At 52.6% G+C, this 57,336-nt stretch carries 55 protein-coding genes (2 of these 55 running past the window's edge); 34 read left to right on the top strand and 21 right to left on the bottom strand.

Annotated elements, in window-relative coordinates; translation table 11 throughout:
* From gltB to hemE, 4 genes are all read left to right on the top strand, one after another.
* Positions 1-3,540, top strand: partial view of a glutamate synthase large subunit gene (gene gltB / locus Q8W24_RS05095; protein WP_303433888.1) — the 3' portion only. Its footprint begins 909 nt before the window's first position; only the last 3,540 of its 4,449 coding nucleotides appear in the window; its start codon lies beyond the left edge, outside the window; the stop codon is at positions 3,538-3,540.
* A gap of 52 nt (positions 3,541-3,592) precedes the next feature.
* Entirely contained in the window at positions 3,593-5,011 is a 1,419-nt protein-coding gene (locus Q8W24_RS05090; protein WP_303433886.1) for an FAD-dependent oxidoreductase, read from the top strand.
* A gap of 140 nt (positions 5,012-5,151) precedes the next feature.
* Positions 5,152-7,863, top strand: coding sequence for a hypothetical protein (locus tag Q8W24_RS05085; protein WP_305414419.1), 2,712 nt, complete (start codon positions 5,152-5,154; stop codon positions 7,861-7,863).
* Positions 7,864-7,942: 79 nt separating this feature from the next.
* Positions 7,943-9,007 carry a uroporphyrinogen decarboxylase gene (gene hemE, locus Q8W24_RS05080; RefSeq protein WP_303433882.1) on the top strand — a complete coding sequence of 355 codons (1,065 nt, stop codon included), beginning with the start codon at positions 7,943-7,945 and terminating at the stop codon, positions 9,005-9,007.
* A gap of 118 nt (positions 9,008-9,125) precedes the next feature.
* Here the strand turns inward: hemE and radA are convergent, their stop codons facing one another.
* Positions 9,126-10,496, bottom strand: a complete 1,371-nt coding sequence (gene radA, locus Q8W24_RS05075; protein WP_303433880.1) for a DNA repair protein RadA — start codon at positions 10,494-10,496, stop codon at positions 9,126-9,128.
* A 176-nt stretch (positions 10,497-10,672) separates the two neighbouring features.
* On the opposite strand from radA, the gene Q8W24_RS05070 reads away from it, so the two are divergent.
* Positions 10,673-11,944 (top strand): O-acetylhomoserine aminocarboxypropyltransferase/cysteine synthase family protein, encoded by a 1,272-nt coding sequence (locus tag Q8W24_RS05070; RefSeq protein WP_305474598.1) that lies wholly within the window; start codon positions 10,673-10,675, stop codon positions 11,942-11,944.
* A 57-nt stretch (positions 11,945-12,001) separates the two neighbouring features.
* A complete protein-coding gene (locus tag Q8W24_RS05065) occupies positions 12,002-12,673 on the top strand; it encodes a hypothetical protein (RefSeq protein WP_303433877.1) in 672 nt (223 codons plus the stop codon).
* Between the two features lie 100 nt (positions 12,674-12,773).
* On the opposite strand, the gene Q8W24_RS05060 is transcribed toward Q8W24_RS05065, so the two are convergent.
* Entirely contained in the window at positions 12,774-13,499 is a 726-nt protein-coding gene (locus tag Q8W24_RS05060; protein WP_305452310.1) for a 16S rRNA (uracil(1498)-N(3))-methyltransferase, read from the bottom strand.
* 244 nt (positions 13,500-13,743) lie between these two features.
* Between Q8W24_RS05060 and Q8W24_RS05055 the strand changes: the two genes are divergently transcribed.
* The 3 genes from Q8W24_RS05055 to dxs all read left to right on the top strand — a co-directional run bounded on the left by Q8W24_RS05055 (position 13,744) and on the right by dxs (position 16,951).
* Complete coding sequence (locus Q8W24_RS05055) at positions 13,744-13,986, top strand: exodeoxyribonuclease VII small subunit (protein WP_303433873.1); 243 nt, start codon at positions 13,744-13,746, stop codon at positions 13,984-13,986.
* Positions 13,983-14,882, top strand: a complete 900-nt coding sequence (gene ispA / locus Q8W24_RS05050; RefSeq protein WP_303433872.1) for a (2E,6E)-farnesyl diphosphate synthase — start codon at positions 13,983-13,985, stop codon at positions 14,880-14,882. The genes Q8W24_RS05055 and ispA overlap by 4 nt, the downstream gene beginning before the upstream one ends.
* Before the next feature lie 188 nt (positions 14,883-15,070).
* The gene (gene dxs / locus Q8W24_RS05045; RefSeq protein WP_305414411.1) at positions 15,071-16,951 is read left to right on the top strand and encodes a 1-deoxy-D-xylulose-5-phosphate synthase; all 1,881 of its coding nucleotides are present in this window, start codon (positions 15,071-15,073) and stop codon (positions 16,949-16,951) included.
* Between the two features lie 138 nt (positions 16,952-17,089).
* On the opposite strand, the gene ribA is transcribed toward dxs, so the two are convergent.
* On the bottom strand, positions 17,090-17,722 hold the full coding sequence (gene ribA, locus Q8W24_RS05040) for a GTP cyclohydrolase II (RefSeq protein WP_305414410.1): 633 nt from the start codon (positions 17,720-17,722) through the stop codon (positions 17,090-17,092).
* A 232-nt stretch (positions 17,723-17,954) separates the two neighbouring features.
* Between ribA and Q8W24_RS05035 the strand changes: the two genes are divergently transcribed.
* The gene (locus tag Q8W24_RS05035) at positions 17,955-18,632 is read left to right on the top strand and encodes a zinc metallopeptidase (RefSeq protein ID WP_305474596.1); all 678 of its coding nucleotides are present in this window, start codon (positions 17,955-17,957) and stop codon (positions 18,630-18,632) included.
* 22 nt (positions 18,633-18,654) lie between these two features.
* Here Q8W24_RS05035 and Q8W24_RS05030 read toward each other — a convergent pair whose 3' ends face one another.
* Both Q8W24_RS05030 and Q8W24_RS05025 read right to left on the bottom strand, forming a co-directional pair.
* Positions 18,655-19,125: a phosphatidylglycerophosphatase A gene (locus Q8W24_RS05030; protein WP_305414408.1), complete on the bottom strand. Its 471-nt coding sequence runs from the start codon at positions 19,123-19,125 to the stop codon at positions 18,655-18,657.
* Positions 19,126-19,227: 102 nt separating this feature from the next.
* Positions 19,228-21,447, bottom strand: a complete 2,220-nt coding sequence (locus tag Q8W24_RS05025; RefSeq protein WP_305414407.1) for a primosomal protein N' — start codon at positions 21,445-21,447, stop codon at positions 19,228-19,230.
* Positions 21,448-21,635: 188 nt separating this feature from the next.
* Between Q8W24_RS05025 and rpmE the strand changes: the two genes are divergently transcribed.
* The gene (gene rpmE, locus Q8W24_RS05020; RefSeq protein WP_303433859.1) at positions 21,636-21,848 is read left to right on the top strand and encodes a 50S ribosomal protein L31; all 213 of its coding nucleotides are present in this window, start codon (positions 21,636-21,638) and stop codon (positions 21,846-21,848) included.
* 209 nt (positions 21,849-22,057) lie between these two features.
* Here the strand turns inward: rpmE and Q8W24_RS05015 are convergent, their stop codons facing one another.
* From Q8W24_RS05015 to Q8W24_RS05000, 4 genes are all read right to left on the bottom strand, one after another.
* Positions 22,058-23,455, bottom strand: coding sequence for an APC family permease (locus Q8W24_RS05015; RefSeq protein ID WP_305414404.1), 1,398 nt, complete (start codon positions 23,453-23,455; stop codon positions 22,058-22,060).
* Positions 23,456-23,493: 38 nt separating this feature from the next.
* Complete coding sequence (locus tag Q8W24_RS05010; RefSeq protein ID WP_305474595.1) at positions 23,494-24,786, bottom strand: FAD-binding oxidoreductase; 1,293 nt, start codon at positions 24,784-24,786, stop codon at positions 23,494-23,496.
* Between the two features lie 47 nt (positions 24,787-24,833).
* A complete protein-coding gene (locus Q8W24_RS05005) occupies positions 24,834-25,253 on the bottom strand; it encodes a Rid family hydrolase (protein ID WP_305474594.1) in 420 nt (139 codons plus the stop codon).
* 71 nt (positions 25,254-25,324) lie between these two features.
* Complete coding sequence (locus Q8W24_RS05000) at positions 25,325-26,464, bottom strand: tyramine oxidase subunit B (protein WP_305474593.1); 1,140 nt, start codon at positions 26,462-26,464, stop codon at positions 25,325-25,327.
* 252 nt (positions 26,465-26,716) lie between these two features.
* Between Q8W24_RS05000 and Q8W24_RS04995 the strand changes: the two genes are divergently transcribed.
* Entirely contained in the window at positions 26,717-27,550 is an 834-nt protein-coding gene (locus Q8W24_RS04995; RefSeq protein WP_370693304.1) for a helix-turn-helix domain-containing protein, read from the top strand.
* Positions 27,551-27,698: 148 nt separating this feature from the next.
* Here the strand turns inward: Q8W24_RS04995 and Q8W24_RS04990 are convergent, their stop codons facing one another.
* Positions 27,699-28,346 (bottom strand): MBL fold metallo-hydrolase, encoded by a 648-nt coding sequence (locus Q8W24_RS04990; RefSeq protein WP_370693303.1) that lies wholly within the window; start codon positions 28,344-28,346, stop codon positions 27,699-27,701.
* Positions 28,347-28,612: 266 nt separating this feature from the next.
* Between Q8W24_RS04990 and Q8W24_RS04985 the strand changes: the two genes are divergently transcribed.
* The 9 genes from Q8W24_RS04985 to Q8W24_RS04950 all read left to right on the top strand — a co-directional run bounded on the left by Q8W24_RS04985 (position 28,613) and on the right by Q8W24_RS04950 (position 33,629).
* Positions 28,613-28,789 (top strand): hypothetical protein, encoded by a 177-nt coding sequence (locus tag Q8W24_RS04985; protein ID WP_305414400.1) that lies wholly within the window; start codon positions 28,613-28,615, stop codon positions 28,787-28,789.
* The gene (locus Q8W24_RS16885; protein ID WP_370693302.1) at positions 28,767-28,856 is read left to right on the top strand and encodes a helix-turn-helix domain-containing protein; all 90 of its coding nucleotides are present in this window, start codon (positions 28,767-28,769) and stop codon (positions 28,854-28,856) included. Before Q8W24_RS04985 ends, Q8W24_RS16885 begins: the two co-directional genes overlap by 23 nt.
* 81 nt (positions 28,857-28,937) lie before the next feature.
* Positions 28,938-29,621: a DUF4145 domain-containing protein gene (locus Q8W24_RS04980; RefSeq protein ID WP_305474592.1), complete on the top strand. Its 684-nt coding sequence runs from the start codon at positions 28,938-28,940 to the stop codon at positions 29,619-29,621.
* 45 nt (positions 29,622-29,666) lie between these two features.
* Entirely contained in the window at positions 29,667-30,266 is a 600-nt protein-coding gene (locus tag Q8W24_RS04975) for a hypothetical protein (RefSeq protein WP_305414398.1), read from the top strand.
* 18 nt (positions 30,267-30,284) lie between these two features.
* Entirely contained in the window at positions 30,285-30,683 is a 399-nt protein-coding gene (locus Q8W24_RS04970; RefSeq protein WP_305414397.1) for a hypothetical protein, read from the top strand.
* 17 nt (positions 30,684-30,700) lie between these two features.
* Positions 30,701-31,348, top strand: a complete 648-nt coding sequence (locus Q8W24_RS04965) for a hypothetical protein (RefSeq protein ID WP_305414396.1) — start codon at positions 30,701-30,703, stop codon at positions 31,346-31,348.
* 76 nt (positions 31,349-31,424) lie between these two features.
* The gene (locus Q8W24_RS04960) at positions 31,425-31,784 is read left to right on the top strand and encodes a hypothetical protein (protein WP_305414395.1); all 360 of its coding nucleotides are present in this window, start codon (positions 31,425-31,427) and stop codon (positions 31,782-31,784) included.
* Between the two features lie 8 nt (positions 31,785-31,792).
* Entirely contained in the window at positions 31,793-33,046 is a 1,254-nt protein-coding gene (locus Q8W24_RS04955; protein WP_305414394.1) for a radical SAM protein, read from the top strand.
* 19 nt (positions 33,047-33,065) lie between these two features.
* Positions 33,066-33,629: an AAA family ATPase gene (locus Q8W24_RS04950; protein ID WP_305414393.1), complete on the top strand. Its 564-nt coding sequence runs from the start codon at positions 33,066-33,068 to the stop codon at positions 33,627-33,629.
* A gap of 140 nt (positions 33,630-33,769) precedes the next feature.
* Here the strand turns inward: Q8W24_RS04950 and Q8W24_RS04945 are convergent, their stop codons facing one another.
* Positions 33,770-34,645, bottom strand: a complete 876-nt coding sequence (locus tag Q8W24_RS04945) for a YicC/YloC family endoribonuclease (protein ID WP_305474591.1) — start codon at positions 34,643-34,645, stop codon at positions 33,770-33,772.
* Between the two features lie 111 nt (positions 34,646-34,756).
* Between Q8W24_RS04945 and rph the strand changes: the two genes are divergently transcribed.
* The gene (rph, locus tag Q8W24_RS04940; RefSeq protein ID WP_303432744.1) at positions 34,757-35,473 is read left to right on the top strand and encodes a ribonuclease PH; all 717 of its coding nucleotides are present in this window, start codon (positions 34,757-34,759) and stop codon (positions 35,471-35,473) included.
* A 138-nt stretch (positions 35,474-35,611) separates the two neighbouring features.
* Here the strand turns inward: rph and Q8W24_RS04935 are convergent, their stop codons facing one another.
* Positions 35,612-36,385, bottom strand: a complete 774-nt coding sequence (locus Q8W24_RS04935) for an exodeoxyribonuclease III (RefSeq protein WP_303432745.1) — start codon at positions 36,383-36,385, stop codon at positions 35,612-35,614.
* A gap of 235 nt (positions 36,386-36,620) precedes the next feature.
* On the opposite strand from Q8W24_RS04935, the gene pyrE reads away from it, so the two are divergent.
* Positions 36,621-37,268 carry an orotate phosphoribosyltransferase gene (pyrE, locus tag Q8W24_RS04930; RefSeq protein ID WP_303432746.1) on the top strand — a complete coding sequence of 216 codons (648 nt, stop codon included), beginning with the start codon at positions 36,621-36,623 and terminating at the stop codon, positions 37,266-37,268.
* A complete protein-coding gene (locus Q8W24_RS04925) occupies positions 37,268-37,984 on the top strand; it encodes a hypothetical protein (protein WP_303432747.1) in 717 nt (238 codons plus the stop codon). The genes pyrE and Q8W24_RS04925 overlap by 1 nt, the downstream gene beginning before the upstream one ends.
* A gap of 70 nt (positions 37,985-38,054) precedes the next feature.
* Here Q8W24_RS04925 and slmA read toward each other — a convergent pair whose 3' ends face one another.
* The 4 genes from slmA to coaBC form a co-directional block, all read right to left on the bottom strand.
* On the bottom strand, positions 38,055-38,669 hold the full coding sequence (gene slmA / locus Q8W24_RS04920) for a nucleoid occlusion factor SlmA (protein ID WP_303432748.1): 615 nt from the start codon (positions 38,667-38,669) through the stop codon (positions 38,055-38,057).
* Between the two features lie 11 nt (positions 38,670-38,680).
* Positions 38,681-39,583, bottom strand: coding sequence for an acetylglutamate kinase (argB, locus tag Q8W24_RS04915; protein WP_303432749.1), 903 nt, complete (start codon positions 39,581-39,583; stop codon positions 38,681-38,683).
* Between the two features lie 124 nt (positions 39,584-39,707).
* Positions 39,708-40,166, bottom strand: coding sequence for a dUTP diphosphatase (gene dut, locus Q8W24_RS04910; protein ID WP_305414391.1), 459 nt, complete (start codon positions 40,164-40,166; stop codon positions 39,708-39,710).
* Between the two features lie 43 nt (positions 40,167-40,209).
* On the bottom strand, positions 40,210-41,418 hold the full coding sequence (gene coaBC / locus Q8W24_RS04905; protein ID WP_305474588.1) for a bifunctional phosphopantothenoylcysteine decarboxylase/phosphopantothenate--cysteine ligase CoaBC: 1,209 nt from the start codon (positions 41,416-41,418) through the stop codon (positions 40,210-40,212).
* A gap of 168 nt (positions 41,419-41,586) precedes the next feature.
* Between coaBC and radC the strand changes: the two genes are divergently transcribed.
* From radC to mutM, 4 genes are all read left to right on the top strand, one after another.
* On the top strand, positions 41,587-42,261 hold the full coding sequence (gene radC, locus Q8W24_RS04900) for a DNA repair protein RadC (protein ID WP_303432751.1): 675 nt from the start codon (positions 41,587-41,589) through the stop codon (positions 42,259-42,261).
* Positions 42,262-42,489: 228 nt separating this feature from the next.
* Positions 42,490-42,726 carry a 50S ribosomal protein L28 gene (rpmB, locus tag Q8W24_RS04895; protein WP_303432752.1) on the top strand — a complete coding sequence of 79 codons (237 nt, stop codon included), beginning with the start codon at positions 42,490-42,492 and terminating at the stop codon, positions 42,724-42,726.
* A gap of 11 nt (positions 42,727-42,737) precedes the next feature.
* A complete protein-coding gene (gene rpmG / locus Q8W24_RS04890; RefSeq protein WP_036533854.1) occupies positions 42,738-42,896 on the top strand; it encodes a 50S ribosomal protein L33 in 159 nt (52 codons plus the stop codon).
* A gap of 221 nt (positions 42,897-43,117) precedes the next feature.
* On the top strand, positions 43,118-43,942 hold the full coding sequence (gene mutM, locus Q8W24_RS04885) for a bifunctional DNA-formamidopyrimidine glycosylase/DNA-(apurinic or apyrimidinic site) lyase (protein ID WP_305474586.1): 825 nt from the start codon (positions 43,118-43,120) through the stop codon (positions 43,940-43,942).
* Positions 43,943-43,990: 48 nt separating this feature from the next.
* Here the strand turns inward: mutM and pgi are convergent, their stop codons facing one another.
* From pgi to Q8W24_RS04860, 5 genes are all read right to left on the bottom strand, one after another.
* Positions 43,991-45,649 carry a glucose-6-phosphate isomerase gene (pgi, locus tag Q8W24_RS04880; RefSeq protein WP_303432755.1) on the bottom strand — a complete coding sequence of 553 codons (1,659 nt, stop codon included), beginning with the start codon at positions 45,647-45,649 and terminating at the stop codon, positions 43,991-43,993.
* 128 nt (positions 45,650-45,777) lie between these two features.
* On the bottom strand, positions 45,778-46,434 hold the full coding sequence (locus Q8W24_RS04875; protein WP_303432756.1) for a bifunctional 4-hydroxy-2-oxoglutarate aldolase/2-dehydro-3-deoxy-phosphogluconate aldolase: 657 nt from the start codon (positions 46,432-46,434) through the stop codon (positions 45,778-45,780).
* A gap of 302 nt (positions 46,435-46,736) precedes the next feature.
* Complete coding sequence (locus tag Q8W24_RS04870; protein WP_303432757.1) at positions 46,737-48,233, bottom strand: hypothetical protein; 1,497 nt, start codon at positions 48,231-48,233, stop codon at positions 46,737-46,739.
* Positions 48,234-48,335: 102 nt separating this feature from the next.
* Positions 48,336-48,914 (bottom strand): LPP20 family lipoprotein, encoded by a 579-nt coding sequence (locus Q8W24_RS04865; protein WP_303432758.1) that lies wholly within the window; start codon positions 48,912-48,914, stop codon positions 48,336-48,338.
* A gap of 162 nt (positions 48,915-49,076) precedes the next feature.
* Entirely contained in the window at positions 49,077-49,562 is a 486-nt protein-coding gene (locus tag Q8W24_RS04860) for a peptidylprolyl isomerase (RefSeq protein WP_305452486.1), read from the bottom strand.
* Between the two features lie 212 nt (positions 49,563-49,774).
* Between Q8W24_RS04860 and hslV the strand changes: the two genes are divergently transcribed.
* The 6 genes from hslV to Q8W24_RS04830 form a co-directional block, all read left to right on the top strand.
* The gene (gene hslV, locus Q8W24_RS04855) at positions 49,775-50,311 is read left to right on the top strand and encodes an ATP-dependent protease subunit HslV (RefSeq protein ID WP_305414385.1); all 537 of its coding nucleotides are present in this window, start codon (positions 49,775-49,777) and stop codon (positions 50,309-50,311) included.
* A complete protein-coding gene (gene hslU / locus Q8W24_RS04850) occupies positions 50,308-51,654 on the top strand; it encodes an ATP-dependent protease ATPase subunit HslU (protein WP_303432763.1) in 1,347 nt (448 codons plus the stop codon). The genes hslV and hslU overlap by 4 nt, the downstream gene beginning before the upstream one ends.
* 227 nt (positions 51,655-51,881) lie before the next feature.
* Positions 51,882-52,253: a DUF971 domain-containing protein gene (locus Q8W24_RS04845; RefSeq protein ID WP_303432764.1), complete on the top strand. Its 372-nt coding sequence runs from the start codon at positions 51,882-51,884 to the stop codon at positions 52,251-52,253.
* 122 nt (positions 52,254-52,375) lie between these two features.
* Positions 52,376-55,060 carry a ribonuclease R gene (gene rnr, locus Q8W24_RS04840; RefSeq protein ID WP_303432766.1) on the top strand — a complete coding sequence of 895 codons (2,685 nt, stop codon included), beginning with the start codon at positions 52,376-52,378 and terminating at the stop codon, positions 55,058-55,060.
* 62 nt (positions 55,061-55,122) lie between these two features.
* On the top strand, positions 55,123-55,860 hold the full coding sequence (gene rlmB, locus Q8W24_RS04835; protein ID WP_303432768.1) for a 23S rRNA (guanosine(2251)-2'-O)-methyltransferase RlmB: 738 nt from the start codon (positions 55,123-55,125) through the stop codon (positions 55,858-55,860).
* Positions 55,861-56,308: 448 nt separating this feature from the next.
* On the top strand, positions 56,309-57,336 hold the 5' portion of the coding sequence (locus tag Q8W24_RS04830; RefSeq protein ID WP_305474584.1) for a hypothetical protein. 88 nt of this gene lie beyond the right edge of the window; 1,028 of the gene's 1,116 nt are visible here — the first part of the coding sequence; the start codon lies at positions 56,309-56,311; its stop codon lies beyond the right edge, outside the window.

The raw sequence follows: 57,336 nt of genomic DNA, 5'->3' as shown, positions 1-57,336 counted from the left end.
TTACGGATGATGATTCCGCCAGCATGGCAAAATGTTGAAACCATGGATGCCGACTTGCGCGCATTCTACGAATACAATTCCATGCATATGGAACCATGGGATGGCCCGGCCGGGCTGGTCATTACAGATGGTCGTTACGCGGTCTGTGGTCTGGATCGTAACGGCTTGCGTCCGTCGCGCTGGGTCATTACCAAAAATGACTTTATTACCGTGGCATCTGAAGTGGGTGTGCATGACTACTTGCCACAGGATGTTGTGGCGAAGGGGCGGGTTGGACCTGGCCAGATCCTGGCAATCGATACCGAACAGGGTCGACTACTTAAAACCGATGACATTGATAACGCCCTGAAGGCCGAATTTCCTTACAAAAAATGGCTGCGTGAAAACGCCATTCGTATCGAAAGCGAACTGTATTTACAGAAAGCGGGCTTTGACCCCATTGCCGGTGAAGAGCTGGACTGCCAGCAAAAACTGCACCTGATTACCAACGAAGAGCGTGACCAGGTCTTGCGGCCCATGGGTGAAGAAGGTCAGGAAGCGACCGGCTCCATGGGTGATGACACCCCGATGGCGGTACTGTCATTGCGTGTTCGGCATGTCGCAGATTACTTCCGCCAGCAGTTTGCCCAGGTAACCAACCCGCCTATCGATCCGTTGCGAGAAGCGATTGTGATGTCGTTGGAAACCTGTGTTGGTGCAGAGAAGAATGTCTTTGAACAAACACCGGATCACGCCAATCGTATTATTCTGACGTCGCCTGTGCTGTCGCCATTAAAATTCATTGGCCTGACCAATCGTGCATCGGATGCTTTCCGGCATATCACCCTGTCGATGGCATTTGATCCGGAGATCGGTTTGCAGCAAGCGGTTCAGAACCTGACGCTGGCGGCAGAAAAAGCGATACAGGATGGCTACGTTATCCTGATTCTGAGTGACCGCGATGTGGTCAGGGATCAAGTACTGATTCCTGCCGTGATGGCAACTGGCGCGGTGCATCATCATCTGGTGCAAAAAGGCCTGCGTACCAACGGCAATATCGTGGTTGAAACCGGTGATGCCCGTGATGCGCACCATTTTGCCGTGCTGCTGGGTTTTGGTGCGACAGCTGTTTACCCATGGCTGGCGTATACCGTTCTGACCGACTTGCACCGTTCGGGTGAATTGCTGGGCGATCCGCTTAAATCGCAGCAGAATTACCGCAAGGCGATTCGTAAAGGCCTGATGAAAGTCATGTCCAAAATGGGCATTTCTACCGTCACGTCTTATCGCGGATCGCAGTTGTTTGAAGCGATTGGCCTGAGCCGGGAAGTGGTTGATTTGTGCTTCTGTGGCGTTACCAGCCGTATTGGTGGAGCAACCTTCTCTGACTTTGATGAAGACTTGCAGCTGATTGCGAAAAACGCCTGGAAAGCACGTAAGAAAATTGACCAGGGTGGTTTGCTGAAATACGTCCATGGCGGCGAATATCATGCGTACAACCCGGATGTGGTGAAAAACATCCAGACAGCCGTACAGCAAAACAGCCAGGCAGCCTACGATCGTTTTTCCGAGCTGGTGAATACTCGCCCGGTAGCGACCATTCGCGACTTGCTGGGATTCCGTAAAGGTATCCAGCCAATTGATATCAGCGAAGTTGAGCCGGTAGAGAAACTCTTCACACGTTTTGATACTGCGGCCATGTCGCTGGGTGCTCTATCGCCAGAAGCTCATGAAGCGCTGGCGGAAGCCATGAATGATCTGGGCGGTCGCTCCAACTCTGGTGAAGGGGGTGAAGACCCTGCTCGTTATGGCACTCGCAAGAACTCCAAAATCAAGCAGATTGCTTCCGGACGTTTTGGGGTGACCCCCGCTTATCTGGCCAGTGCCGAAGTGCTGCAGATCAAGGTTGCCCAGGGTGCCAAGCCAGGAGAAGGTGGCCAGTTGCCTGGTGGCAAGGTCAACGACCTGATTGCCACGTTACGGTATTCCGTACCGGGTGTGACGCTTATTTCGCCACCGCCTCATCACGATATTTACTCCATCGAAGATTTGGCTCAGCTGATCTTTGACCTGAAGCAAGTAAATCCAACGGCTCTGGTTTCGGTCAAGCTGGTTTCTGAACCCGGTGTTGGCACCATCGCTGCCGGTGTCGCCAAGGCCTATGCCGACCTGATTACCATTTCCGGTTACGACGGTGGTACTGCGGCATCACCGCTGACATCGATCAAGTACGCCGGTTCGCCATGGGAACTGGGTTTGTCCGAAGCGCATCAGGCCCTGCGTGCCAATGACCTTCGAGGCAAGGTACGGGTACAAACGGATGGTGGTTTGAAATCCGGCCTCGACGTTGTCAAGGCGGCTATCCTGGGTGCAGAGTCCTTTGGTTTTGGCACTCTGCCCATGGTCGCGGTTGGTTGTAAATACTTGCGTATTTGTCACCTGAACAACTGTGCGACCGGTGTTGCCACCCAGAACGATGACTTGCGTGAGAAGCACTATATCGGCACCGCCGAGATGGTGAAAAACTACTTCTACTTCCTTGCTGAAGAAGTACGCGGTTTGATGGCTCAACTGGGGGTTCGCAGTCTGGACCAGCTGATTGGTCGTACGGAGTTGTTGGAAATGCTGGAAGGTAAAACCGGCAAGCAACGCCACCTCGATCTGACGCCGATTCTGGTCAATGACCAGATTCCAGAAAATAAACCCCATACCGTTGAGGTCGAGCGTAACGCACCGTATGACGAAGGTTTACTGGCTGAACGTATGGTGGAAGAGATTCTGCCAGCGATTGAAGCCAAAACAGGTGGTGAATTCGATTTTGTGATTACCAACTGTGACCGTTCGATCGGTGCTCGCCTGTCGGGTGAAATTGCCCGTCGTTACGGCAATCAGGGTATGGCAGACAAGCCAGTACGTCTGAGCCTGAAAGGTGTGGCAGGTCAGTCCTTTGGTGTCTGGAATGCCGGTGGCCTGCAAATGGTATTGGAAGGTGACGCCAACGATTATGTCGGTAAAGGCATGACAGGTGGCAAGCTGGTTATTTTCCCGCCCAAGCGCTCCGAATTCAAAACCAACGATACCTCCATTGTGGGTAATACCTGCTTGTATGGGGCAACTGGCGGTAAACTGCTGGCAGCAGGTCGTGCCGGTGAGCGTTTTGCGGTGCGTAACTCTGGTGCTCATGCCGTCGTCGAAGGAACTGGGGATCACTGCTGTGAATATATGACCGGTGGCATGGTCTGTGTGCTGGGTGAAACCGGTTACAACTTTGGCGCTGGTATGACCGGCGGCTTTGCTTATGTGCTGGATCGTAACAACAGCTTTGTTGACAAGTACAATCATGAGCTGGTTGATATTCATCGTATCAGCAATGAAGAAACGGAAGCGCACCGTAACCATTTACGCAGCGTTATTCGTGAATTTGTGGCAGAGACAGGCAGTGCCTGGGGACAAGCAATCCTCGATGACTTTGATGGTTTTATTGGTCGTTTCTGGCTGGTCAAACCAAAGGCTGCTGATCTGCAACAGCTGCTGAAAAACACCCGCGCTCGTCCTGAGTAATCTCACGACGCGACAACAGAATGAGTCCAGGACGAGTATAGAGAGGTTCGAGATGGTACAACGTCTGAACAACAATTTTCAGTTTGTTGAAGTGGGTCGCCAGGACCCGAAGAAAAAAGCAATTTCCACTCGCAAGAAGCAGTTTGTGGAGATTTACGAGCCGTTCAAACAGGCTCAGGTAAACGATCAGGCGCACCGTTGCCTGGCGTGTGGTAATCCATACTGTGAATGGAAATGCCCGGTACATAACTACATTCCCAACTGGCTGAAACTGGCCAGCGAAGGCAACATCTTGGAAGCCGTGGAACTGAGTCATCAGACCAACACGCTGCCAGAAGTATGTGGCCGAGTGTGTCCACAAGACCGTTTGTGTGAAGGCTCCTGCACTCTGAACGACGGGTTTGGGGCAGTGACGATTGGTAATGTAGAGAAATACATTACCGATACGGCATTTGCGATGGGCTGGAAACCGGATATGTCCAAAGTCGTACCGACGGGCAAACGCGTTGCTGTTATTGGTGCGGGTCCTGCTGGTTTGGGTGCGGCTGATGTACTGGTTCGCAACGGTGTTACCCCGGTAGTCTTCGATAAATACCCAGAGATCGGTGGCTTGCTGACCTTCGGTATTCCTGAGTTCAAGCTCGAGAAAACCGTCATGTCCAACCGCCGCAAGGTATTTCAGGAAATGGGCGTGGAATTCCGCCTGGAGACCGAAGTAGGCAAGGATGTGGACTTCCAGAGCATCATCGACGAATTTGATGCCGTCTTCCTCGGCATGGGCACTTACAACTACATGAAAGGCGGTTTCCCTGGTGAAGATCTGCCCGGCGTGCACGATGCGCTGGATTTCCTGATCTCCAACGTGAATCGCAACCTGGGCTTTGAAAAAGATGCGGCTGATTTTATCAGCATGAAAGGCAAACAGGTGGTTGTGCTGGGTGGTGGTGATACAGCCATGGACTGTAACCGCACCTCCATCCGCCAGGGCGCTGCGCGTGTCAGCTGTGCCTATCGTCGCGACGAGAAAAACATGCCAGGCTCCAAACGTGAAGTGACCAATGCGCGAGAAGAAGGCGTAAAATTCCTCTTCAACCGTCAACCGGTTGCTATCATCGGCGAAGATAAAGTCGAAGGCGTCAAGGTGGTGACAACCGAAATGGGTGAGCCTGATGAAAACGGCCGTCGCCGTCCTCAGGTAGTGGAAGGGTCTGAAGAAATCCTGCCTGCGGATGCGGTGCTGGTTGCTTTTGGCTTTCGTCCAAGCCCTGCGCCCTGGTTCAAGGACTTCGGCATTGAAGTGAACAACTGGGATGGTGTTGTTGCACCAGAAGGCCAGGAATTCAAACATCAAACGACCAATCCGAAGGTTTTTGCCGGAGGTGATATGGTTCGAGGATCTGATTTGGTCGTCACGGCAATATACGAGGGTCGCCAGGCTGCTGAAGGTATTCTTGACTATCTGGATGTCTGATAAATTCTGTTTTTGTGACAGAACGTAGAAAACGCGGCATTAGCCGCGTTTTTTGTGTATGGCTGTTGTTCGTATGTAAATGTTATCCTTCCCGACCTGTTGTGAAATCGTCTGGAACTGCCCGAAAGGAGCTTGTCGTTATGTCATTGCGCGATTTGTTGTTGCTGGTTTTGTTTGCTGGAACCTTGTCTGCGTGCGGAGGAGGAGAGTCTGTTGCGGACGCTAGCGCAGGAGATAGCAGTTCAGATGACACCGACGATACCGACGACACAGATGATAGCGATGATTCGGATCTTACAGAAGAGACGGTGATTGAAGCATTGGGAAATGGTACTGGTGCTGATTTTGAGGAGGGTGCTATCGCCTCGTCGGAAGATTATGTGCTTGTTGGCGGCAGTGTTACATTGACCATCGATGGTGTTGATCAGAATGACAGTAATTCATCACTGACCAGCGACAGTTATTACTACACTTTCACATCTGACTGCTCCTTGGGTTTGTTCTCCATTGCGTCTTCCTACACCAGTACGGGGTCTGTTTCTTCTACCTATCGCAACAAGGGATGTAGTGGTGGTGATACCATTACAGCAACGCTGTATTCTGATGCATCTTCCAGTACTGAGCTGGCAACTGCTACGGTGTTTGTCAGCACGGACTACCCGTCCCTGGGGACCGATAGCGGTATTTCCTTTACGGAAGGGCAGCTGGAAGGTGACCTGGAAATCTCCGACGAAGACAGTACCGACCTCTCTGTGAATATTGTTAATCCATTGTCTTCCAATGCGCTGGTGACGGACGATAGTTATATCATTGAATGGTATAGCGATTGTGCTGATGGCGAGTTTTCTGTATCGCGTGAAACCAATTCTGATGGGACTTTCAGCACCAGTTACAATGCTGACTATACGACCTGTCCTGGCGACAATAACCTGACGCTACTGTTGTTTGGTGATACGGATACCGAATGCAGTCTTACGGATACCGACAGCTGTTATGTTGTCATGACGTCGGTTGTAACTGTTGAACAAGGGGTTGAACCTAAATTAGGTGTGCTTGACGATGATGAGTTCTATACCGAGTTGCTGGTGAATGGTATTCGTGAAAGTGAATATGGTGATGATCCAACTTCGGAAAACGTCAGTGACGAGCTCAAGTTATCTGCGGGTGGCACCATGCTGATCACCGCTAATATTGTTGATGATAATGATGATGACAACTTGGCTACAGGTACAACCTATGGTGTCAGTCTGGAATCCAGCTGTGTCGAAGATGGCACAGCTACTCTGGATTCGGATGAAAAAACAACAACGACGGGTACGGTAACTTTTACCTATACTGCGAATGGCTGCCTGGAAGACGCTTTCTCGGCCAATCTTTACTCTGTTGAAAGTGGAGAGCTGGCGACTCAGCTTAATGATGATGAAGTCACTGGTATTATTTTTATCCAGTCTGCAGAAGTTGGAGCGATTACATTCACCAGTGTATCGGAACCCTATATCTCACTGAAAAATATTGGGGATGCGGTACTGCCAAAGCAGAGTACTGTCACCTTTACTGTGGTGGATAAGCAGGGAGAAGTTGTTGAAGGTCAAGAAGTCTCCTTTGAATTGACCAATACAACGGGGGGAATCACACTTGGTAGCGGAGAAGTAACTGACTCCGACGTAACAGACTCCAGCGGTCAGGTTACTGCAATTATTAACTCCGGGACATCACACGCTGTGACATCGGTTCGTGCAACGACGGAAACCAGCGATGGCACATCCATCAGCACAACCTCTCAAGCAATTTCAATTACGACTGGTATTGCCGACCAGGACAGCTTTGATATTGCCGTCGATATCTTTAACCCCGGAGCGTATGCCACAAACGGTACTGAAGTATCAGTGACTGTATACGCAGCCGACCAGTATCAGAACCCGGTTGCTGATGGCACTGTTGTGAACTTTACTGCGGAAAGCGGCACGATTGAATCTTACTGTGTGACCACCACAGGTACGTGCTCTGTCACCTGGTACAGCAGTGGTGTTCGTCCAGGAAAGCATGAAGCCAGCCTGGATAGGGTGAACGAAATTGATCCTCAGGGACGGGTATATGACGGCTTTATTGAGGATAGTGACTGTGCGAGCACTGTATGTGGTATGACTACGATCACTGCCTACACCGTAGGTGAATCCAGTTATACCGATACCAATGGTAATGGTACTTTTGATGTTCTGGATGATACCGGCGCTGAACCTTATGTTAGCTATCCGGAAGCTTTCCGTGACGATAACTGGAATGAAGCGCTGGATACCAATTCTGATGGTCAGGTAGTTGAGGCTTTTTTCGACTTTGATACCGATGGGGCTTACGACGAGGCACCAACCGTCTTTCAGGGACTCGTCTGTTCAGACTCTGCTATTAATGCTGATACTGCAGGTGAAAGTCACTGCGACTCCTTGATGCATGTACGGGATAGTATCCGGATCGTTCAGAGTTATGCCGAAGCGCCGAATATGCGCTTCTATACATATGATGGCACCTCATTCACCGAGACCAGTGCCAGTGAGATTACACTCGTTGATGGCGGTGAGTTCTATGTATTGCTACAGGATTGGAATGGCAATGCTCCTGCTAATGGAACTACCTTGTCAGTTGAAGGCGATGGTTATGAAATCTATGGTTCTTCAGGTACGGTGAGTAATTCGATAGGTCTTCTATATGGAGAAACCTATAACGACCTAGCGACTACTGGCTTACCTAGTTATGGCATGCTTTATTATGTGTCATTCAAGGAAGAGGATGAGCCTGAATCCATTACCGTTACAGCAACGTATGGGGATTTGGAAAAATCCGTAACCATTGATTAGTCGACATCGCAAATCAGTCTGACTTGAGGAATTCTGCTATCATCCGTCGCTGGTACACTTCCAGCGACGGATGATTTGCATGGACCCAGTTAAAAACGACCGCTTTCTCAAGGCGCTGCTGCGCCAACCAGTTGATCGTACCCCCATATGGATGATGCGTCAGGCCGGACGTTACCTGCCTGAATATCGCTCCAGTCGGGGAGAAGCCGGCGACTTTATGTCGTTGTGCAAAAATCCCGAATTGGCCTGTGAGGTAACGCTTCAGCCTCTGGAGCGCTTTCCGCTCGATGCCGCTATTCTGTTTTCCGATATTCTGACCATTCCGGATGCCATGGGCCTGGGCCTGTATTTTGAAACAGGGGAAGGACCGCGTTTCAAAAAGGTTATCCGTACCGCCGCGGATGTTCAGCAGTTGAAGGTTGTGAATACCGAGTCCGACTTGAATTACGTCTTGAAAGCGGTGACGACCATTCACTCTGAGCTGAATGGCCGTGTACCTCTGATCGGTTTCTCCGGCAGTCCCTGGACATTGGCAACCTATATGGTTGAAGGTGGCTCGTCGAAGGACTTCCGTCATGTGAAAGCGATGATGTACGACACGCCGGAAGTCATGCATCAGCTGCTGGATGTGCTTGCCAAATCGGTGATTGATTATCTTAATGCCCAGATTCGGGCCGGAGCCCAGGCGGTACAGATTTTTGATACCTGGGGCGGCAGTCTGAGTGATGTGGCGTATCAGGAATTTTCGCTGCGCTATATGCGTCAAATTGTAGAAGGCCTGACGCGGGTGTATGACGGCCAGCAGATTCCTGTGATCCTGTTTACCAAAGGCGGAGGGCAGTGGCTGGAGTCGATGGCTGACACCGGAGCCGATGCCTTGGGGCTGGACTGGACAACCGATATGGGTCAGGCGCGTCAGCGTGTTGGCAGCAAGGTTGCGTTGCAAGGCAATATGGACCCATCGGTGTTATATGCCTCGCCTGCAACGATTCGTGCCGAAGTTAAACGTATTCTCGATAGCTATGGTTATGGTACCGGGCATGTTTTTAACCTGGGTCACGGTATCCATCAGTTTGTGGACCCTGAACGAGCCAAGGCTTTTGTTGAAGCGGTGGTTGAGTTAAGCCCGGCGTATCACGGCTAGACCGACGATAATGACGACAATAGAGATGCGAGTTTATCTCTGTTGCTGCCCGCCAATCCTTGATTGTGCGGGCCGTCCGGTTGTCTGGCGAAGCGACTGAGCGTGATTTGTATCTGTGTCAGATATTTTCCAGTGCTTGTTGCAAGCGCTCGACACCAATAACCGTCATGCCCTCCGGCATGATTTTGGGCATATTGGCTTTGGGTACAATCGCCCGCTTGAAACCATGTTTGGCCGCCTCCCGAATCCGCTCCTGCCCCGAAGGTACCGGGCGGATTTCGCCGGATAGCCCCACTTCCCCAAAGACAATCATATCCTGTGGTAATGGCACGTTGCGGAAGCTTGACAGGGCCGCGAGCAATAGCGCCAGGTCGGCACTGGTCTCCGACACCCGGACACCGCCAACCACATTGATATAGACATCCTGATCCCCCAGATGAATGCCTCCATGACGATGCATGGCCGCGAGCAGCAGGTTTAACCGGTTCTGGTCGAGACCAACAGCAACCCGCTTGGGCTGGCCAAAATGACTGTCGTCGACCAGCGCCTGAATCTCGATCAATAAAGGCCGGGTGCCTTCCCAGATGACCATCACGGCACTGCCGGGTGACGGCTCGTCACTGCGACTGAGGAAAATGGAGCTGGGGTTTTTGACTTCTTTCAGGCCACTGTCCAGCATGGCAAACACCCCCAGCTCGTTAATCGCACCGAACCGATTCTTGATGCCTCGCAGGGTGCGATAACGGCTGTCGTTGGAGCCTTCCAGCATGATGGAACAATCGATCATGTGTTCGAGTACTTTGGGCCCGGCCAGAGTACCGTCCTTGGTGACGTGTCCGACCAGCAACAATACGGTGTTGGTTTGTTTGGCAAAGCGGGTCAGCATGGCAGCGCTTTCGCGTACCTGAGAGACACTGCCGGGGGCGGAATCCACGCCTTCGACATGCATCACCTGAATCGAATCAATCACCACTACTCGGGGCTGATGCTGTTGCAGGGTCTGGATCAACTGTTCCACGCTGGTTTCACTGAGCATATTGAGCTGATCCATCGGCAAACCCAGACGGCGTGCGCGCATGGCAACCTGCTGCAGGCTTTCTTCGCCGGTGACGTATAACGCCGGCATCTGACGGGCGAGATTACACATGGTTTGTAGCAGCAAGGTGGATTTGCCAGCACCGGGATGACCACCAATCAGAATGGCGGAACCCGGTACCAGGCCACCACCCAGTACCCGGTCAAATTCCTGCATCCCGGAACTGAACCTGGGGACTTCATCGAGATTGACCTGATCCAGTCGCTGGATACCGGTTTGTCCGGCGGCACCTGCGTATCCACCCAAACCCGCACCTCGAGCCGGGGTTTTGGCGGCTGTAACGACAAATTCCTGCAGTGTGTTCCAGGCGCCGCACCCCGTACATTGACCTTGCCATTTGGAATGATCGGTACCGCAGTCGGCACAGACATAAGCGATTTTTTTCTTGGCCATAACGGGGTCCGGTTTCCGGTAAAACAAAGTAGTGAAACAAAGAATAGAGCGAGTTTACGGCGGGGCGGAGTGAATGCAAGGGCGCGCACCGTGGGCGGCCGGTCACTATGGCAAGCCGCCGCATCTTGTTACACTGACATCTTTACGCTAAAGCTGACAATGAGGATTTTTCGTCCATGAAAATAGAAACACAGGCGATTCATGCAGGGTTCAGTGAAGACCCGACGACACGTGCGGTTGCGGTGCCCATTTATCAGACCACGTCATACAGCTTTCGCGATACCCAGCATGGTGCTGATCTGTTTGATCTGAAAGAGCCGGGTAATATTTATTCCCGTATCATGAATCCGACCAATGCGGTTCTGGAAGAGCGTCTGGCAGCGATGGAAGGCGGTATCGGCGCGCTCTGTCTGGCATCCGGCATGGCGGCAATTACTGCCGCGATTCAAACCTTGGCGCGGGCTGGTGATAATATCGTCAGTGTCAGTCAGCTTTATGGCGGTTCCTATAATCTGTTTGCCCATACTTTTCCGCAGCAGGGTCTGGAAGTGCGCATGGCTTCCGGTGACGATGTAGCAGCGTTGGAAGCTCTGATTGATGACAACACCAAGGCACTGTTCTGCGAATCCATCGGCAACCCGGCTGGCAATATCGTAGACCTGCAAGCACTGTCCGATATGGCGCACAGGCACGGACTGCCGGTGATTGTTGATAATACCGTGGCGACACCGTATCTGTGTCGGCCGTTTGAGTTCGGTGCTGATATTGTGGTGCATTCCCTGACCAAATACATTGGTGGTCATGGAACGACACTGGGCGGCGCCATTGTCGATTCAGGCAAATTCTCATGGAAAGATAACCCGCGTTTCCCGCACTTTAATGAGCCAGACCCGTCGTACCACGGTGTGATTTATACTCAGGACATGGGTGATGCTGCCTTTATTGCCCGTGCCCGTGTGGTGCCTCTGCGTAATATGGGTGCTGCCTTGTCGCCGATGAGTTCCTTCCTGTTGCTGCAGGGGCTGGAAACCCTTGCCCTGCGGATGGATCGCCATGTCGAAAACGCCCAGCAAGTGGCTGAATATCTGCATAATCATCCACAGGTCAGCTGGGTCAATTATGCCGGATTGGAGAGCAGCCCCTATTACGAAGTGGCTCAGAGAATGACCCAAGGGAAGCCGTCAGCGATTCTCAGTTTTGGTATCAAGGGCGGGGCAGAAGCCGGAACAAAATTTATTGATGCACTGCAGCTGATCAAGCGGCTGGTCAATATTGGTGATACCAAAAGCCTGGCCTGTCATCCGGCAACGACCACGCACCGGCAGCTGAATGAAGAAGAGCTGGCGTCTGCGGGTGTCAGCAAGGACCTGATCCGTCTGTCGATTGGTATTGAGCATGCCGGCGATATTATTGCTGATATCACTCAGGCGCTGGATGCGGCAGGTTAAACGGTCACTGCATGCAAAACCTGCCCAGGCGAATGCCTGGGCTTGAAGGAGAAAAGAATGTCGTTCGGACAGTTTGTTGCGCTGGCCAGTTTTGTGTTATCGATGGGAACCATCGCCGTGACCTATGCGGTGGGAACGGCCCAGGGCACCGCGGAACTTTGCAATCCGTTTCTCGATGGCTGTACCGATATTACCCATACCGGCATGAAGGGAGACGCCGGGTTTATCTTCCGGGGCGGCATGATTACCGCCTGCGCCTTTTTCATGATCTGGTGGCAGGTTATGAGCACCTGGTTGGCCGGGCACAGTCATCGACTGACTTTAGCCATCATGCAGTTTTTTGGTGTGCTGGCGGCTTTGGGGCTGCTGGTTGGTACTGCGGTTTTATTACCGGACAAGTCAGCAACTCACTGGGGTGTGCATGTCCGTGGCGCCAATCTGTTTTTTCAGGGCATGTTGGTGGCGCTGACGATTAACTATGTATTGATCTGGCGTGGCCGCAGGCGAGGTTTGCAGGTGCCATCGTTCTGGTTGAAAACCGTTTTGATGGCGTTGCTGTGGTTCCAGTTTATTGCTTTTGCAGGTGTCACCATCGGTATGGATATGAGCCATGGCAAACGTCTGATCGAGTGGTGGGCGACGCTGTTTATTGGCGTGTATTTTCTTAGCAGCTGGTGGGACTGGTCGTCGCTCCGGCTTGGGGTGGTCAGTACGCCGTCCCGTGAGTAGCTGTGGGTGGGTTGAGTCTGTCGTTGGTTCTGATCTCTGGCGGCAGCGGCGGTTATTGCTGCGCAAGCCAAGCGTTACAAGCGTTGCGAGTTAATAGCAGTTAAAAGTCACCCCATAAAAATTGCAAGACCGAGACTGCAGCCAGTGCGGCGGTTTCGGTACGCAGAATCCTTGGCCCCAGCAACAGACCCTGAAAACCATGAGCCGCCCCTGCGGCGACTTCGGTATCTGTCAGACCACCTTCGGGGCCAACCAATAAAGCAACACTGGCTGGCGGATGAGCTTGTTGCAGCGGCTGCTGGTTGTGTGGATGTAATATCAGCCGCCGTTCAGCATCACATCGGGCATACCAGTCGTTCAGGGACAGAGCCGGCAAAACCTGTGGAATACGGTTGCGACCACTTTGTTCGCAGGCGGATAACGCGACCTTTTGCCAGTGTTCGATTTTCTTCTCGAGCCGCTCACCTTTCAGGCGGACATCGCAGCGTTCACTGAACAGCGGGGTGATCTGGCTGACCCCCAGCTCGGTGGCTTTCTGGATGGTGAAATCCATCTTGTCGCCCTTGGAGATAACCTGGCCGAGGTGGAGCGGTAATGGAGGTATGGCCTCTGCGGCAGAGGCTGTAACAATATGTATTTCCGCCTGCTTTTTATTGGCCGTAGCGATAGTGCCCTGATACTCACAGCCGTCACCATTAAACAGCCGCACCGGAGCCGTCACGGTCAGGCGCAGCACCCGCAACAGGTGCAGGCTGGGCTGCTCATCGAGCGTAACGGTTTGCCCGACGATCAAGGGCTGATTGGTAAAAATTCTCGGTGACGACATCGTTTTCTCCACAGGCAATCGCGGCGGATAATAGCACCGGCAGCGGGGATGACACAGTGTCACGCCATGGCTTTTGTTTCCCTAGGATTCAGCGTCTGCACCGGCTTCCGTGCCGCAGAGGCTCAACTGCCGACCGGGTATTCCAGCGCGCAAACATCTCTGTTCTATGGCAAAAACTGGCCGTCAGACTTGTTGAAGCTGCAGTCAGGCGCTACTGTGGCGGCACACAGCGTGGGTAGGTGTTATGAGCGATAAACAACAAGCATTTGATTTTGAACAGTCGCTGGCAGAGCTGACGTCTCTGGTACAGCGAATGGAAAGTGGTGAACTGACTCTGGAGCAGTCTCTGGGAGCGTTTGAGCAAGGGATTCGGCTGACCCGCTCGTGTCAGCAGGCACTGGCCGAGGCGGAACAGAAAGTAACGTTGCTGACTGAGCAGAATGGCCAGAGTCTGGCACAACCCATGGTTCGGGATGCTTTTGAATGAGCCTGTTGCCAGAACGGCTGACCGCCGTGCAAAAACAGCTGGAACAGCAATTGCGGGCAGCCGTAATACAGCTGGATAGTTGTGATTCACGGCTGGCCGAAGCCATGCAATACGGCTTGCTTAATGGTGGCAAGCGCTTACGGCCATTATTGGCCTATGCCGCTGCAGAAGCATTGGGTGGCCAGCCAGGCCAGGCCGATAGCGCGGCGACAGCACTGGAAATGGTGCACAGCTACAGTCTGATCCACGACGATTTACCGGCGATGGACGATGACGACCTGCGACGTGGCAAACCCACGACTCATATTGCCTTTGATGAAGCCTCGGCCATTCTGGCAGGTGACGCCTTGCTGACCGGCGCTTTTGAAATCCTGCTGGCTGATGACAGCCTGTCGGCAGAGCAGCGGCTGGCGATGACCACACTGCTGGCCAGAGCGGCCGGAGCGTTTGGTATGGTCGGAGGACAAAGCATCGACCTCAACCATGTCGGCAAGCCCATGTCTCTGGTTGAGCTGGAGCAGATGCACCGGGGTAAAACCGGCGCATTGATTCGCGCCTCCGTGATGCTGGGAGCCATGTCGGTGCGCTGGCCACTGGCAGCCGGGCAAGAACAGGCATTGACTGACTACGCCAATGCCATCGGGCTGGCCTTCCAGGTTCAGGATGACATTCTCGATGTGGAAGGGGATACCTCGACTCTGGGCAAGCAGGCGGGAGCTGATATTGCTCTCAACAAACCGACCTATCCGGCCTTGTTGGGGATGGATGCCGCTCGACAAAAAGCGCTGGAACTGTGTCAGCAAGCCCAGGCAGCCTTGCTGGTATTGCAGCAAGACGGCGGCCAAACCGGCTTGCTGCAACAGATTGCCGACTATGTGATTGAGCGTAATCACTGACCTGGCCTGCTCCCGGAGCCAGCCGCAGGTTGGCCAGGGCAGGACAGATACCGGAAGGAATCATGACCAAGGTGGCTATTGGCCTACTCAATAGCCACCGCAATCGTTAGAATGGTCGCCCTTTTTTGCTATTACGTAGCAGCATCTGCGCAATATCTGATGCTCAACGACCGGAAACACAACGCCTGATGTTTACCGAAATACCGAGTTCTCGTCCTCTTACTCCTTTACTGGATGCTATCAATCAGCCTGCCGACTTGCGTCTGCTGGCGCCGGAGCAACTTCAGGAGGTCTGCTGTCAGCTGCGAGAATACCTGCTCTACAGTGTTGGACAGTCAGGCGGGCACTTTGCTGCCGGACTTGGCGTGGTGGAACTGACGGTTGCATTACACTATGTCTTTAACACCCCGGATGACCGTCTGGTGTGGGATGTCGGCCATCAAGCCTACCCCCATAAAATACTCACCGGTCGCCGTGAAGCAATGCCCCTTATTCGCAGTGAAGAAGGCCCGGCCGCGTTTCCACATCGTAATGAGAGCGTATACGACACCTTTGGCGTAGGTCATTCCAGTACCTCCATTGGTGCAGCACTGGGCATGGCGCTGGGTTTTCGCCAGCAAGGACTGGAGCAGGAATCGGTTGCCATTATCGGCGATGGAGCCATCACCGCCGGTATGGCGTTTGAGGCGCTGAACCATGCCGGTCATGTCAAAGCCGATATGCTGGTTATTCTGAACGACAACGATATGTCGATTTCCAATAACGTCGGCGCATTAAACAAGTATTTCACCCGCATCTGGTCATCGAAAACCTATTCCGCCATGCGGGCGGGCAGCAAAAAAGTATTGGAGAAAATCCCGTCAGCGTGGGAATTTGCCCGCCGTACCGAAGAGCATATGAAAGGCATGGTGGCTCCGGGCACCCTGTTTGAAGAGCTGGGTTTTAACTACTATGGCCCGATCGATGGCCATGATCTTGGCGAGCTGGTCCAGACCCTGACCAACCTGGCGAAAATGAAAGGGCCGCGCTTCCTGCATATCGTTACGCGCAAGGGCAAGGGTTTCGAACCTGCGGAGCAAGACCCGATTGGTTATCACGCCCTGAAGCCGGTGCATCAGGCATCGACTGCGGTCAAAAAACCGACCTACTCGAATATCTTCGGCGAATGGCTGTGCGATATGGCTGCCGCTGATGCACGGCTGGTCGGTATTACTCCGGCGATGCGCGAAGGCTCTGACCTGATTCGTTTTTCACATGAATTCCCGGATCGTTATTACGACGTTGCCATTGCTGAGCAGCATGCGGTGACGCTGGCGGCCGGTCTGGCGTGTGAAGGCAGCAAGCCGGTGGTTGCCATTTATTCGACTTTTCTGCAACGGGCGTACGATCAGCTGATACACGATGTGGCGTTGCAAAATCTGGATGTATTGTTTGCCATCGACCGCGCCGGACTGGTCGGGGAAGACGGCCCGACCCACCATGGCGCCTTCGATCTCAGCTATCTGCGCTGTATTCCGAATCTGGTCGTGATGACACCATCTGATGAAAACGAATGTCGCCAGATGCTGTATAGCGGTTATCAACATATTGGCCCGGCAGCGGTGCGTTATCCTCGTGGCAGCGGCCCCGGCATGGAGACAGAGACCACCATGGCGGTCGTGCCGCTTGGTAAGGGGCGGATTGTGCGCTCATCGACCGCTGCTGCCGGCCAGCGAGTGGCCTTGCTGGGCTTTGGTGCCCCGTTAAGCAGCGCGCTGGCAATAGCGGAAGCGCTGGATGCGACCGTTGCGGACATGCGGTTTGTCAAACCACTGGATGATGCCCTGGTTGCCTCGCTGGCAGAATCTCATGACCTGCTGGTAACGCTGGAAGAAAACGCCACGGCGGGTGGAGCAGGCAGTGCAGTGCTGGAATCCCTGGCGGCTGCGGGCGTGATGGTACCGGTTTTACTGACGGGATTACCCGATCGCTATATCGAACATGCCAGCCCGGATCGCCAATGGCTGGATGCCGGTCTTGATAGCAACCATGTGCTGGAGCGGATTCAGCAGCGTCTGGCGCAGCTCTGACCGCTCCAATCGTCGGCCAGTGTTAATCGCTGGCCGGTCTGGCCTTGGAGGACGGTTTGGCTTATGGGCCACTGGGAAAACAGCCCAGGTCAGCTCCAGGCAGTAGACAATGGACAGTCGACAGAGACCGGAAAGACCTCAGACCGGCTCATCATCCTGATGAGTCAGCGGCGCAACGGCGGTATTGCTGAGCATATGCCCCAGCTTGCTGGCCTTGGTGGTGAGATAGCCATCGTTGTACGGGTTTCTGCCCACTTCGATGGCCACTCGCTCAATGACTTTCACACCGGCTTCTGACAGAGCCTTCACCTTGCGCGGGTTGTTGGTCATCAGGCGCACGGCATGAATACCCAAATGGCTCAGCATGGGTTCACACATGCTGTAGTCACGCATATCGGCACCAAACCCCAGCTGCTCATTGGCTTCGACCGTATCGGCGCCCTGATCTTGCAGGTGATAGGCACGGATTTTGTTCAACAGACCAATGCCACGGCCTTCCTGACGCAAGTACAGCACCACACCATGGCCTGCCTCTGCCACCGAACGCATCGCTTCTTCAAGCTGATAACCACAATCGCAGCGCATGCTGAATAACGCATCACCGGTCAGGCACTCGGAGTGAGCACGGGCGAGTACCGGCTCGCCGTTGCCAACATCCCCCAGCGTCAGTGCCACATGCTCTTTGCCGGCAACGGTGTCTTCAAATCCGTGCATGGTAAAGACGCCAAATGGCGTTGGCAGCTTGGACGATGCAATGTATTGGATACTCAAGGCTCTCACCTCCGATAAAACAAGCGGCGTATTCTATCAGCACGAACCATAATCCCCCAAACTTCCCTGACCTTAAAAACGGGACTTGTTGGTGTCACAATGGCACATCGCTGCTTCTGGCCTTGGCAAAGGTTCGAAAATGGCATACATCACCTCGAAACAGAGCATTACGAGGGAATTCTTCCAGCGTCGTAAAGCGTCTGGTTAACACACTGTTGCACAGGATATATAGATGCTGATGATCGCCGGGGTCGTTATTTTGCTGCTGGTACTGGTTTTGCCTGGGTTATGGGTACGCCACGTGCTGACTCGTCACAGCTCGGTGCGTGACGATTTTCCCGGAACCGGGGGAGATATGGCCCGGCACCTGATCCACAAGCTGGAGCTGGAACAGGTGGTGGTCGAAGCAACAGAACAAGGCGACCACTATGACCCCCAACAGCATGCCGTGCGACTGACCGCCGACAAGCTCGATGGCAAGTCGCTCACCGCAGTAGTGGTGGCGGCCCATGAAGTAGGCCATGCCCTGCAGCACCAGCGTGGCGAGCGGATGTTCTCCTGGCGTCAGGGGCTGGCAGTACTGGCGAGCTGGATGCAACGGCTGGCACCGGTGGCACTGTTGCTGTCGCCCTTGCTGCTGGCGGTACAGCCCGGACTGTCACGCTGGACATTGTTGATTGCGGCACTGGCGATGAGCATCAACACCCTGGTGCATCTGGTAACCTTGCCGGTCGAGCTGGATGCCAGTTTTAACAAAGCCCTGCCGCTGTTACAGCAAGGCCAGTACCTGGATGACGCCGATATGCTTCATGCCCGCACCATTTTGCGAGCCGCCGCCCTGACGTACGTTGCCGGTTCCCTGATGAGTCTGTTGAATATCTGGCGCTGGTTGCGTTATTTGCGGCGTTAGAGCGGGTGTTAGATCAGCACCCTCAGATCAACACCCAGGCCGCCAGCTGCAAGCAGACCAGAGCGAAGATACCTGCCAGTACATCGTCAATCATAATGCCAAAACCGCCTTCGACCTGTTCATCCAGCCATTTGATCGGCCAGGGCTTGAGGATGTCGAAAAAGCGGAACAAGACAAACCCCGCCAGAATCCATTCCCAGCCAGACGGCAGGGCAATATAGGTAATCCACAAGCCGATCCATTCATCCCAGACAATACCCGGGTGATCATGTACCCCCAGGTCGTGCGACGTTTGCTGGCAAAGGTAAACGCCAAAGGCAAAACCGGCGATCAGGATACCGAGATACGGTAACAGGGGAATGTCCGCCAGCAATAGCAGCCAGACCGGCAGCGCTGCGATGGTGCCAAAGGTGCCCGGTGCTTTGGGGGCCAGACCAGAACCCAGGCCAAACGCGAGCCAATGTGTCCAAGATGTTAATTGCGTGCGAGCCACAGGTTACTCCGTTGATAGCGACCAGAATAAAGCAGCGATGATAAAGAGATGACGGCAGGACCGCCAGTTGGCCGTGTGGTTATTTGGCTGGATTCACCCAGGCTAGAGGGTGTCCTGGGGGTCCACATCCAGATGCCAGCGCACCTGGTGAAAGCCTTTTTGCTGGTGGAGAAAATCCACCAATGGATCGAGTACCGCATGCAGCCCTGTGCGTTCGTCACTCAGGAGCTGCAATTGTTGGCGAAAACGTCCGGCGCGGCGTTCCATAATGGCCGGAAACGGCCCCACCAGGACCAGCGGGGTAATACTGGTCGAGTGCGCCCGGTGCTGGGCCGAGAGCGATTGCAGGAATTGTCGTGCCAGCTGCAACAGCTGCTCGGCCAGATGACGCTGGGGCGATTCCGCCCGTAACATGGCCATATGGCTGTAAGGCGGCAACTGCCGTTGCTGGCGCTCCTGTAACAGCGCCAGCGCCAGTGCGTGATAACCGTCGTTGATCAACAGGTTTAATTGCGGATGGTCGGCGTACAGGGTCTGAATCCACACTTCGCCCGGATGCTCCGCTCGTCCGGCCCGGCCAGCCACCTGCAAGATCAGTTGTGCCGTGTGTTCCATGCCCCGAAAGTCGGCACTGAATAAACCGGCATCGGCATCGAGTACCACCACCATGGTCACCGCCGGGAAATGATGCCCCTTGGCCAGCATTTGAGTACCGATCAATAAGCGCTTGCCGGGGGAATGAATGTCCTCCAGCAACGCATCAAAGGCGTGTTTGTTACGGGCGGTATCGCGATCGACGCGGGTGATCGGCACCTGGGGGAATAACATCGACAGTTCGTCTTGCAGCCGTTCAGTGCCCTGACCCAGGGCTTGAATCTTGTCGCTGTGGCAGTTGGGGCAGAAGCGGGGCACCGCTTGCTGGAAATCACAATGATGGCAGTGCAAATGCGCTGGCGATTGATGCAGTGTTAGCCGGGCGTCGCAGCGAGGGCATTCTGCCAGCCAACCACATTCCTGACACGCCATCAGCGGGGCGTAACCGCGGCGGTTCACAAACACCAGCACCTGGCGGTCAGCGTCCAGATGCTGCTGCATTTTGGCAATCACCGGTTGTGCCAGACCAAAGGTCAATGGTTGATGGAGGATGCTGTGCAAGGTCATGCCCGGCGGCTTGGCCTGACCGGCTCGCTGGGTCAGCTTCAGATGCTGGTAGCGGCCGCTGAGGGCATTGTGCAACGACTCCAGCGACGGAGTTGCCGATCCCAGTACAATGGGAATATTCGCCTGCTTGGCGCGCACCAAGGCAAAATCGCGGGCGGAATAGCGTACCCCATCTTGTTGCTTGAACGAGCTGTCGTGCTCTTCGTCGAGAATAATCAGCCCGAGCTCTGGCATCGGCGTAAAGACCGCCGAGCGCGTACCGATCAGAATACGCGCACTGCCGTCACGGCACTGACACCAGGCTTGCAGGCGTTCGCGGTCATTCAACCCTGAGTGTATCAATGCCACCGGCACATCAACTCGCTCCCGGAAGCGCTGCACTGTTTGTGGCGTCAGGCCGATTTCCGGCACCAGCACCAGCACCTGCCGGCCCTGTTGCAGTGCCTGTTTGAGGTGTTGCAAATACACTTCGGTCTTGCCGGAGCCGGTGATGCCTTCCAGCAAGCTGGCCCGGAATTGCTGCCGTGGTTGGTTCAGTTGTGTCAGGGCTTGCTGTTGCTCGTCGTTGAGAGGCAAGTCGTCGCGCCGACGTAAGGATGTGGCGGGTATGGGCAGGCGCTGTTGTGTTTCGATCAGCCCCAGTTGTGCCAGTCGGCGCAGCTGGGCCAGAGTAAACCCCTGGGCCGTCAGCTCGGCATGGGCCCACACGGGCCGCTGTTGGAATAGCTGCCACAGCGCCTGCTGTTGCTTGCCGCGTAAAGACGGTGTTTCATCATGAGCGGTGGGGCATCGCGACCAGCTTTGCTCCAGCGCCTCTTGCAGGGCGCCGCCGCGCCGCAGCAGTGCCGGTATCATCAGTTCCAGCACTTCCCCCAGACTGTGATGATAATAGCGCGCCAGCCAGCGCCCCAGAGCCAGCTGACTGGCATCCAGCAAGGGAGCATCATCGAGACGTTCGAGTAAGGGCTTGAGCCTGGCTGTTGGCACATCGGTGGTATGAGCGGTACCGACTACGACGGCGGTCAATAACTGCTGGCCAAAGTTAACCCGCACCCGTTGTCCGGGTTTCCAGGTGTCTTCCGGCTCACCGGCTGAAGGAAGATAGTCGAAACAGCGCCGCAAGGGCACGGGTACAGCGACCTGCACGACGTAAAAAGGCATGAAAAGAACTTGCTGGTAAAAGAGGCTCTGGTATTATGCGCGTCCTTATTGTCTGTGCAAGGGGCTGATGTACGGTTTGGCACCGTCATTGGTTCATGGCGACAGCGAGAATTTGATGTTTTCTTAACAGTAGCGCGGTGCCTGTCCGATGGTCGGAAGGTGGCGGCGTGAAGACCCGAGGTGTTCCCATGAAACAAGATATCCATCCTGAATACGCTGAACTGACAGCTACCTGCTCTTGTGGCAATGTTGTTAAAACTCGTTCCGCCAAGCCTGGCGAAATGTATCTGGACGTTTGCTCCGCTTGCCACCCTTTCTATACTGGCAAGCAGAAAACCGTGGATACCGGTGGTCGTATTGATCGCTTCAACAAGCGTTTCGGTGGCTTTGGCAAGAAGTAATCCCTGTTACTGCCAAAGTCCCGCAACACCAAAACCCGCTTCGGCGGGTTTTTTTTGGCCTGGGTTCTGGTTTGGGTTCTGGTTTGGGTTCTGGCTTGGGCTTGGAGAGAGGAGAGTACTACGCCAGTAACAACAATAATGCCGACATCTATTAACAGGGTTAATCATGCCGGCATCGGGATAAACAGGTTAATGACGAATGGTATTGTTTAACTCATATCTGGCTCAAACAGGCCACGCTTCATATAAAATTTTACCCACACGGCAGCAATAATACTTAAAATCAGCAAAATCCCCCCCGTAATGCTATAGACCATTTGAGTCATTTCCGGTGCTGGTGAATTATTCAGAGCAACGTACAGCATCGCGATGATACCCACAATCTGAGGTAGTGGATAAAACGGCGTACGATAAGGGCGTTCATGGTTTGGCATACGCTTGCGTAATACGATGACATTGATATGTGCCACGCTATAAGCCAATAACCAGCTGGTGGTGGCGGCAATAATCAGCATGATCAAGGAGTCGATACCAAAGACAAAATAAGGAATCATTGTTAATCCCGCCATCATGACAATACCCACCCAAGGGGCATCAAAACGGTTATGCGCTTTTAATTGTGGGAAAGCCTGGCCTTCATCTGCCATACCTTTCAGCATTCTTGGCACAGCCGCAAGAATTGTATTCATGGTGCTGCACGTGGCGGCCAGTGCCATGACGGTGGCAATAATCAAACCGCTTTGTCCGAATACGGCATTGGCATAATCGAGGAATGGCAGAGGAGAACCCAATAAAGTATCCAGATCGAGATAAAGGCTGGCACCAAAAATAAAGGCAACAAAAATCGTAAAGATAAAAAACAATGACAAATGCATGGCCATAGGAATACTTTTCTTCGGATTTTTTACCTCACCAATCATTGGGCAAATAAATTCGACGCCCACCATGGTCCATAATGCCAACCCGATCAAGCCAATAAAGCTGCCATCGATAACCCCCGCCATACTCCAGTCAACCGTGGCACCTGTCAGTACCGGGTGTGGTTCAGAAGCACCGGTAATTGCCACCAGGCCGGTCAGGATCAATGCACTGACCAGAATAAATGCCAGAACATTTTGTACCCGGGCAAAGACATCCGTACCAATCAGGTTAGTAATAGTGAAAACCAGCAAAATAAGCAAGGGTATTAATTTTTCTGGTAATACACCGGGTAATAATTCTCCCAGCATGGCATCCACCAAAAACATTTCTACCGGTAATGCCAATACGGCAACCACCACATAACCAGCAAATACAGAAACAATAGCCGGAAAATGCCCAATCGCTTTTTGGGTGTAAGTTGCCAGCGTTCCTTCTTGCGGAAACATCAAGGATAACTCGGCAAAACTCATGGCATTAAATTGCGCCAGTACCAAGGCCGCCACCATGGCAAAGATAAAGCTCAGGCCGCCAATGCCGAGCCCTTGCAGGGCAGAAATCATCGCTCCTTGAACAATCACCAGACCAATACAAATTGCCATCATGGTCAGCAGGCCAATATGGGTCTTTTTATTAGCCCCCGCCTGATCAATCGAGTTTGCCGTTGCTGTGTGTGCAGTACCGCTCATATTCTGTACCTCGTGTGAGTAAAACCGTTATCGGTATTTCAGAGTCGATCAAACCGGTAAGGGTCTGGGTCGATAATGGGAGAAGTATTGGCGACAAGGTCTGCTGCCAATTGCCCTGCTGCTGGCCCGGTACCAAATCCGTGCCCAGAAAACCCGGTGGCGATCGTCAGGCCAGGAATGGCATGAACATGGTCTATCACCGGATTTGAATCGGGTGTTACGTCAATCACGCCAGCCCAGGATTCTTCGATTTGTGCCTGCTTGAAAACAGGCCAGGCGTCGGCAAGATTGGTTAGCGCCTCTTGATTGAGGGCAGGGTTGGCTGATGGATCCAGCGTACGAATTTTCTCAAGCGGAGAAGGGCGATCGGCTCCCCAGCGGCGTGCCAGGGCCAGGTCCTGCAGAAAAGCCCGGCCTAACGAGGTGCGCAAAAAACTGCGCTGGGCACGGAGCTGGCTGAGATAACGCCAGCCAATCAGCAGATGATCGAGGGTGATGGGAGCATCAAGTGCGCCTCGTTGGGTGATAATAAAACCGCCGCCGTCCTGTTTGCGGAAAGAAAAATCCGGGCCACCCACAGCAATATCGGTTGGCCCTGTCATCGGTGTGGTACGTAACACGGAACAAATCAACGGCAGCGTTGGCAGGGCAATACCCTGATTACCGAGAAAACGCCGTGACCAGGCTCCGCCCGCCAACAACACCTGTTCACACCGGATTTCGCCTTTTTCGGTGACAACACCGCTGATTTTACCGGCCGACCTCTCCAATGTTCGTACAGCACAGTGCTGGATCAGGGTTGCCCCTTTGGCGACGGCAGCCCTGGCAATGGCGCTGGTGGCAATCGCGGGTTCGGCCCGGCCGTCCGATGGCGTGTAAATACCACCAACCCACTGACCCTGACCGTTAGGTACATGCTGATCGATGGCCTGTGGCGTCAGTAACTGAGAGTCCAGAGACAGGTCTTGCACTGAGCGTGACCAGGCTTCGTGCATCGCCATCTGTTCGTCGTTTTTGGCCAGAAACATAATGCCGGACTGGCGGTAGCCGACCGACTGGCCGATACGCTCCGGCATCCCGGCCCACAGCCGGTCGGCCGCCTGTGCCAAGGGCACATCGGCGGCATGACGGCTGGTTTTGCGTATCCAGCCCAGGTTGCGTGATGATTGCTCGCCCGCGATATGGCCTTTTTCCAGCAGCACAACGGGGATGTTACGCTCTGCCAGCGTCAGTGCTGCGGTAACACCGACGATGCCTCCACCAATAATGACCACCGTGGTGGCGTCAGGTAATTGATCTGTTGTGTGTACTGCTTCCAGTGTTTTGGTCATAAGATTGCTGCCGACATCAACGGGTTTGCGGGTATCGCCTGGAACGATCAGGCGATGGACATTTCTTCTACGGTGGCTTGGGAAGCGCCGCGATAGGCGGTGACTTCCAGCTCCATCTTGTAGACTGTTGAACCAAGCGGTGGACAAGTCACCGTGGTGGCCGGATTGATGCCTTTGAACTTCTCGCCAACCAATCCCATCACCGCATGAACATCGGCCGGGTCCTGAATAAACACCCGTGAAAACACCACATCGGCGAGACAGGAATCCGCCGCCGCCAAGGCGGTTTCAATATTGCTGAACACCTGGTGCGTTTGCGCCAGCACGTCCTCTGGGATCTCTTTGGTGTGTGGATTACGGCCCGCAGTATTGGAAACGTAAATCCAGCGATCGACAGCAACGAGGCGGGAATAGCTGCCGATTTCTTCGAATTTTGAGTCGGTTTTCAGTTTTAGAATCTGTGTCATTGGGAATATCCAGGGTGTCAAATACAGTCATGCAGAGGAAATAACGGCGCCGGTCACGACGCCGGATGCTGCTAGCACAATTCAGGGCTATCCCAAAGATTCAGCTTGATGCCAATGCCTTGCTCAATTGCCGTGCGATAAATCACGGTGGCCCAGGCAACGTCTTCGACGGGCATGCCGCCAACCGATAAAATGATGATTTCTTCATCATTCGCCCGACCTGGAGTGGCTCCGGCGGTGATGGCTCCGAGGTCTTCGAGCTGATCCAGCGATAACTTGCCCTCGTCGACCATATCCATAAAACGGGCACCAATGATGGGAATATACTGGTGAGCCGGTTTTGGCACTTCTTCAAACCAGGCTTGATATAAGCCGGTGTTATCCAGCACTTTACGGACATCGTTTGTTTCCATCGTATCATCGAGACGACAATACGCTGGCATCGAAAGGAAACAGCCGGGTTTTACCCATTCTCTTTTGACTTCCGGATAACTGGACACATCACCGGTTTCGTTAGAATTGCAATAGGTTACGATATCGGAATCACGTACCACCTCTTCAAGAGTATCGACAGTGGTAATCGTAGTAATTTGAGGGTAGGTTTCCTTAACCCAGCCAATAAAGCTATCGAGGCTTTTTTGCCCACGACCTTTTACCTTGATGGTGTCGATATCCGGGCAAGTGGCCATAAAGGCCGCAATAGACGTTTTACCCATAACGCCAGGCCCCAATAAACCCACCACTTTGGAATCTTTACGGGCAAGGTGGCGTGCACCAACACCAGGAACCGCACCGGTACGATAAGCCGATAGCAGGTTGGCCGACATATAAGCCATGGGAGCACCGGTATCGATATCGTTCAGAATAAACATAAGAATTGAACGCGGCAGGCCTTTTTCACGGTTGGCAATATTGGAGCCATACCATTTCACTCCGCAAGTCTGGAACTCTCCACCCAAATAAGCCGGCATGGCCATAAGACGACGATCGGCAGTAGGTTTTGGCATTGTCGGAAATGGAGATTCTTCGGGGAAGGTAATCATGGCACCGTGGGAATCACTATTCGGGCCAGCCATACGATAATCACCTTTATATAACAAGGTGAACATGCTTTCCATTGTGTCGACACATTTTTCCATATCCATAACGCCGGCTTTGATCATGTCCGGCTCGGAAAGATAAATAAAATCGATTTTCGTATTCTCTGACATAACAGCACCTTGAATCTGGGAATGAGCACTTCTGTACTTTTATTCAGCTGCCATACGCTCATCAGAATCAATAATGACGAGTCAAACTCATGAGCGAGACGGGCTGAGGAAAAATACGATCCTAGACGTCGAAAAATCATCCGTATTGAACTTTTGCGACATGGAATCAAGAAATATCAACTTCAAAAAATCTGGCACTGGCTTTGCTATGGATTGCGTATCTTCGAAATATCAAGCGAGCGAATCCAGGTTATGTCACATACTTCCCTTGTTCATTGTCTTGCTGGAATTCGTTCCAAACAGCCTTGGTTGGTGCTTAATTCGGCCGAGAGATTTTATCTTTCAGGGTCTGACAATCCGCTCATTTCTCACTTTTACAGTTTTGAAGCCAAAGACTCCGTCGAAGCGACGTTTGCCATACCGGACGGTTGTGTTGATATACTGTTTGACTGCGACAGCAGCCATCCCACCGCCGAAGTTTTTGGCACGCCGATGAAGGCCATCGACATCGACCTGAACAGCCATCACCGTTATTTTGGGGTGCGTTTTGTGTCCGGCACCATGCCGGATTTTCTGAACGTCTCGGCGGAAGAGCTGATCGAGCAGCACTTTGCTTTTCAGGAGCTGGTTCCTGAGTCAAATCAAGTGTTTGAAGCGATTGTTGGCAGCGCCAGTTTTGCTGAACAAATTGAAATCTTCGGGCGTTTTTGTGATGGCAAGGAGATGCGGAAATCATCCCGATTGACGACCCAGGCGATCCGCAGTATTTGCGAGAGCCATGGCAGTATTCACATCAACGATCTGGAGGCATTGACCGGATATACCACGCGCTCACTGCAGAGGCAGTTCCGGGCCGATATGGGCATGTCACCCAAGGCATTCAGCCAGATTATCCGTTGCCAATCGGCGGTTTACGACATCAATCACAGTGATCAGGTAGCCTTTTCCGACTTGGCATCCGACCTCGGTTTCAGCGACCAATCCCACTTTTCCAGAGAATTCAAAAAACAGGTGAACACCACGCCTCTGGATTATCTGAAGCGAGTGAAGCACGAAACTTACCTGGAACGGATTCGCTATGTGTGAGCAATCAATGTTCACTGAACATAATTTCGCACTAATTTTGTGCTGAAACGGAGTGATATACACCAGTCTGACGGGATTTAGTGGTTGGCCTGCATAAAGCAATTGGCTCAAATAACCACATTGGCCCCAATAAACGCATGAGGCAGAGCTACCCGCGTTGGTCAGCCACAAAAGGATTGCTCTTGCGCTCATGACCAAAGGTTGAACGTGGGCCATGACCTGGGACAAATTCAATCTCATCCCCCAATGGGAACAACTTGTCGCGAATAGAATGGATCAGATCGGCGTGGTTTCCCTGTGGAAAGTCGGTACGTCCAATCGAACCGTTAAACAGCACATCCCCGACCAACGCCAGCTGCTGCTCTGGCTGCACAAATACCACATGGCCCGGCGTATGGCCCGGCGTATGAATCACCTCCAGCGTGACATCCCCAACCGTGACCTGATCACCGTCACTGAGCCAGCGATCTGGAGTAAACATCTCAACATCCGGCAGACCAAACATCTGAGCCTGCTGTGACAGCGCCTGAATCCAGAAATTATCCCCCTTGTGCGGCCCTTCGATCGGTAACTGGTAACGTTTGGCCAGCTCGGCCGTGCCACCGACATGATCGAGGTGAGCATGCGTCAGCAAGATTTTTTCCGGCTTGGCACCCATGGCGTCGAGTTTGGCGACGATGCGATCAATATCGCCACCAGGATCAACAATGGCCGCCTGATGCGTGGCTTCACACATCAGAATGGTGCAGTTTTGCTGAAAGGCGGTTACCGGCACGGTGGCAGTGATCAGGGCCATGGTGGTGTTCTCTCTGACTGGTTGTGATTCTGAAAATTATGATGATGCGGCCGTCGGCCGTGGTGGCCACTGTAGCAGAATTTTTTCAGCGTCGGCGTCTGCTTGTAGGTGCAGAAGGCGTTGACGCTGATTCGACGCCGTTGTTCGTCTTCTCGTATGTCGAACCAGAAACCACCTGTTGGTGCCCTGTTTGATGTCTTGTTTGGTACTCGGAACCATTTGGAATCGTCATTTCTTCAACTGTCCAAAACAGGCAGTGACACATCATGGCCGACAACATATTTGAAATTGATATCGAAGCCTTTGGCCAGGCACGTCAATCGGGCCAGCCAATCAATGGCAAAGATGGCCAGCTCACATTTCTGATCAAGCAAGTCATTGAATGTTATATTGGTTCAATGATTCCAGACATCAACGCAGGTGGACTTAGAGGCGTTCGATAAGCTTTGCGAATTATTGGATTGCCAAGTGAATGAATTATTGCAGCGAGTGCCTGGCAGCACACACTGAGAAAAGACAGGGAGTTTTGAGTTTATGACGTCGGCTGATCACACCAGTAACTTTGGCTTTCTCGCCGAGCACGATGCACTATTGGTCGAGCTAGCCCTGTCAGCAGAGCGCGCTTTTGCCAGCGATCCAAACACAACGTTGATAAAACTGCGTCAGTTGGGAGAAGCCTTGGCTCAGCACATGGCAGCACTGGCGGGAGTGCCGTTCGACGAACAAACGACCCAAGCTGATCTGCTCTATAAAATAAACCGGGAATTGAAGTTAGAGCCTGTCGTACGAGAGCTCTTCCATACGCTGCGCATAGAAGGCAATAAAGCCACGCACCAATTCAAAACCCAGCATAAAGAAGCCATTAGTGGCTTGGTTGTCGCTCGTAAATTGGCCATCTGGTTTCATCAATCTTTTGGAAAATCGGGCACCCGGTTTAAACCTGGCCCTTTTATTCCGCTCGCAGACCCCAGTGAACAGCTTCACAAGCTGCAAAATGAAATTGCCCAGCTTAAAAATGACCTGCAACAGGCCAACCTCGATCTTGGCTCCAGTCAGCAGCTTAATGAGCTGATTGGCAAAGAAAAAGATGAATACGAAGCGCACCGGGGTTACACACTCGATCAAGAAATGGCCGAAGGTGAAATCGCCACAGACTTGCACGCCGATACAGTCAAGCGCTTGTTAGACGAAGCCTTCAAAGCATTCTACAGCGGAGAATACAACCAGGCAGCAGCCATGAACATCAGCGATGCCATTTGTCCACAGATAGGATAACCCTGACAACAACTCTCAACCGAATAAAGTGGATGTGTTTACAAAATGAACAAATTAATATCTTTGATTTTTATAATTACGTTATTAATATTTTTTTTACATTTCAAACAAGTTAGAAGGTTGGCTTATGCGTTAATTGCAGTGGTGGTCGTAATGCTTACGGTGTCGCTCGTATTTAACAATCGGGCATCACTATTAGAATTATCAAAAACAGAGTTGATTTTGATTTTTTTATGCTTGTTGATTGTTTATAAAAATATAAAGTCAGGGATCAAACTTGGGATTAATTGGTTTTTGTCTTTTTATGAAGATCTTGTTTGGATAGGAATGACACCATTTTATGGTGTTGTTTTGTTAGGGTTTATTGAAATATCTGATTCTCTTCTGGATTGGAAATCTTCAAGTCATCCTTCTATGCCTCCCTATTTAAATACAACGACTGTAAGTATAATGCTTCTTGCTCTTATAATAATTCCCATGTTTATTAGAAGTATCCTTGTGAATGTAAATATTCAAAAATGGATACCAAGAAATGATCATGATGAATCTGACAATAAGTATGACGCTGGTTTCAGTAATAAAAATTATTTGAATTCTGAAAAAGATTCAATAAATGATTCTGAAGTGAATGTGAAGAATAGTTAATATGGAAAGGTTTTGGAAATGAATAAAATTATATTTTCATTATTGCTGATAGCTAATATCACTATTGCAATGGAAAGTAATGATAGGGATAATTTAATCGAAGGTTGCAAGCAACTGGCAACACTGTATGAAAACCAGAAAGATCAACGATTTATCTCGGAGTTTATTATGTCGCCATCGGATACACTTCTAGCTGGTTACTGTCGAGGTATGGTTCAGGCATTTGTAGAATATTCATCCAATAGGCTCGTCCCTTGTGGTTACAATAATTCTCGTTATTGTGAGGAATCAATATGCTCTGAATCCGATTGGTATATCATTGCCAATAAGATCAGCCAATATCAATTGGAGGAAGATACAAGTGATATGTATGGTTATTTCAATATCGAAAAAATCCTGATAAGTGGCTGTCAGTAATCGGTCAGGAGCATTCAATGAAAAGTATTCCAGAGACAATTCGTGACCTTTTTGGTATTGATTCGGCGGAAGAAAGTACCGTCCTAAAGGACAAGGCTAATTCATTCCGGCGCAACCATCTTTTGAAAGTTATTGAAAAGCATCGCGTTCAACGAAAGATAGTCTACTTGGTCGATGGTCAGGAAGTCGTACTGTTTAACGCACTGTTACTAAGTTCTATATTCCATGACCCCAAACACGTCAAAAAAATCTTCGAAGACAGAAAAACCAGAAACGAAGCCGCCACCACTATCCGCAGCATTCTATTGGAACGTTCCAACGTATGCGGGATTGCTCTAACTTCAGCCGCAGCGCAGGAATTAGTCGCCTGCCTCGAAAATGAAACAGACCTATATTCCGTCAAGCTTCCCAACCCCTTCGAAATTTTGCCTCAGATAGTATTTGGGAAACATACCAATCTCCTTAACGCACTCTTTGCACAAGCATCTGTACTGGACCCATTGGATTCAGTGCTTGCCGCGTATGTGTCTGGAGATATAGACAAAGCCTGCTATCTGGCCAACAAGATTGAAAATCAGGTAATGGTCAAGCCATTTGTCGATCTGATTCGTAAGCAAAATAAGGAGCGCCAACGGTTTTCAAAACTCTTGGAAAATTTTTTATGAAAATCTGGTTCAGTGTATTGCTAGTGCAATGCACTAGCTAACGATAGGTTCGTTAACCCATAACGGAGCTTTCAACATGTTCACCCAAACTCAATGCCTCAGCAAACGCACAGGTAATCCATTAGTCAGTTATCTTACTCAAGAAGAAGCAGTGATAGCTGCACAATATGCTCTTCAGACCTATCAAAATGCCATGGTTCCTTATCTGTGCGATCGTTGTACCCATTGGCATCTCTGCCCCGAGGAGCGTCATACCCCCAGCGAAACATGCAATTACTGCACTAGTAGCGACGGAAAACCCAAGCAACTCTATGCTACTTATGAAGGGGCAAAAAAACGTGCTGAATGTCTCTGGCACGAAAAAGGGCAGAGGCTCTATGTCTATGAATGCCCACACCAGCACGGATGGCATCTGACTAAATCAGGCAGTTTTTGAGGCGGCATATGAACAAGCATATCGTATTTATATCTGTCGATTGGGAGCGTCCTCAGGATGGACGCTCAAATCTCGGTGCCGCTTCAATACTGGCATCATTAAAAAATGCAGGAATTCACTATACTCTGATCGAAGATGCCGTTAATGCCACCGACTTTAATTACACACAACTGGAGTCCATGGTACTTGCGGCCATTAACTGCTTGGAAGTACAAGGTATAAGCTGCTTGATTGGTATAGGTGCCTATATCTGGAACGAGCCTGTAACTCAACAACTAACAGAGGTCATTCATAACTCAACAGCTGTACCGGTTGTTTTGGGTGGTCCACAAATATCCTATGCTGACGTTGGACTATTAGAAGTCTTATATCCATATGCCAATATTTTTGTGCGCGGCTATGGTGAGCAAGCAATGGTGGCTTTGGCGAGGGGGGAGAACCTACAAGGTCTGGGCATTCACTTTGCTGGTGAAACTGATCTTGGGCAGAAGGCAGAAACAGAGCTGAAGCAACTGTCATCCCCCTGGCTTAGCGGTGTCATGGAAATTGGAAAGTCCATCCGTTGGGAAACCATGCGTGGTTGCCCTTTCCGCTGTGCTTTTTGCCAACACAGAGAATCCAGCGATCGTTTCAAGCTGGTAGAGCAGGCACTCAATTACGAACGTATCAGCAAAGAAGCCAGATTGTTCGCGCAAACTGGAGTTGAGAGAATATCTATTCTTGATCCGATTTTTCACCTAGATACAAAACGTTCTGTCGACCTTCTAACCCTTTTTAAAGAAGTTGGTCTAACCGCACAAATTACCCTGCAATGTCGTTTTGAATTGATTAAAGACGAATTTATCGATGTGCTGGAAGGGCTAAATGTAGTGCTCGAATTTGGGCTGCAAACAGCTATTGCAGAGGAAGGAAACGCAATTGGTCGGCCAAATAATCTGGGTATGGCTGAGCAGGTGATTACGAAGTTAAAAGCCCGAAATATTCCATTTGAAGTATCTCTGATCTACGGTCTGCCAAAGCAAACACTAGCGAGCTTTCGTCAGTCGTTAACCTGGTGCTGGAATCAGCAGGTACCCGTTATACGTGCCTGGCCTTTGATGATATTGCGCGGAACTCCACTGGATAAACAACGGGAAAAATTCGGACTGATAGAGTCTGAAGATCATGCTATTCCTCATGTCATCGCCAGTAATAGTTTTAGCTATAGCGATTACCTTCAGATGGAGGTGCTAGCACAGGTAATGAACCAGTTTGAAGTTTAACTCATAGTGGAAACCAACAATGTCATTATTTATCGTACTTGAAGGGCTTGATGGTGTAGGTAAAAGCACGCTAGCCCAGCGCTATGCCCAGCAGCATGGATACCTGCTAATGACCACACCCGGCAGAGACATTCAGCCCATTAGAGCAGAGATCATTAATGGACTAGGCAACAGTGAAACCGCAAAGGCCTTGTTCTACGCTGCAACCGTGCAGGCGGAAGGTGAAAAAGCGTATCAACTGGTTGAGAAGGGGGAGAGTGTACTGATGGATCGCTACCGAGCATCGACCCTTGCTTATGCTTATCAACGGAACGTCACGCTAAATCTGTCCGCCGTGCTATGTCAGACCCGACGGCCCCATTTGAGTATTTTGTTAACCCTTGACGAGCAACAGCGGCAGGAAAGACTACAACAACGTGGAGCCACGGCAGAAGATATCGAAACCCTGAACCCCGAATTTAGAGATGGAGTGCTGAACAGCTTACAGGCGGAATGTGATGTGACGCTGGATCTTACCGGTGCCAATGAAGAAAAGGCCGTCGCCTTACTTCGCGATTGCATATGCAATCAGTTGCGTATGTAGTGGTCAACTGATTCCGGACATCTGCAAACTGATTTGGACGGAAAAAATTAAAAAGCCCTGTATTTTCAATGCTCTTCACAAGGTAATACAGGGCTTTTAGACTTAGACATTCTTGGACAGGTAACTTTCTACCCAAGAAGCTATTCAATATTCTGGACCTGCTCGCGCATCTGTTCTATCAGTACTTTCATCTCAATGGCCGCTTGTGTTGTGGTGCTGGTCAGGGATTTGGAAGACAGGGTGTTAGCCTCGCGATTCAGCTCTTGCATCATAAAATCAAGACGGCGGCCAACAGGCTCTGTGCGTTGCAGGATATTTTGGGTTTCCTGAATGTGGGTGCGCAGTCGGTCGAGTTCTTCGGTAACGTCGGCCTTTTGCGCCAGTATCACCATTTCTTGCTCCAGGCGTTCCGGATTGGCGCTGCCTCTGCGTGCCCCCAGCATATCGGCCAGACGTTGTTGCAGTTGTTGGTGGTGGCTGGTGAGGGCTTCGGGCAGGTGGGCTTCTACGGTCGCGACCAGTGTATCCATGGCAATAAGTCGCTGCTGAATCAGTGATGCCAGGCTGAGGCCTTCCTGGGCGCGGCTGTGGCTGAGGTTGGTCAGGCAGTCGTCAAAGGCTTGCAGGGTGATCTGCTGTATTGCCTGGGTATCGACCGGGGGGGTCTTCATAAGGCCGGGCCACTGCAGGATATCGAGCAGGTTGGCAGGAGCGGCATCGGGGATCTTGGTGGCGATGGTGTCGAGAGTGCGGCTGAGGTTTTCTAACAGCCGTTCGTTAATATTCAGTGCGCTTTGTTGCTGATTTGGTTGTAGTCGTAGCTGGCACTCGACTTTGCCGCGACCCAGCTGTTTCTTTAACCGTTCACGCAGTGCTGGTTCCAGTTCACGAAAGTTGTCGGGCAGGCGTAACTGTGGTTCCAGGTAGCGGTGGTTGACGGATCGAATTTCCCAGACAATCTGCCCAGCGGGAGTGTCAGCCTGTTGGCAGGCAAAGGCTGTCATACTGTAAACCATGGAATTGCTCCGTAAGTGAGTAACCGGTAGAGCGGTGGTGGCCAGATACCCCTGCCATGTCGTTATAATGCCGCCCCATCAAGATATTTTAAGCACAGAAGAGGAAATTGTATGAGACCCAGTGGTCGTGCTCCTGATCAACTCCGCGAAGTTCGTATTACTCGCCATTACACCAAACACGCGGAAGGTTCTGTGCTGGTTGAATGCGGTGATACAAAAGTGATTTGTACCGCCAGTGTGGAAACCAATGTGCCGCCGTTTTTGCGTGGCAAGGGCCAGGGTTGGGTGACGGCGGAGTACGGTATGCTGCCGCGTTCAACCGGTTCGCGCATGATACGTGAAGCCGCCAAGGGCAAGCAGCAGGGCCGTACGGTAGAAATCTCTCGCCTGATTGGCCGCAGCCTGCGTGCTGCTGTGGATATGAAGGCCTTGGGTGAAAATACCATCGCCATCGATTGTGATGTGATACAGGCCGACGGCGGCACTCGTACGGCGTCGATCACCGGCGCGTGTGTTGCCATGGTGGATGCCATCAACTGGTTGAAGCAAAAGGGCAAACTCAAGGGAGAGCCTCTGAAGCACATGATCGCGGCGGTTTCTGTGGGGGTTTATAAGGGCGAGCCGGTGCTGGATCTGGATTACCCAGAAGACTCCGCCGCTGAAACCGACATGAACGTAATCATGACGTCGAATGGCGGCTTTGTGGAAGTGCAGGGAACTGCCGAAGGTAATACCTTCACCCGTGATGAGCTGAACGCCATGCTGGCGCTGGCAGAGAAAGGCATTAATGAGCTGTCTGATCTGCAGATTGCAGCATTGAACGGCTGATCTTGCCTGGGCGATATATCCACAGAGGATATCGCCCGAATGGTTTTATTCAGATGATGACTCTGAAAACACAAAAAAGCCCGCGCACGGTCGCGGGCTTTTTTGTGCCTGGCGTTTGTTGCGCTGCTGCCAGGGCGATTATTCGTCGTCGAATTCGTACTCGATCATCACCGCGGCGTGATCACCAAATTGCAGGCTGTTTTCGATTTTGGCATCGACAACGTATTGGCGCACACCGGGACTGCAAATCTGGTAGTCCTTGCGCCAGCCATTCTGGTTGCGACGGGCGCATTCGGCATCTGGCCACCAGGTGAACTGGTTTTCGCCAAAATTGGCTTCGCGGAAGGCGTCAACGTAACCGACCGGGCCAAAGATCTGGTCAAACCAGGCGCGTTCTTCCGGCAGGAATCCGGGCTTGTTCTGGTTGGATTGCCAATCGGCCAGGTCGACGGTTTTATGAGCGGCTTCAAAATTGCCGCAAATAATAAACTCGCGACGCTTGCGGCGATTTTTTTGCAAATGCTCCAGAAACGATTTCTGGAAGGCCAGCTTGTCGTCGAGGTTGTTAAAGACATCAACGGATGGAAACAGGATGGAGCCAACACTGACGTGCGGGAAGTCGGCCTGGATATAGCGGCCTTGCATATCGCACTGAGGGAACGCCAGGCCGGTCATGATGGCCTTGGGAACCTCTTTGGTGAGAATGGCAACACCTGAATAGTCATCCGCCTCTGCATCAAAAAAGTAGGCGTTAAAATCTCGCGGGTAAACGACATCGTCAGAAAGCTGATATTCTTTTGCGCGCAGATTCTGGATGGCGACGACATCGGCGTCGGCCATGCTCAGCCATGCATACAGGCCCTTATCTACTGCCTGTTGCAGCCCGTCTACCTGTAAAGTGATAACTCGCATACGTGGTTCCCAACTAGTGAAGCGTGTATCATAACCCATCAATCTAAGTGCGGGTAAACTGAGGCAATATTTGGTTGTGAGTTGTCTCACTTGTTGTACTTGTCTGGTGTCCGGTGAGGCGGTGCATTAGGTCGGTAGCGCTCTGACCTGCACTTGCTTTCCTATTGACTGTCGACCAGTTCCTGCCATTGCATTATTCGTTCCATTTATATTAGTTCCCTTTTCAGGATGCGATATGAAAGCCTATCAACAAGAATTTATCGAATTCGCTATTCAGCAGGGTGTCCTGAAGTTTGGTGAGTTTACGCTAAAGTCGGGTCGAATCAGCCCTTATTTCTTTAATGCCGGGTTGTTTAACAGCGGTTTGGCCCTTGCTCGCCTGGGGCGTTTTTACGCTGCCGCACTGGAAGATGCTGGTTTGCAGTACGATGTGGTGTTTGGCCCGGCGTACAAAGGTATTCCTCTGGCGGCAGCCATGACCGTGGCTCTGGCCAATGACTACCAGAAAGACGTGCCTTATGTGTTTAATCGCAAGGAAGCCAAGGCCCATGGTGAAGGCGGTAATCTGGTGGGTGCGCCTTTGGCGGGCCGTGTGGTCATTGTCGACGATGTGATTACTGCTGGAACGGCTATTCGGGAAGTCATGACCCTGATCGCTGGTACTGAGGGTGCAACGGCGGCAGCGGCCCTGATTGCGCTGGATCGCCAGGAGAAAGGCCAGGGTGAGTTGTCTGCGATCCAGGAAGTAGAACGGGACTTCGATATCAAGGTGGCCAGTATCGTGACCCTGAATCAGGTGCTGGACTATGTGGCGACCCAGGATGATCTGAAAAACCACGCGTCTGCTATCGAAGCGTATCGGGCGCAATACGGGGTGTGCTGATGCTGGGATACTTGAACGGTAAACAATGGCTTGCTCGTAGTCGCTTGCTGGTTGCGCTATTGGGTTCTTTGCTGGCATCGGAAGTTGTTGCCGCCAAGTTGTATCGTTTCAAGGTCGATGGTCAGACGGTGCTGCGGGACCGAATACCGGCTGAGCTGGTGGGCCAGGGCTATGAGGTGCTGGGCAGTAACGGTATGGTGCTGGAAGTGGTTGCTCCGGCACCAACAGAAGAAGAGCTGGTTATCCGGCGCGCCAGAGAAGCGGCTGAGCTGCAACGACAAGAGCAAATTGCCCAGCAAAAAGAAGCGGATATCAATCTGCTGCGGTTGTACGAGCAGCCATCGGATGTTGAACGGGCCAGGCTGCGCAAGTCAGAAGAAGTCGCGACCTATATCACCTTGCAGGAACGTCGCCAGCAAGCGTTGGAAGAAAAGCTGCAAGTGGCACAGCAGCAGGCCGAGCGCTTTACCAGTAAGGGTGATCCGGTCCCTGAGGATATTCAGGACGAAGTGGACGAGATCGCTGATGTGATTGCCGACAGCCAACGGGATATCCGGGATCGTCGTGCTGAGTTAGGGCGTATTACCCGGGATTATGCGGAGCAGTATGAGCGCATACGCATTCTGCAGGTTTATCCGCCAGGTACTTTGTACGACGAGGTGGATTTTGACCGGGTTGATCGTTTTATCAAGGCCACTCCTCCCGTCAGCCGCTAGGCCAGCTGGCTTGGCGTCCCTGCTGTTGAGTCTTCCGTCCGTTTATTCCGTCTATGCCGTTGCCGTTTATTCAGTAGGTCGGAATGTGCTTTGCCCGCAATAACTGGCTTTGTAACAGCGGCCACTGTTCATCCCAATAGGCGGTGGGTTTCAGGGCAAATTCCGTCCGTACAAACTGACGGATCTTGCCTTCGACCACAGCCGTCAACAAGTTGGCCAGCGCACTGGCCGTGTGCTGTGGCAGCTTGTCTTCACGCAATTCGGCTTCCCGGATGATTTGTCGGAACTGGGTATCCAGCCGTTCAAAAAACTGCTGGATACGCTGACGCAGGCGTTCGGTTTCTCCCGCCAGGGCATCACCAGACAACAAGCGGCACATGCCGGGGTTGCGTTCAGCAAATGTCAGCAACAGCATCAGGGTGTGCTGGCAGCGCGCTTCAGCGGTGTCGATGTCTTGCAGGATCAGGTTGATACGGCTGAAAATTGTTTCTTCTATAAAAATAATCAGCCCTTCAAACATCTTTGCCTTGCTGGGGAAGTGGCGATACAGCGCCGCTTCCGAGACGCCCACCTCTTTTGCCAGATTGGCGGTGGTGATTCTGGCCCCAGGCTGGGTTTCCAGCATATGCACCAGAGCCTGAAGTATCTGGTCCTTGCGGGATAGCTTGTTTTCCGCCTGTGCCATGAATCCTCCTGTCAGCCTTTGCGGTTGGTAATCAGAGTGCCCACACCTTCATCGGTGAACAGTTCCAGCAGGGTCGAGTGTGCCACGCGTCCATCAATAATATGGGCGCTGGTGACGCCAGCATGGACGGCATCCAGCGCACATTGGATCTTGGGTAACATGCCACCGTAGATGGTACCGTCAGCAATCAGGTCGTCGACTTGCCGGGTAGTCAGACCGGTAAGGATATTGTTCTGCTTGTCCATCAAACCGGCGATATTGGTTAATAGAATCAGTTTTTCGGCCTTGAGTACTTCCGCGACCTTACCGGCAACCAAATCGGCGTTGATGTTGTAGGAGCGACCTTCTGAGTCGACACCAATCGGTGCAATAACCGGAATAAAATCACTGTCATTGAGCATGTCCAACACCTTGGTGTTGATACTGGCGACTTCACCAACGTGGCCGATGTCGATGATTTCCGGTTTTTCCAGATCCGGAGAAGCCCGGGTCACATGCAGCTTGCGAGCGTGCAGCAGCTGGCCATCCTTACCGGTCAGGCCAATGGCATCACCACCGTTCTGGTTGATCAGGTTGACGATGTCTTTGTTGACCAGGCCACCCAGTACCATTTCGACCACGTCCATGGTTTCGCTGGTGGTCACGCGCATGCCGTTAACAAAGTGGCTTTCGATATTGAGTTTGGTCAGCAACTCGCCAATTTGTGGCCCGCCGCCGTGCACCACAACCGGGTTGATGCCAACCAGTTTCAGCATCACCATATCGCGGGCAAAGCTGTTTTTCAGATGTTCGTCGATCATGGCATTGCCGCCGTATTTGACGACAATGGTTTTGCCTACAAAGCGTTGCAGGTAGGGCAGGGCCTGACTCAGAACGTTGACGGTTTGGATAGCGTCATCGCGGTTCAGCGGCATGGTGGGGCTCCATCGGGTGCAGGGCAAGGCCGATCACTCAATCGGCCCTGCAGTATGAGTATGGTTCAGGTTATTGGCAATCGGGCAGTATAGCCTGACCCGATTGGCGCTCGCTATGGATGGCTCAGTGGCGGCCAGAGTGGCCAAAACCACCGCTGCCGCGTTCTGTTGCCGTAAAGTCTTCTACTTGCTGGAGCCGGGCTTGTACCACGGGGACCAGCACCAGCTGTGCCAGACGTTCGCCGACATTCAGCGTGAACGGTTCGGTGCCACGATTCCAGCAGGATACCATGAGCGGGCCCTGGTAATCGGAGTCAATCAGACCGACCAGATTGCCCAGTACGATGCCATGTTTGTGGCCCAGGCCTGAGCGCGGCAGCAGCACGGCAGCGAGACCGGGATCATCGATATAAATCGCCATTCCGGTGGGAATCAGTACGGTCTGGCCGGGTTCGATAACCAGGCTGTCGGTTTCGATGCAGGCGCGTAAGTCCAGCCCTGCTGATCCGCTGGTGGCGTATTCTGGCAGTGGAATGGTATCGCCGAGGCGCGGGTCGAGAATTTTGAATTGCAAGGTATGCACTGTAGCGGCTTCCTGTTGGTTTATGAGTGGCATCGGCGGGCTGTTATTGCGCCTTGAGCTGCTGGGCGATCGCTGCGATCAGTTGCCGCGCCAGCAGGGTTTTGTTCATGACGTCAAATTCGGTCGTACCGTGGCGGCTGTACAGCGTGACAGCATTATTTTCGGCACCGAAGCCAATATCCTGACGCGAGACATCGTTGGCAATGATCATATCGAGATTTTTGCGCTCGAGTTTGTCGCGGGCGTAACTGTCGACGTCGTGGGTTTCGGCGGCAAAACCAACGCTAAACGGCCGTTGTGGATGATGGGCCACGGTGGCGATAATATCGGGGTTCTTGACCAGTGTTAGCTGGATCTCGTCACCGGCTTTCTTGATCTTCTGTTCCGCTACCGCCGCCGGCCGGTAGTCGGCCACGGCGGCGCTGGCAATAAAAACGTCACATTGACCCAGCGTCGCTAATGACGCTGTCAGCATGTCAGCGGCCGATGTAACCGGCACCAAGGCGATCCGCTCGGGTACGGGCAGGCTGACCGGGCCGGAGATCAGTGTAACTTGCGCTCCGGCTTCCAGTGCCGCCTGGGCCAGTGCATAACCCATTTTACCAGAGCTGTGGTTGCTGATGTAACGCACCGGGTCGAGCGCTTCGCGGGTTGGCCCGGCCGTGATGACCACCTGCTTGCCCGCCAAGGTACCACTAACAAAACGGTCGGCCAGTTGTTGGGCAATCGCTTCGGGTTCGAGCATTCGGCCGAGGCCAATATCGCCACAGGCTTGGGCCCCGCTGCCGGGTCCAAACAGAGCCAAGGCATCGCCGCGCAGCCGTGCCAATGTCGAGAGATTGTTCTTGGTCGTGGCGGCGGCCCACATTTGCTGATTCATCGCCGGTGCCAGGCAGAGCGGTGCTGAGCTGGCCAGACAGACGGTGGTCAGCAAGTCATCCCCCATACCGGCGGCAAGGCGGGCAATCAGGTCGGCACTGGCCGGTGCAATCAGGATGGTATCAGCCCAGCGTGCCAGTTCGATGTGACCCATACCGGCTTCGGCAGTCTCATCCAGCAAGGCGTGGTGCACCGGATTACCGGAGAGGGCCTGCAGCGTCAGCGGGGTGATAAATTCCATCGCACCAGCGGTCATAATGACTCGAACAGTGGCACCGGCCTTGGTCAGAGTGCGTACCAGTTCGGCGGATTTGTAGGCAGCAATGCCGCCGCTGATACCGAGCAAAATACGTTTGTTGGCTAATTGCAGCATGGAGAGCTCGTCAGTACTGGGGTAAAATTGGCGTCAGTATAACGCACAGGTGAAACGAAGGAGCCTCGTATCATAATGGCACCCGGAAGGTGACGGCACGATGACAGATGCTGTGCCCGTCAGGTGGTTGAATGAACGAAGCATAACAGCACTGCAAGGAGGCAGATAATGGCAATCAGGGATTGGCCAGAGCAGGAACGTCCACGGGAAAAACTGTTGGCTCAGGGAGCGGCATCGCTGTCGGATGCCGAGTTGCTGGCGATATTTTTACGCACCGGGGTCAAAGGCAAAAGTGCCGTGGATTTGTCGCGGGAGTTGCTGGCGGAGTTTGGCGGTTTGCGACCGCTCTTGATGGCAAGTGAAAAGCGTTTTTGCCAGCCTCTGGGGTTGGGGTCGGCCAAGTTTGCGCTGTTACAAGCCGTGCTGGAAATGGCTCGCCGTCATCTGGCGGAGCAGCTGCAAAAAGGTGATGCCCTGACCAGCCCGGAATTGACCCGGCGTTATTTGTCAGCACAGATCCGGGATCTCGATCATGAGGTGTTTGCGTGTCTGTTTCTGGATAACCAGAACCGGGTTATCCAGTACAAGGAGCTGTTTCAGGGCACCATTGATGGTGCGTCGGTGTACCCGCGTGAGGTGGTGAAGCAGGCGCTGGCCTACGGTGCTGCCGCCGTAATCTTTACTCATAATCACCCCTCCGGTGTGGCGGAGCCAAGCCGGGCGGATCGGCATATTACCGACAAGTTGCAGCAGGCTCTGGGGCTGGTGGATATCCGGGTGCTGGACCATATCGTGGTGGGTGATGGCGAAGAAGTGTCCTTTGCCGAGCGAGGCTGGATCTGACCTGAGAGCGGCAGGCGCAGGTGTTTCAGGGCGGTAAAACGACGATTTCGGGTCGCCAGGTTCCGTACAAAAAATAAACTTCGGCTTGCGCTGTGTTTGTGGTTTTGGTATAAAGCGCAACTCTTTTCAGCCAGGGCCTATCTGGTGTCGCTTGTAAAAGCGCTCCAAGCCCACGGTTGCTAACGAAATTCAGATTGATCGATACAGTTAAGAATCGGGGCTAGATCCATGTCTAAGGTTTGTCAGGTAACAGGAAAAGGTCCTGTTTCCGGGAATAATGTTTCCCACTCAAATACCAAAACCAAGCGCCGTTTTTTACCCAACTTGCAATATCACCGTTTTTGGGTAGAAAGCGAAAGCCGTTTTGTTCGTCTGCGTGTATCAACTAAAGGTATGCGTATCATCGACAAGAAAGGCATCGATCCGGTGCTGGCCGAGCTGCGTGCTCGCGGCGAGAAATTCTAAGGAGACTGATTATGCCACGCGATAAAATCCGTCTGGTGTCCAGTGCCGGTACCGGTCACTTCTACACCACAGACAAGAACAAGCGCACCATGCCTGAGAAAATGGAAATCAAGAAATTTGATCCCGTTGTTCGCAAGCATGTGATGTACAAGGAAGCCAAGATCAAGTAATTGATTCTTCCTGTACAGGCTTGAAAAACCCGGTTATAGCTTAGGCTATCCGGGTTTTTTTATGCCTGGCGTTTGCTGTCGAGGGCTTTGTGCGCTCTGTTTGCGGTTTATATTTGATACTGTCAGAGCGGCCTCTGCAGGCTGTCTGTTTGCCCGCAGTGCCAGAACATCATGCCCAACAACCGTCCAACAACCATGTCAAAACATTATGTTAAAACACTATGCCAGAGCTTCCTGAAGTAGAAACCACTTTGCGGGGTATTACCCCTTACCTGCTCAATCAGACCATTGAGAATGTCGTGGTGCGCCAGTCGCGCTTGCGCTGGCCGGTGGCCGATGAGATATCAGCATTGACGGGCCAGCAGGTGACGGGCTTGAGTCGCCGGGGCAAGTACTTGCTGTTGCAGTTTGACGCCGGGACAGCGGTCTGGCATCTGGGTATGTCGGGGTCGTTGCGACTGGTGAAGGCCGAAGAAGATCCGCGGATTCATGATCATATTGACTGGGTGTTAGGTAACGGCTGGATCTTGCGTTATCACGACCCCAGACGCTTTGGTGCATTGCTGTGGCAGGCACCTGATACGGTGTTAAGCCAGATAGTTTCCCTGGGGCCAGAGCCGTTATTGCCCGAGGCGGAGTCGGGGTTATCCGCTGCGTCGCTGTATCAGCGCAGCCGGGGCAAGAAGCAGGCAATCAAGCTGTTCATTATGGATAACCATACCATGGTAGGGGTGGGGAATATTTACGCCAATGAGAGCCTGTTTATGGCAGGTATCCGGCCAACAACCGCAGCAGGCAACATCAGCAAGCCCAGGTTCGAACGCTTGTTGGACTGTATTCGCCAGGTGCTGGGGCAAGCCATTGAGCAGGGGGGTACAACGCTGCGGGATTTCGTCAACAGTGATGGCAATCCCGGTTATTTTGCCCAGCAGTTGCAGGTCTATGGACGAGGTGGCAAGCCGTGTCGGGTGTGTGAGACGACCTTGAATGAGATTCGTCAGGGTCAGCGGGCAACCGTGTATTGCCCGCTGTGTCAACGCCGCTAGACGGCGATGTGCACCGTCAGCAGACGGTGGGTTAGACAGACGGAAAGGTTACTCAAGGTTGCCGCTGTTTTTGCGTTGCTCGACAAAGTACTGCATCAGGTTGCGGGTGGAGTCATCGTGGTCGTTACGCACGTCGCCACTTTGCAGTTCGGGCAGGATATTTTTTGCCAGGGTTTTGCCCAGCTCAACGCCCCATTGGTCAAAAGAACAGATGTCCCAGATGGTGCCGAGGATAAAAATCTTGTGCTCGTAGAGGGCAATCAAGGCACCCAGTGTGCGTGGGTTGAGCTGATCCAGCAGCAGGCTGTTGGTCGGGCGGTTGCCCTGGTGGATCTTATGGGGAATCAGGCGCTCGATATCGGCGCTCGACATGCCCTTGGCGGTCAGGTCCCGACGAATGTCGTCGGCATTGATACCACACATCAGGGCTTCGGTCTGGGCAAAGAAATTGGCCATCAGTTTTTCATGGTGGCCTTCCACGGGAGTGCTGCTTTCGATCGAACCGATAAAATCGGCCGGTACGACGGTACTGCCCTGGTGCAGGTATTGGTAAAAAGCATGCTGGCCATCAATCCCGAGCTGACCCCAAATAATCGACCCGGTGGTATAAGGAACAATATCGCCGTTACGGTCTACGGATTTGCCGTTGCTTTCCATTTCCGCTTGCTGCAGGTAGGCCGAGAATTTCTGCAATGGCCAGTCGTACGGCAAAATCGCCTGGCTGTGGCGGCCCATGAAGGTGCTGTTCCATAAGGCCGTCAGGGCCAGCCACATCGGGGCGTTGCGCTCTAATGGTTCATTGCGGAAGTGCAGGTCCATATCATGTGCACCCTGCAACAATTCTTCAAACTGTCTGAAGCCGAGATACAGGGCGATGGGCAAGCCAATGGCAGACCATAATGAAAAGCGGCCACCAACCCAATCCCACATCTGGAAGGTGTTTTCCAGTTTGATGCCAAAGGCTTTGACGGCTTCGGCGTTGCTGGAGACGGCAACAAAGTGCTGCGCCACGGCGCGGCTGTCGAATGAGGATGCCATTAGCCAGTTACGGGCGGTCTGGGCATTGGTCATGGTTTCGGCGGTGGTGAAGGTTTTGGACGCCACCACAAACAATACCCGCTCCGGGTTGAGTCCTTTCAGCACATTGGCGATTTCCATGCCATCGACATTGGACACAAAGTGGATCTTGATCTGGTCGTCGGCATAGGGCTTGAGCGCCTGGGTTACCATACGTGGGCCAAGGTCAGAACCACCAATACCAATGTTGACCACATCGGTAATGCGTTTGCCGGAATGGCCGCGCCAGCGGCCCTTGCGAACGGCATTAACAAACACCCGGATACGCTTGAGTTCATGCTCAATGACAGGCATGACATCTTCACCATCGACATACACCGGCGAATGCCCGCGATTACGCAAGGCGGTATGCAGCACCGCCCGGTCTTCGGTGACATTGATATGTTCGCCGTTGAACATATCGTCGCGACATTTTTCCAGATCACATTGACGCGCCAATGCTAGCAGGTGCTGGAAGGTTTCGTCGTCGATGGGGTTCTTGGAGATATCCAGCAAGATGTTCTGGACCTTGAGAGAATACTTGTCAAAACGTTCCGGGTCATCAAACAGTGATTGGATCGGGGTTTCAAGTGCTGGTTCGACGCGCTTTTGGAGGGCTTGCCAGGCGGGTAGTTGGGTAACGGCGGACATTGGTATTCCTTGTCTGTCTTACGGTAAACGGATTAAATGAATTGTTATTGATCGTTGTGACAACAAAACGACGCAGGGTACAGGTCGCCATTCTGTTGTCTGTCACAGGTATTGGTTGGGCACGGGTCTTAGCCGCGCAGGTTGCTGGCGCTTCTGGCCAGTTCGCGAATGGCATCCCAGTCTTTGGCTGCAATCAGCTCATCCGGTGTCAGCCAGGTACCGCCGACACACATAACGTTACCAAGGCTCAGGTAATCGTTGGCATTACCGGGACGAATGCCTCCTGTCGGGCAAAAGCGCACTTCTGGAAACGGTCCGGCAATGGACTTCAGAATGGCTGTGCCACCGGCGGCAGCGGCGGGAAAGAACTTGAAGCGGCGGTAGCCAAAATCCATCGCCGTCATCATCTCCGAGACCGTCTGGATACCCGGTACCATGGGAATATTGGCAGCAATCGCACCAGCCAGCAGTGCCGGTGTGGCGCCAGGGGTAAAAACAAATTCACTACCGGCATCAATGGCTGCCTGCAGGTTAGCCGTATTGGTGACGGTACCCGCTCCCACCCGAGCTTCGGGAACGTGTTCAGCAATGGCGCGGATAGCATCCAGTGCGGCGTCACTGCGCAGGGTGATTTCCAGAACCGGCAAACCGCCATCCACCAGTGCTTGAGCCAGGGGTACGGCATCTTCCAGGTGTTCAATCTTTAGAACCGGAATCACCGGTGCCAGAGCGACCAGATCATCAATTTGCGAGATAAACGTAGCGGGATAATTGCTTGTGGTCATAACAACTCCTTGTGCGCGACTGTGAGCCAGGATTGCATCAATCATACAGATTCGATGTGACAAGTGCTGGTATCTGGCCGCCCTGACATATGTGGAAACCCCAGCTATCAGGGGTTCGAGTGATTATTACTGTTTTTAAGCAATATACGCTCCCGGAATAGCAGGATGAGTGCTGATACCGACAGTACAATGAATTCATCATATTGCCTCGCTCACCGGGTTGCGCGACTGCCTCCTCTCGACTGTCCAGTTTGCTTGGTGAGTACCGGTTCGGAGGCAATGACGCTTGACGCCCAGCGGGATCAGAATTTTCTTAACGTCGGTGTCTGGTCTTGATAACGGGGCATCATCATGCCGAGATCGGCATTGATGTAGGTCGGATCGGCTACCAGGTAGCGTTTGCCTTCAAACCGCCAGCCGCTGCCGGTGATGGCGCTGTCGGTGGCGTTCATGGCGATGGCGGTGGCAACGTGGCCCGGTAACTCGACAATCAGCACATCAGCATCCAGCAGCTGTTGCGCCAGCCAGCCAAACAGAGCAGCGCGGTCTTCGCAGTCGGAGTAAGGGTAGTGCAGGGTTTCCAGCGGGAACAGGTAGTTCTCGCTCTGAAACTGCTCGGCGTCGGTTTCATAACGGAAACCGGTTTGCACCAACCGTAGCAGGTAGTTGATTTTGCTCTGACGGTCGTTCAGTCGGGCCAGTCGAGGCCGTAACTGATCCAGTAATTGCTGGGCCGTAACGGCTGGTAATCCGGCCTGAAAGTAGCCTGGCAGTGCCAGTTGCGGGTAGGTGGCCAGATAAGCGCTGTAGTCGGCAGGGTAACTGACCTGAAGGGATTCAGTCTGGCCTTGCCAGCGAAAGCTGAGCGTTCGTGTTTCTTCGCCGCCACCAGGTACAAAGCGGTATGGATCGCTAAAACCGATGGGGCGTGAGCCCAGTTCATGAGTACCCTGATAGGTTTTGACGGTCCCCAGTCCCAGTGGTTGCTCGCCGGGTTGAATGGCGTAATAACGCTGCTGGTCAAGCTCAAAATAGGTAACGCCGTAGAGCTTTTCCTGGGCCGGTAGCAGCAGGTGAATTTGCTGGTCGTAGGCGACTCTGGCATCAAAACCGGCTTTGACCAGTAAAAACCAGCAGTTCAGTACCTGACTGTTGGGGTCATCATGCAGGGCGTGAGCAAATTGACTGAACAGCACGGCGGTAGCCCAGTCGTTTAATTGCCAGTCACTGGCCGCGGCTGTTAGCGCATCGACAAGCGATTGATGTTGACTGCTGGCGAGTTGCTGCCAGTAAGTGGCAATACGTTTGTTATCAGGTCGACCGCTGAATGTCTGTTTGAAACCATCGGGAATCTCGACACTGAGACTGCGTCCATAAAATGTCAGTTGTACGGTATTGGGATTGGCTGGCAATGATTCCGGTGGGATAACCGCGGGCCGGGGTGTCGAAGGGGGTAATGGCGCCACCACGACGGGTGGCGGGAGCGGTTCACTGGTGGGCCGGGCTGGTTCTGGTGTATCGACCGGGGCCGGGCGGGCAACCGGCAGAGTATCCGGCTTGGGTTCCGGATCTCGTTGTTGTGCCGGTTCAACCTCGACGTCTTTCCAGCGCTGGTTGAGAAAGGTTAGAAAAGCGCGGTCATTTTTATCCAGATAGGACTGATAATTGTCCTGGGTCTGCTGTAACCACTGTTGGTATTCATTGGTTTGTGTCGGGGTGGCGGCCAGTGACCAGGCACTGGTCATCAAGGTGACGACAGCAACAAAGCCGCGTAAACCTTGCTGGAATCTGACGTTCATGGCACTTGCCCTCTCAGTTAACTTACCTGAGCCGTTGTCGGGGGATGGAACCAACACAGCAGAGCGAGGTGAACCTGGCTGCTGCTGTGTTGGGCAATCGGTTTATTTCAGTTTGGCGATTTCTTCAGCCAGTTCATCAAAGGATTTTTCGGACTGGAATTTCTGCCACAGCGCCTGATCATTGGCCATGGAGGTTTTCAGGGCCTGTTCCGTTACCTGGGCCATGGTGTCGGCATTCAGACCAACCAGTACCACCATACCGCCGCTTGGGGTCGGCATCTGGCGCAGGATTTTGGAACCAACCAGGGTTTCCTTGGTGATCTGGCGAGTGACAGAGGAATTCACCTTGTCGACGGTTTCGCCATCCCCGGTACCCGTGGTCTCAGCATATTGCTTGATCATGTTCTGGACTTCGATACGCATGGTCTGAGCCAGCTCAACACGGGCAGCAGTGGCCGCCATTTGTTTCATGAAGTTGGGGCCAGCGGCAGTTTTGTCGGCATAACCAACCGCAGTCAGGTCGACACCATCAATCGGTGCGCCACAAACCCATTCCGGTGCTGCCTTGCCCGAACCATCAGCAAAAGCACAGCTGACCGGTTGGGTTTCGATCGACTGGTTGGATGAGCAGCCTGCCATAACCGCGACAGCCGCCGCCATTGCCCAATGTTTAAACGCCATAACGTTCTCCTTGTGATATGAATGGGGTCGCTTTCTGATCAGATAAGCCAACACCCTGAATGGTTCATGCTTTGTAATGTCAATATGACCTGTCTTGCCTGTTGTCCCATGCTACGCCAGCACCATGACAATGTGATTGATCTGGTACGGCAGATCCGCCTGTCAGGACCCGTGTCCGCAGTGATCACCGGCGTGGGCGTGGCCATGGGCCAGTTCTTCGGCGGTGGCATCACGGGTACTGAGGATCGACACCTGAAACGTCAATGTCTTGCCTGCCAGCGGATGGTTGGTATCAACATCGGCCATAAATTTACCAACTTTGACGACCGTCACCTTGCGCGGGCCATGTTCTGTCTGAACTTCTGCAAGCATTCCGGCGCGCCAGCGTTTGGCACCTTGCAGATGTTTTACCGGCACCCGTTGTTGAGCGTCGTCGTGGCGCTGGCCATAGGCCTGATCCGGGGTCAGGGTCAGCAGTAATTCATCCCCTGCAGAGCGGCCATCAAGGGCCGCTTCAAATGCCCCCAGCATCTGTTTTTTGCCGTGCATGTACAGCACTGGCTCGCCATCAAAAGTCGACTCAATCAGTTGGTTCTCGCTATCAGTCATGCGGTAGTGCAATTCAACAACGGTATTGGCAGTAATCATCTTGTTTTCCAGCGTATATTCAATTGTAGAGTATCCGGCTGTCGGTAAAGTCAGGCAACTGTTAAAAAAGCGTCAAAGGTAAGTAAAGGCAGTCCAAGCCAGAAATAACAGTGCGGTAAGCGCAAATGTAATCCGCTTGGCATAGACACTTGATTTCGTGATTGACGGCCCCATCTTTTACCGCTGACCCGAATGTAAGCAGGAAGTACGCTATGACAACGATTGTATCCGTCCGACGTGGTGACCAGGTGGTGATTGCCGGTGATGGCCAGGTATCACTGGGTAATACCGTGATGAAAGGGAATGCACGCAAGGTCCGTCGGCTCTACAACAATAAGGTATTGGCCGGGTTTGCGGGCAGTACCGCGGATGCATTTACCCTGTTTGAAAAATTTGAAGCCCAGCTGCAGCAACATCATGGCCAGCTGACGCGTGCCGCCGTCGAGCTGGCCAAAGAATGGCGCTCGGACCGTGCGCTGCGCAAGCTGGAAGCGATTCTGGCAGTGGCTGATCACACCGCTTCCCTGATCATTACCGGTAATGGCGACGTGGTGCAGCCGGAAGAAGATCTGATTGGTGTGGGTTCTGGTGGTCAATTTGCCCTGGCCGCGGCTCGTGCCCTGTTACACAACACAGACCTGGAGGCACGAGACATCGCCGAAAAAAGCCTCACTATCGCCGGAGAGATCTGTGTCTTTACCAACAACAATATGACGGTTGAATGCCTGTCTGCCGGAGATAACGCATGAGCGAAATGACCCCGAGAGAAATTGTTCACGAGCTGGACCGTCATATTATTGGCCAGCAGAATGCCAAACGATCCGTCGCGATTGCCCTGCGTAACCGCTGGCGTCGCATGCAGCTGCCAAAAGCACTGCGCGATGAAGTGACCCCCAAGAATATCCTGATGATTGGTCCGACCGGGGTGGGTAAAACCGAAATTGCCCGACGTCTGGCCAAACTTTCCAACGCCCCTTTTATCAAGGTCGAAGCAACCAAATTCACCGAAGTGGGTTATGTCGGCAAAGACGTGGAATCCATTATTCGGGATCTGATCGAAACCGGCATTAAAATGCTGCGCGAGCAAGAGATGGTGCGAGTCAGCCACCGGGCTGAAGAAGCGGCAGAGGAACGTATTCTTGATGCTTTACTGCCTCCGGCTCGTTCCAATACACAAAGCGAGTGGGACACCACAACCAGCCCCAAAACCGAAGATTCCTCCACCCGTCAGATTTTCCGCAAGAAACTGCGTGAAGGTCAGCTGGATGACAAGGAAATTGATATCGCTGTTGCGCAGGCACCGGCAGGCGTTGAGATTATGGCGCCGCCAGGCATGGAAGAAATGACCAGCCAGTTGCAGAACATGTTTTCCAACATGGGGAGCGACAAAAAAACCACACGCAAGCTGAAAATCCGCGATGCTTTCAAGCAGCTTCAGGATGAAGAAGCGGCCAAAATGCTCAATATGGAAGACCTGAAAGCCAGAGCGATCGACCTGGTAGAGCAAAACGGCATCGTCTTTATTGATGAGATCGACAAGGTTGCCAAGCGAGGCGAATCCGGTTCCGGTGGTGATGTCAGCCGTGAAGGAGTACAGCGCGACCTGTTGCCGCTGATTGAAGGCAGTACCGTCAGCACCAAACACGGCATGATCAAGACTGACCATATCCTGTTTGTGGCTTCCGGTGCTTTCCACGTTGCCAAGCCGTCAGATCTGATCCCGGAACTACAGGGACGTTTGCCAATCCGGGTTGAATTACAAGCACTGACGCCGGGCGACTTCGAACGTATTCTGACTGAACCCAGCGCCTCGCTGACGGAACAATACCGTGCCTTGTTGCAGACCGAAGGCGTGGAGCTTGAATTTCGCCCGGACGCCATCAAGCGCCTGGCGGAGATCGCTTACGAGGTGAACGAAAGCACCGAGAACATCGGGGCTCGTCGTTTGCACACCATTATGGAGCGCCTGCTGGAAACCGTTTCCTTTGACGCCACCGACCTGAGCGACGCCGTTGTCATCGACGCCGCTTATGTTGAGGCCCAGTTGGGCGATGTGGTGAGAAACCAGGACCTGAGCCAGTTTATTCTCTGAGCCAAAGGCCTGGTTGACGCTGGTTGCTCTCGCTATAAGAGCAACCGCGTTCAATATTTGGTTGGGTATTTGGATATATGGATGTTTAATCGAGTCGCCGAGAGACCGGCGTCTATCTATACTGATTACCGTGATCCGACAACCCAAACCGTTAGCCGCAACGACCAACACACGCTAATCTGGCAACATTTGCCACGTGTTCCATCCCTCAGTTCGGGAGATAGCCCATGAAGCCAGATGGCATCACCGTAAAAAAAAGCAGCCGTTGCCTGGTATTACGCTACGGCGAACAAAGCCATGAACTCAGTTTCGAATTCCTGCGGGTGTTATCACCTTCAGCCGAAGTACGCGGTCACGGTACCGGCAACGGCGTGCTGCAATCGGGTAAAAAAGACGTCGGCCTGCTGCGGGTTGAACCCGCTGGCAACTACGCCCTGAAACTGGTGTTTGACGATGGTCATGATTCCGGACTGTACGACTGGTCTTATTTGCACCATTTGTGTATGAATCAGGCAACGCTCTGGCAAGATTACCTTGATCAATTGGCCGCCGCCGGTGTGGGTCGGGAATCCATGTTGATTAATATTCGTGGACTATGACAGCAGATTGAGCAGCATCAGCTGCCTTTGGGTATACTGTCTGGCATGAATAACATAAAACCGGTCTCGACCAGCCGCCTGTGGCGCCCAAACACATCCCTCATAAAAACAGGAGCCGTACATTGACGGATTCTCCCACCCCAAAAAACTCCCCCATTCACGACCCCAACGCCGCGTTGGAGGCAAAGAAATACGACAATCCGGTACCCAGCCGGGAAGCATTGTTGACGCTGCTGGAGCAATCCGGCCGTCCAATGACTCATGAAGATGTGTGTGAAGCGCTGACAGAATCAGATCCCGAGCGGGTTGAAGCCCTGCGCCGCCGACTGATCGCCATGTCGCGGGACGGCCAGCTGATGAGCAACCGGCGCAACCAGTTTTTCCCCATGGAAAAAGCCGACCTGGTGACCGGTGTCGTCATGGGGCACAAGGACGGTTTTGGTTTCGTCTTGCGTAGCGATGCCGACGATATTTATCTGTCGAACCGGCAAATGCGCAAAGTCTTTCATGGTGACAAGGTCGCCGTGCAGATTCTTGGCCTGGATCGCCGTGGGCGTCCGGAAGGCAAGATCGTGCAGGTACTCGAACGTAACACCCAGCACGTCGTCGGCCGTTATTTCGACCAGGCCGGTGTTGGCGTGGTGCAGCCTGACAACAAGCGTGTCAGCACTGAAGTGCTGATTCCTGCTGATGGACGTAACGGTGCCGAGCACGGCCAGTTTGTAATGGTCGAAATCGTTGCCCAGCCAAAACAGGGTGGCTTGCCGGTTGGCAAGGTAGTTGAAGTGCTGGGCGAGCATCTGGCTCCGGGCATGGAAATCGAAGTGGCTATTCGCAGCCACGATATTCCCCACGAATGGCCAGCGGCGGTGACCGTCGAAGCCAAAAAGCTGTCTGACGAAGTACGTGAGGAAGACAAGGCCAACCGGATTGATTTGCGTCACCTGCCGTTTGTCACTATCGACGGTGAAGATGCCCGCGATTTCGACGATGCGGTGTACTGCGAACGTAACAAGAACACCGGTGGCTGGCGTTTGTACGTTGCCATCGCCGACGTATCCCACTATGTCAAACCGGGTTCGGCACTGGATATTGAAGGCCATACCCGCGGCAACTCGGTGTATTTTCCCGGGTTTGTGGTGCCGATGCTGCCAGAAAAACTGTCCAACGGGCTGTGTTCCCTGAATCCGGCAGTGGACCGTTTGGTGCTGGTGTGCGAAATGACCATCTCCAAAGCCGGGAACATCTCTGGTTACAAGTTTATGGAAGGGCTGATCCACTCCCATGCCCGCCTGACCTACAACAAGGTCTGGTCGATGCTGCAGCAACCGCGCAGTGAAGAAGGCCAGATCTGGCGTGATCATTACCCGGCGGTCGTGCCTCACATCGAAAACCTGTACAGCCTGTTCCAGCTGTTGCGCAGCAAGCGTGAAGAGCGGGGTGCAATGGACTTCGACTCGGTCGAAACCCGCATTGTGTTTGATGCCGAGCGCAAGATTCAGGAAATCGTGCCGATCAGTCGGAACGATGCCCATATGCTGATTGAAGAGTGCATGCTGGCCGCCAACGTGTGCGCCGCCAGCTTCCTGGAAAAATATCAGGTGCCCTGTGTTTACCGCGTCCATCCAGGCCCGAATGAAGACAAGCTGGAAAACCTGCGCTCGTTTCTTGGTGAGCTGGGGCTGGCAATCAATACCGGTAAAGGCAAGCCGACCCCGAAAAACTATCAGGAATTACTCAGCAGTATTCAGGATCGCCCGGACTCCCATCTGATTCAGACCGTGTTACTGCGCTCGCTCAGTCAGGCGGTTTATCACCCGGAAAACGAAGGCCACTTTGGTCTGGCGTACAAGGCCTACACTCACTTTACCTCGCCGATTCGTCGCTATCCGGATTTGCTGGTGCATCGTGCTATTCGCAGCGTGATTCGCAGCGAACAGGAATGCCGTAACGTCATCCGTGCCGAAGGTGCCAAGCCGCTGGCCAAGGCCGAAATCTATCCCTACGATACGGCGCAAGTCATCCAGCTGGGTGAACACTGCTCCATGACCGAGCGTCGTGCCGATGACGCCACTCGGGACGTGAACGACTTCCTTAAATGTGAGTACATTCAGGATCGGGTTGGTGACGTGTTCGAAGGCGTTATCACGGCCGTGACCGGCTTTGGTTTGTTTGTTGAACTGAAAAACGTCTATGTCGAAGGGTTGGTGCATATCTCCTCGCTGGCGAATGACTTCTACCAGTTTGATGCCACCAAACACCGGCTGGTTGGCGAACGCACTCGTCGCACCTTCCGCCTGGGAGACAGCCTCTGGGTGCAGGTGTCGGGTGTTAATCTGGACGAACGCAAGGTCGATTTCGATCTGGCTACCGCGCCAGGCAAAGCCGGGCAAGCAGCGCCGGAAGCGCCACGTTTGCCTCGTCGGCGGGCCAAAAGCACCGCCTCTGGAGCAACAACGACTGGCAGCAAGGATGAAACGCTCAAGCCTTCTGGCCGTCGTCGCCGTAAAAAACCGGCGGCCAACAAGTCCGCGGCGGCAACCGCTCCCGCCATGGTAGCCGGCGCTGCTGTCAATAAAGGGGGCAGTGTGGCCGAGAAAGACGCGGCTGGTGGTAAAAAGAAAAGCCGCAAAAAATCGCCCAGCAAGCGCCAGAAACTGAACGCCAAAAAAGCACCCGCCAGTGGTGTTGCGGCAGCGGCTACCAAAGCCAAACCAAAAGCCAAAAAGCCGAAGCGTAAAGCCGCTCCTGGACCCAAGGCCGCTCCCAAAGCTGGCTCAAAGGCCAAAAGTACCACCAAACCCTGACTAGCATACACTGAGGGCTGTTTGCCATTCGCTCGCGAGTGGCCCTCCAACGAGACAAATGAATGAAGCTTGATGCTGTATACGGCCTGCACGCCGTCACCACTCTGCTACAACGCAGCCCGGATCAGGTGACAGAAGTCTGGGTACAAAAAGGCCGCGTTGATCAACGCATGCAAAAGGTATTGGACGAAGCCCAGCGACTTGGCCTGGATATTCGTGAAGCCGACAAAGGGTTGTTGAACCAGAAAGCCGATGGTAACCATCAAGGTGTCATTGCGTTCCGCAAGCCGCTACAGGGAGTGAGCGAGCGTAATCTGCCAGATGTACTCGATCGCATCGAAGGCCCGGCCTTTATCCTGATTCTGGATGGCGTTACCGACCCTCACAATCTGGGTGCCTGCTTGCGCACCGCCGATGCTGCCGGTGTGCACCTGGTGATTGCCCCAAAAGACAAATCAGCGCCGCTGAATGCCACTGTTGCCAAGGTGGCCTGTGGTGCTGCGGAAGTCGTGCCTTATGTACAGGTGACCAACCTGGCTCGTACCATGACCGAACTGCAAGAACGCGGTATCTGGCTGGTGGGTACCGCAGGAGAAGCCACCACCGCGGTGTATCAGCAAGACCTCACAGGTCCGCTGGCACTGGTGATGGGGGCTGAAGGTGCTGGCATGCGCCGCCTGACCCGCGAACACTGCGATCATTTGATCAATATCCCGATGGCGGGGGAAGTCAGCTCGGTAAATGTCTCGGTAGCGACCGGTATTTGTTTGTTTGAAGCGGTGCGGCAGCGGCTGTCGTGATAAACCGTTGGCCTGTTGTTTTGGTGGCGTGAACGTAGTCTCCCAGGCTTTTTCAACCTACCTGATGACCAAAGTCATATGGTAGGTTGGGCTAGTGTAGCGACGCATAACATCCCGTTTAAGATCAAAGTCCATATCTGTCGTCGTTGAAGCTAACAGGCACTTTTATGGCTCTTTTGCCATGGAATCAGGTACACGTTCTCTAGGAAAACTCTTGCAAGCTGTCGACAGGCAGTGCCAATCGATTGTGGCCATTGCCACTCATGAACCAAAACGGTCTTGTCGAGCTCTGGCGTCAGAGCAAATCTGTCCAATCCGTTATTAAATATATCTTAATACGAAAGAGAACTCAGACTTGGTTTACCATGATGAGGTACTCTTTCTGAAGGGTTCCTAGGTGCAATAATTAGTGATAAAATAAATACTAGATATTTTTTTGAGAATAAATATGAGAACATTGTATTTGCATATAGGGTTTCATAAGACGGGGTCTTCGTCATTACAATTAGCTCTATATAATAATAGATCAAATTTGTTGGATGTCGGTTGGGAATTTTTGTCACTTGATAAACTGGGTAATTCATCATCTTTTATTAAAATAAAAGGTAGTGAGTCAATGGAGTATGAAGTGTCTTCAGATTTTGATGGTTTCTTGGGTAAATCGACCCAAGATAACGTTATCATTTCTGGAGAACATTTTTCTCTTTTGAATGATGAAGAGGAAATATCCAAATTAAAAGAAACTATTTTATGTTACTTTGATAAGGTGGTTATTATCGTTTATTTGAGACGCCAGGATAAACTTGCGTTATCGTTTAAGCAACAGGCCGCAAAATGTAGTGTTCCGAAACTTATGTTGTCTAGCTGTTTATGCGGACATTCTGCTTCAGCATTACCTGAATTAACGGACGATTTGAAAAAATATTTGGATTTTGAAAGAAAAATAAAAATATGGTGCAATATTTTTGGAAAAGAATCGGTTTCACTTCGATTGTTCGAAAAAAATAACTTGATTGATGGTGATATTTGTTCGGATTTTCCAAGAATAATAAACCTCCCTTATTCTTTGGAATCCATCCGGGTGAACGAGGGGGTTAGTAGATTATATAGCCTGTGTTCACATCTTCTCATAAATTTGGATTATCCATCCGTGATCGTTGACAAAGTCAGGTCAAAAATTAACCGTGATAGCTGTAAAGTGATGCCATCAAAGAAGGAAGCACAAGAATTTTATTCCGTTTTTGAGAATAAAAATCATACTTTATTTGATTGGTTTGGTCTTGAACAAAGTTTTGATGGTAGTTTTGAAGACTACCCTGATGAAAGCAACTATAAGTTCACAGAAGAAGAATTCAATTCTATATTGGGTATTATCTCAACTTTATCCTATAAAGCAGATTATCTTACAGAAAAAGAGATTGATATTGTGCGAGACTCGGCTTTGCTTTTGGAGAAGGTTGACCTGAAGAAAGCAAA

The organism is Oceanobacter sp. 4_MG-2023 (assembly GCF_030689165.1).
Classification (GTDB): Bacteria; Pseudomonadota; Gammaproteobacteria; order Pseudomonadales; family Oceanobacteraceae; genus Oceanobacter.
This window is presented reverse-complemented; position numbering and strand designations above follow the sequence as displayed.

Excerpts from the sequence above, each read along its gene's own strand:
- Q8W24_RS05060 (WP_305452310.1), bottom strand. The coding sequence starts at position 13,499 with ATGTCGTCACCGAGAATTTTTACCAATCAGCCCTTGATCGTCGGGCAA.
- Q8W24_RS04970 (WP_305414397.1), top strand. The coding sequence starts at position 30,285 with ATGAATAAAATTATATTTTCATTATTGCTGATAGCTAATATCACTATT.
- rpmE (WP_303433859.1), top strand. The coding sequence starts at position 21,636 with ATGAAACAAGATATCCATCCTGAATACGCTGAACTGACAGCTACCTGC.
- Q8W24_RS04860 (WP_305452486.1), bottom strand. The coding sequence starts at position 49,562 with ATGATTACTGCCAATACCGTTGTTGAATTGCACTACCGCATGACTGAT.
- Q8W24_RS04935 (WP_303432745.1), bottom strand. The coding sequence starts at position 36,385 with ATGCGAGTTATCACTTTACAGGTAGACGGGCTGCAACAGGCAGTAGAT.
- Q8W24_RS04945 (WP_305474591.1), bottom strand. The coding sequence starts at position 34,645 with ATGGTTTACAGTATGACAGCCTTTGCCTGCCAACAGGCTGACACTCCC.
- Q8W24_RS05025 (WP_305414407.1), bottom strand. The coding sequence starts at position 21,447 with ATGCCTTTTTACGTCGTGCAGGTCGCTGTACCCGTGCCCTTGCGGCGC.
- radA (WP_303433880.1), bottom strand. The coding sequence starts at position 10,496 with ATGGCCAAGAAAAAAATCGCTTATGTCTGTGCCGACTGCGGTACCGAT.
- Q8W24_RS04870 (WP_303432757.1), bottom strand. The coding sequence starts at position 48,233 with ATGAACGTCAGATTCCAGCAAGGTTTACGCGGCTTTGTTGCTGTCGTC.
- Q8W24_RS04995 (WP_370693304.1), top strand. The coding sequence starts at position 26,717 with ATGTCACATACTTCCCTTGTTCATTGTCTTGCTGGAATTCGTTCCAAA.
- Q8W24_RS04975 (WP_305414398.1), top strand. The coding sequence starts at position 29,667 with ATGAACAAATTAATATCTTTGATTTTTATAATTACGTTATTAATATTT.
- Q8W24_RS05015 (WP_305414404.1), bottom strand. The coding sequence starts at position 23,455 with ATGAGCGGTACTGCACACACAGCAACGGCAAACTCGATTGATCAGGCG.
- Q8W24_RS05010 (WP_305474595.1), bottom strand. The coding sequence starts at position 24,786 with ATGACCAAAACACTGGAAGCAGTACACACAACAGATCAATTACCTGAC.
- pgi (WP_303432755.1), bottom strand. The coding sequence starts at position 45,649 with ATGTCCGCCGTTACCCAACTACCCGCCTGGCAAGCCCTCCAAAAGCGC.
- Q8W24_RS05090 (WP_303433886.1), top strand. The coding sequence starts at position 3,593 with ATGGTACAACGTCTGAACAACAATTTTCAGTTTGTTGAAGTGGGTCGC.
- rpmB (WP_303432752.1), top strand. The coding sequence starts at position 42,490 with ATGTCTAAGGTTTGTCAGGTAACAGGAAAAGGTCCTGTTTCCGGGAAT.
- Q8W24_RS05065 (WP_303433877.1), top strand. The coding sequence starts at position 12,002 with ATGTCGTTCGGACAGTTTGTTGCGCTGGCCAGTTTTGTGTTATCGATG.
- Q8W24_RS05085 (WP_305414419.1), top strand. The coding sequence starts at position 5,152 with ATGTCATTGCGCGATTTGTTGTTGCTGGTTTTGTTTGCTGGAACCTTG.
- Q8W24_RS05035 (WP_305474596.1), top strand. The coding sequence starts at position 17,955 with ATGCTGATGATCGCCGGGGTCGTTATTTTGCTGCTGGTACTGGTTTTG.
- rlmB (WP_303432768.1), top strand. The coding sequence starts at position 55,123 with ATGAAGCTTGATGCTGTATACGGCCTGCACGCCGTCACCACTCTGCTA.
- rph (WP_303432744.1), top strand. The coding sequence starts at position 34,757 with ATGAGACCCAGTGGTCGTGCTCCTGATCAACTCCGCGAAGTTCGTATT.
- Q8W24_RS05070 (WP_305474598.1), top strand. The coding sequence starts at position 10,673 with ATGAAAATAGAAACACAGGCGATTCATGCAGGGTTCAGTGAAGACCCG.
- rpmG (WP_036533854.1), top strand. The coding sequence starts at position 42,738 with ATGCCACGCGATAAAATCCGTCTGGTGTCCAGTGCCGGTACCGGTCAC.
- Q8W24_RS04950 (WP_305414393.1), top strand. The coding sequence starts at position 33,066 with ATGTCATTATTTATCGTACTTGAAGGGCTTGATGGTGTAGGTAAAAGC.
- hemE (WP_303433882.1), top strand. The coding sequence starts at position 7,943 with ATGGACCCAGTTAAAAACGACCGCTTTCTCAAGGCGCTGCTGCGCCAA.
- Q8W24_RS05000 (WP_305474593.1), bottom strand. The coding sequence starts at position 26,464 with ATGTCAGAGAATACGAAAATCGATTTTATTTATCTTTCCGAGCCGGAC.
- slmA (WP_303432748.1), bottom strand. The coding sequence starts at position 38,669 with ATGGCACAGGCGGAAAACAAGCTATCCCGCAAGGACCAGATACTTCAG.
- pyrE (WP_303432746.1), top strand. The coding sequence starts at position 36,621 with ATGAAAGCCTATCAACAAGAATTTATCGAATTCGCTATTCAGCAGGGT.
- dxs (WP_305414411.1), top strand. The coding sequence starts at position 15,071 with ATGTTTACCGAAATACCGAGTTCTCGTCCTCTTACTCCTTTACTGGAT.
- mutM (WP_305474586.1), top strand. The coding sequence starts at position 43,118 with ATGCCAGAGCTTCCTGAAGTAGAAACCACTTTGCGGGGTATTACCCCT.
- Q8W24_RS04990 (WP_370693303.1), bottom strand. The coding sequence starts at position 28,346 with ATGGCCCTGATCACTGCCACCGTGCCGGTAACCGCCTTTCAGCAAAAC.
- hslU (WP_303432763.1), top strand. The coding sequence starts at position 50,308 with ATGAGCGAAATGACCCCGAGAGAAATTGTTCACGAGCTGGACCGTCAT.
- coaBC (WP_305474588.1), bottom strand. The coding sequence starts at position 41,418 with ATGCTGCAATTAGCCAACAAACGTATTTTGCTCGGTATCAGCGGCGGC.
- ispA (WP_303433872.1), top strand. The coding sequence starts at position 13,983 with ATGAGCCTGTTGCCAGAACGGCTGACCGCCGTGCAAAAACAGCTGGAA.
- Q8W24_RS04845 (WP_303432764.1), top strand. The coding sequence starts at position 51,882 with ATGAAGCCAGATGGCATCACCGTAAAAAAAAGCAGCCGTTGCCTGGTA.
- Q8W24_RS04985 (WP_305414400.1), top strand. The coding sequence starts at position 28,613 with ATGGCCGACAACATATTTGAAATTGATATCGAAGCCTTTGGCCAGGCA.
- Q8W24_RS04965 (WP_305414396.1), top strand. The coding sequence starts at position 30,701 with ATGAAAAGTATTCCAGAGACAATTCGTGACCTTTTTGGTATTGATTCG.
- Q8W24_RS04865 (WP_303432758.1), bottom strand. The coding sequence starts at position 48,914 with ATGGCGTTTAAACATTGGGCAATGGCGGCGGCTGTCGCGGTTATGGCA.
- hslV (WP_305414385.1), top strand. The coding sequence starts at position 49,775 with ATGACAACGATTGTATCCGTCCGACGTGGTGACCAGGTGGTGATTGCC.
- Q8W24_RS04955 (WP_305414394.1), top strand. The coding sequence starts at position 31,793 with ATGAACAAGCATATCGTATTTATATCTGTCGATTGGGAGCGTCCTCAG.
- argB (WP_303432749.1), bottom strand. The coding sequence starts at position 39,583 with ATGCCGCTGAACCGCGATGACGCTATCCAAACCGTCAACGTTCTGAGT.
- Q8W24_RS05055 (WP_303433873.1), top strand. The coding sequence starts at position 13,744 with ATGAGCGATAAACAACAAGCATTTGATTTTGAACAGTCGCTGGCAGAG.
- Q8W24_RS04875 (WP_303432756.1), bottom strand. The coding sequence starts at position 46,434 with ATGACCACAAGCAATTATCCCGCTACGTTTATCTCGCAAATTGATGAT.
- Q8W24_RS04925 (WP_303432747.1), top strand. The coding sequence starts at position 37,268 with ATGCTGGGATACTTGAACGGTAAACAATGGCTTGCTCGTAGTCGCTTG.
- radC (WP_303432751.1), top strand. The coding sequence starts at position 41,587 with ATGGCAATCAGGGATTGGCCAGAGCAGGAACGTCCACGGGAAAAACTG.
- Q8W24_RS05005 (WP_305474594.1), bottom strand. The coding sequence starts at position 25,253 with ATGACACAGATTCTAAAACTGAAAACCGACTCAAAATTCGAAGAAATC.
- Q8W24_RS04960 (WP_305414395.1), top strand. The coding sequence starts at position 31,425 with ATGTTCACCCAAACTCAATGCCTCAGCAAACGCACAGGTAATCCATTA.